This is a genomic window from Psychrobacter sp. 4Dc (assembly GCF_002836715.1).
GTDB lineage: Bacteria > Pseudomonadota > Gammaproteobacteria > Pseudomonadales > Moraxellaceae > Psychrobacter.
Genome location: NZ_PJAT01000113.1, coordinates 1 through 56,758 on the forward strand (window position 1 = coordinate 1; position 56,758 = coordinate 56,758).

Sequence of the window (56,758 nt, forward strand, 5' to 3'; positions counted from 1 at the left end):
AGTGGCGTCCATACCACCATATTTAGATCGCCAGTTGTAGAAGGTGCTTTGGCTGATGTTATGCTCACGGCAGAGCTCGGTAATAGGGACGCCTTGTTCGGCTTGTTTTAGGATGTTGACGATTTGGTTGTCGCTAAAGCGTGTCTTTTTCATAGGATTCTCCTGCTGGTGTATTTTAGCAGTTAATCTCTATTTCTAAGTGTTCTTATTTATTGGGGGGATTACCAGGCATTACTGCCTGACTCAAGTAAATCAGCCTCCGATAAAGTCGGGGCGGTTCAATACTGCCATCCCATTTGACTTACGCTTAGTTAAGTTATAATCCCAATAAAATAGCGTGCCATAACCTTCCCCTACTACTTTATCTACATTAAGATGTTCATTTAATAATTGCAAAGTAACGACACTACTTTCCCATTGTTCAGCAAACTGCCAATATAACGTAGGCTTATCATGTTGTATTGCATTGTTGCCATAATGAAAAAAAAGCACACCGTTTCTTGTAATACTTAAGATTTTTCCTGTCAGCGCTCTGAAACCAATATTAAGCAGGTAATCTAAATCCGCAGCTTCGATTTTCTCAATCACTGAATCTTCAATTTCTTCAGTGTACTCACCCTGCTTCGGTATAGACATGATAGTAGGCATTGAGCCATGTTTTGATAAGTCGTGGATAGAATAATGCTTAGCATTACTCTTAGTTCGAGAAAGAAAAGAGAATATTTTTTGATTAATTAGGGGAATAGACTTTAGTACACTGCGTTTCTGTTTTATATTTCGTTGAATAGCGATACAAACCTCGACAACTCCTTCATCCACCAATGACTTAAGTGGTTCAAAGTTGTACCACGCCAAGGTCTTATCTTCTACAAGGATTCCAAGCCTAATCTTCTTTATCGTTATCACATTAAATGGTACACGATATTTTGCGCATTCTGATCCGCAACACGTGTCCAAACTCCTTTTAAGTAAAGTGTCATTCCATTGTATATTCAAATAATAACATATATAGTAATACATGTTAAAAGAAACTCACCATTAAAATTAGACGCAAAAAAAGCCCTGCTATCTTTCGATAAAGAGCTTTTAGTAGTCAAATAGGTTTTATGAAAAAATCATACTTTTAGCGAAACACGATTCATCGAGAAAGGTGAGAAAATGGTCAATATAAAGTGAAAGGCTGAACAGCTAAAGCAGTTTAATTTGGCGGGATATTATTATAAAGCAGCCTCTGATGACAAGACATAGACGTTTAGAAGAGATGCGGCGGATCAGTAGCTTGATATAAAAACTATATTTACTACAATCCCTAGAAGTCACTAGAAGCATTGCATTCAGTGCTTCTAGCCCAATCATCAGATATCCTTTAGTTGAACATATGAACAGATCACAACAATCCTTCTTGTGCCATCATTTCTTGTATCGAGGCGCGGTTTAGCATGGCTTGATAGTGTGCACTTAGGTGTGTCCAGTCTTGTGCTCGACTCGCATATCGCTGACTCCAGTGAGCAATCATAAATAAATGAAAATCAGCCCCACTTAATTTATCGCCCAACAACCATGGACCATTATTTGCTAATCCCTTTTCAACAATACCCCAGCAGTGGGTTAGCACATCATTCGCTTTATCTTTCACTTGCTGCAAATTGTGCTCGGCGCTGATGTACTGCTCGGGATGTGCCCAGCGATTAGCGGCTTCTTGTAGTGTAGAAGACATCCAAAACAAATATTGGTAATAAACACCGCGCCTAGGGCAGCCTGTGTCTGGTGCTAGCCCAGACTCTGGGTGTTGATCTAACACATACATTAAAATTGCCGCAGACTCATAAATAACCTGTCCCTGATGCACCAACGTAGGTACTTTGCCATTTGGATTAATGGCTAGATACTCAGCTGATTTTTGCATGTTTTTAGACAGGTCTATTTCTATCATTTCATAAGAAACGCCTAGCTCCTCAAAGACAGCATGGGTGGCCATATTGGCACCACCCTTATCCCAATATAAAGTATAAATAGTCGTGTCCTTCTTGCTGTGGCGATTGATGGATAAAACCATTGCACTGAGTTATAAAGATTATTCTCTAACGTGAAATAATCGATATGATGGCGCCCGCCAGTTGAGGGATTTCCGTCATTTTCAAACCGGCAATATTGATTCTACCATTTGGCATGCCGTAGATAGCGAACTCATCTTGCAGTATCAGCATTTGATTTTTGGTTAGCGGTAATAGAGAAAACATGCCTTTTTGTTGCGAAATGTCCAAAAACTCTGCAGGTGCACCCCTATCTTTTAATGCTACGCTTAATGCTTGGCGAATAGTATCTACCCTATCGCGGTAGCTTGCCAGCTCGTCTAGCCAAGCGTCTGGGCTGTCTAGCAAATAAGAAGCCACTGCGGCACCGTGATTGGGCGGCATGGAGTAATTGGCGCGTGTGATGGTTTCTAAAAGTGTCTGTATATCTGCATGGCGGTCATGGTTCGTCGTCATTACCGTGGCAATACCCGTACGCTCATTGTATAGTCCCATATTTTTTGAACAGCTAGCGGCGATAAATGCAAAGTCAGAGTCTTCAATGATTAAACGCAGTCCTGCAGCATCGGCATCAGGATCACCTCCAAAACCTTGATATGCCATATCAATAAACGGGACAATATTTTTCTGTTTACACCTATTAGAAAACTGTTGCCACTGCTCTAAAGAAGGATCTATACCGGTAGGATTATGGCAGCACGCATGTAATAACAACACGTCTCCTTCTTTTGCTTTTTCTAGCGTAGCTAAACACGCATCAATATCTAACTGGCCATTTTTATTTTGCCAAGGATACGTATTAACCGCTAACCCAGCACCTTCCATTAGCGGACGATGATTGATATAGCCAGGGTCACTGATCCAAACGGTTGAATCGGGAGAGAGCGTGGCGATTAAATCAGCAATGAGTCGTAATGCACCTGATGCTCCAACCGTCTGAATCGTGCACTGGTCTTTTAGACTTGGACTGTCACCCAGTACAAATTTTGCCATTTGCTGGTTAAAATTAGCGTTACCCGATAACATGCCATAAGCCTTCGAATGAGCTTGATGAGCAAGATGTATCTCTGCGTCTTGCACGGTTTTCATCACAGGCGTATTGCCATGCTTGTCTCGATAGACACCAACCAATAGATCTATTTTATGTTTGCGTTGGTCAGCACGAAACCTACCTAACAATGCCCACAGTGGATCACCATTGATAACAGGCATATTATCTAACATCATGATACTTCCTTAATTAATTTATGTCGCTCGATTGGACAAGATGACACCAATGGTACTGAGTACGATGCCGCATATCATAATGACTGATAGAGACTCATTGAGTATCAGCGTAGCCAGTATAGCGGTTAATCCTGGGGATAAAGAGCCAAGTAATAAGGTACGAATGGAGCCCAATTGTTTTACTGCATAAGAAAACGCAATGGTTGATACCACCCCTACACCAAGTCCTTGTACTAGGATAAACGGAAGCGCTTCATCAAAAGATACAGAACCTATATTCGTCTCTACAATACCAGACAGAACCATCATCAATGTCAGAAAAAACGAGGTATAAGAGAGCACGATAGCAATAGCTATTGGACTCAGTTTGGTGCTTTTTAACCCTAAGGTATAACCCGCCCAAATCAGGCTTGCCATCAACAGTAACCCTACACCATACAGAAGACTATTAGGTGTTGACTGTGCACGCCCACCAATCATAGTAGCTATGCCAAAGAGAATAAGGATTAATGCGGCAAATTTTCTTAATGATATTCGTTGACGATAAAAAATAAAAGACAATATTGCGGCAAAGAAGACTGGCGTCCCTGTCAAAATAGTACCAACGTAAGCTGCTGGTACCGTACTTGCACCAAAAGTGGCCAATAAAAGAAAAGGCACGCCGCCAAGTAAAACAAACATGATGTCTGGCAGTCTGATATTTTTGACTTCATGCCAACTAGAGAGTACCCAAGGAGTCAATAAGACCAGCGGTACACTAAAACGAATGAGCATGACATCCGCAATACTTAGCGACGATGTACTAACCGCTCGTACAGTCAACGCAAATCCTGACCAAATCAATAATACGACGCTCATCGCCACATAGCCTTTGGTTAGTGGCGACATTACAAACAAAGGATTTTTGCGCGATGAGGGATGGAATATCGTATTCATAGTCGTGTCTTATGCTGCTATACAAAGACCAATTATCGATTAAAATACGCGCTTTTATCTCTATTTATTCATTGCAATTTTGCAAATATTTGGTGGATAATGCTAACTAAATAAAAATTATTGGCTTAAAAAGCCAAAAGGTAAATTATGGACAAAATCGACCGCCATATCTTGGAAGTGCTCCAGAAAGAAGCGCGCTTATCTACAGCCGAACTGTCCGAACGTATAGGGCTGTCGCCGTCTCCTTGCGCGCGACGCCTAAAGCGTTTGGAGGACGAAGGTTATATAGAAAACTATCAAGCGAACGTAAACAAAGCCAAAGCAGGTATTGCGATGAGTTTCTTTGTGGAGGTCAGTCTCAACAGCCACCAAGAAAAATCTATCGCAGCCTTCGAACGCGCTCTGTCCAATATGGACGAGGTGATTAATGGACATGTGGTATCGGGTTCTTATGATTATTTATTAGAAGTGGTAAGCCCCAATCTCGATGGTTATGAGCGGTTCACACGTAAGCTGCACAAGCTTGCTAGCGTAAAAGATATACACACTCATTTATCGGTGAGAAAGGTAATCAATAAGACGACTCTACCTATTTTTGTGTGAGATTCTTTCATACTGACTAGGAGCACAATATCTCGCTCGATCACTCGTGAGTAGCAAGACCCATAATAAGTTCATTTGGATTTGACAGAATATTGCTATGATAAAAAGTCTTGATAGTACGACGTGGACGTTTAGACGAGATACAGCGGATTAATAGAGTATTTGATGAGCTTTAACTATAACGCCCTAATATAGGAGATATTACTAGGGCTTTATTTTAGAGGGATAAGTAAGTCATTCATAGTAAGTAGCTTATTAACAATAGATTTGTATTCACCGTATTATAGGGAAATCTCAACCTCTATTTTGATTGGTCGTTTTAAATGGATAGTGACTTTTATATTAATAGAAGCTGCTTCTGGTGGCTCATTGTCCAAAGCGCCGTCAACGATATGTGCGATTTTCATTGCTTCTACTTCTTTAAGCTCAAAGCCGTTTGCTTTGGCACCTCTCATCACTTTTTCATAAATTTCTTTTTCGCTTGTGTAGCGCTCTTTATTGTTAAATGATAACTGCATAACTTTAGAATGAGCAACGCTAGACATCTCCATCGGCTTTTGCATTTTAAACCTATCTAAACTAGGATCAGCTGAACTACTAGCAGAAGCTAGCACTAGGGCTGATGCTACCATTGCAATCGATAAAATCTTCATTTTGAATTCCTTTTGAGTTAATTTATTCCTTCTAAGTTAAAATACTATTAGCGAATATATTCGCTATATCAACTATATCCTAATAAATTATTAATTGAAAATTTAAATTAATATTAGTAATACTAATATTATTAAGTATTGGATAATTTTAGTTAGTTATCCCTATTCTGATTTTCTGCACAATGCCAATTATTACTTTAAATCAAACAAAAAAAAGCCCTGCTATCTTTCGATAACAGAGCTTTTAATAGTCAAATAGACTTTATGACAAAATCATACTTTTAGCGAAAAACGATTTACCGAGGAAGATAAGCGAAAATAGTACTTGTTGTACATTGAGCATATCTGACAAAGATAAATCGCTTTGCAGCAGAAGTAAAATTACATCATGCCGCCCATTCCACCCATTCCAGCACCGCCGCCCATAGCAGCCATACCGTCATCACCTTGCGGTAAATCAGTGATCATAACTTCAGTCGTTAGCATTAGGCCTGCCACAGATGCAGCATTTTCTAGCGCTGAACGAGCAACTTTAGCTGGATCAAGGATACCCATCTCTAGCATATCGCCATATTCGCCAGTCGCTGCGTTGTAACCGTAGTTACCACTGCCACTCTTCACTTCGTTAACCACAACTGAAGCTTCTTCGCCAGCGTTGGTTACGATTTGACGTAGTGGTGCTTCCATCGCACGACGTAGGATGTTCATACCAGCGTTCTGGTCGTCGTTATCACCGCGTAGTTCAGACAATGCATTCATCGCACGAACTAACGCAACACCGCCACCAGGTACAACGCCTTCTTCAACCGCTGCACGAGTTGCATGTAGCGCATCGTCAACGCGGTCTTTCTTCTCTTTCATTTCAGTTTCAGTTGCTGCGCCGACTTTGATCACTGCTACGCCGCCTGCTAGTTTAGCAACACGCTCTTGTAGCTTTTCTTTGTCATAGTCAGAAGTAGACTCTTCGATTTGACGGTTGATAGACTCAACACGGTTTTCGATGTCAGTTTTGTTGCCAGCGCCATCAACGATAACGGTATTTTCTTTACCGACAGTCACTTTTTTAGCAGTACCAAGTTGCTCTAGAGTAGCAGTCTCTAGGCTTAGACCAATCTCTTCAGAGATTACAGTACCGCCAGTTAGCGTTGCGATGTCTTCTAGCATTGCTTTACGACGATCGCCGAAACCTGGTGCTTTAACAGCACAAGTTTTCAAGCCGCCACGCATGTTGTTTACAACTAGTGTTGCTAGTGCTTCGTTTTCTACATCTTCAGCGATGATCAGCAACGGCTTGCTCTGCTGCATGACTTGCTCAAGTAATGGCACGATCTCACGGATGTTGCTGATTTTTTTGTCAACCAACAAAATATATGGGTTTTCGAATTCAGCAGTTAGGCTGTCTTGCTTGTTAGCGAAGTATGGGCTGATATAACCACGGTCAAACTGCATACCTTCTACAACTTCTAGGGTATCTTCGAAGCTTGAACCTTCTTCAACCGTAATAACGCCTTGCTTACCAACTTTTTCCATCGCTTGCGAGATCAGCTCACCGATTTTGGTATCTGAGTTTGCAGAGATAGAACCAACTTGAGCGATTGCTTTGTGATCGTCAGCTGGCGTTGATAGTTTATGGATTTCTTTAACTGCTTCACGTACCGCTTTGTCGATACCGCGCTTAAGATCCATTGGGTTCATGCCAGCAGCAACTGACTTCATGCCTTCTTGTAGGATTGACTGAGCCAATACAGTCGCAGTGGTTGTACCATCACCAGCGACATCGTTAGTGCGACTAGCCACTTCACGTACCAGCTGTGCACCCATGTTTTCAAATTTGTTTTCTAGCTCGATTTCTTTGGCAACCGATACACCATCTTTAGTGATGGTAGGTGCGCCAAATGATTTGTCGATAACAACGTTGCGACCTTTAGGGCCTAGTGTTACACGTACTGCGTTTGCTAAAACGTTTACGCCGTCCATCATTTGTTTACGGGCATCAATGCCGAATTTTACGTCTTTTGCCATGTTAAATTACTCCACTATTATAAGTATGAGAATACAATTGATTGATTTGATAGTTGCTTATCAAAAGCGATTATCAGAAACTGCTATCAAAATGTGCTGAGTATAAAATAATACTCAAAAGGACTAGCCTTCTAGCACACCCAATACATCAGACTCTTTCATAATCAATAGTTCTTCACCGTCAACCTTTACGGTTTGACCGGCATATTGACCGAACAAAACTTTGTCGCCAGCTTTTACATCTAACGCACGAGTTTCACCGTTATCACGAACTTGACCATTACCAACTGCAAGCACTTCACCTTGTGAAGGTTTCTCTTGTGCTGAACCAGGAAGCAAGATACCACCAGCAGTCTTTGTTTCTTCTTCTATACGGCGGACGACAATACGGTCATGTAAAGGACGAATGTTCATCGATATGACTCCAAAAGTTGGTTAATAAAATTAAGGGTTTATTTGAATTAATGGTCTCAATACCAGTATCTATAGGGAACACTGCCAAAAACAACGCTTTATAGATAAGCCTTGAGCTTGTAACAAAAAGTGGGGGCAAGGTGAGTTCGGTTCAAGTGTAAAGCCCAAAAATTTACAAGATTATTTTGCAAAAATAGATCAACCGACGTTTCATATCGATGTATTACATTTAATAGAGACGATCTGCTAGTTAGGTAAAGGACAAGAAGTAGGAATATTTAAAGATATTGAAGAGCTGAATTTGTATTTTAACCAATGCCAAATCAACTATAGAAACATTTGCTACAAGCACTACACGAAGCGGTATGACACCACGCTTGAAAATGTAACAGCGTATGACCATTATAGGTCTGGTAAACATAATAAGAACGAACGATAAAAGTTGCTATATCAGCAATAAATTAATGAAGGGGTATCTATGAGTTTTTCATCAATGTACAAAAAGTCATCAAGCGACAATGTTGATAATGCTAATAACGCAAAACGTAGTCCATCTAAATTTTTATCTGCCTTAGTGACAGGCATCAGTATCTCTACCGTTGGAGCTTTGAGTATGACCGCACCTACCCTTGCCAGCGCAAAAACTGTTCAACCATCGACTGCCAATTATAGTTTTACCGTTGAGGACAAATACAAAGGCACAGCAACTCGTACGCTAAGCAAATCTGGTAATACGTGGAAATATAACGTTAAGGCTCGCGTCGCTGGTGTGGCTAGCGCCTCGCAAAACAGCACCTTTACGCTTAATGGCAACAATGTCAGTCCCACGCAGGCGAGCACCACGTACAAACTACTTGGCATGGGTCGCACGCATAAACTAGACTTCAACCCAAGCAGCAAAAAAGTCACCAGTAACTATAAGGGCAAGTCGACGACTATGAATATGTCGCAACAAGCCTTTGATGACTTGAGTCTTGAGGTACAGATTCGTCAGGATTTATTAAACGGTAAATTCTCTGGTAACTACTACATGGCAAAAAAAGACAAAATCGAGAAGACGCCATTTAAAAAATCAGGCAGCACTAAGATTACCGTACCAGCGGGTACCTTTGATACGGTACGTGTTGACCGCGTCCACGATGACGATAGCCGCTCTACCAGCTTTTGGTTAGCCCCAAGCTTGGACTATATGCCAGTTAAAGTTAGTCAAATTAATGATGGTAAGAAGATGGATTTAGAATTAACTAAGATTAACTAATCTACTTATCTTGAAAGTTATAAACAAAAAAGCGGCGCTCTAGATGGGGCGCCGCTTTTTTATGGTTTTAGATTGATAGATATAACTTATTAGGCTTCAGGTAAGTTCAATTATTGACGAGGTTTCTTCACAACGTTGTTCATCGAAGGCAGGCGTTTAAGCAGAATAAATAGCCAAACATTGATAGCAAGCAATAGTAAGAAGTCCGTTAAGTACACAGCGATTTCAGCCCAACTACTTCCATATATACGAGTAAACAGCACCACGCCACTCGCACCCAAATATACCAAGGTAAACATACTGCTAATTAATAATGCATAAGGTGAACGACCACGCAATATCCATGGCGTCAAAATCAATGCGGGCACTAGCCATAATGCCTGCCAAGCAATACCGCCAACGATATCAGGGCTACTAGGATTAAAGATACCAATAAAGATAGGCAATCCGAGCAGTCTATAAACGAGCCAAATTAACCACGTAACCTTCAAGCGCTGTGCAATAGGTGCGATAGGCTTAACCGTTTTAAGAGGCTTTGTATTAGAGCGGGTTGTGGCCATTAGATATTTTGATTTCCTAAATGAATAATATACTGCTGAACATAAATAAGTAGCTCTTTGTTATAACCACTTGCTTGTAATCAAGTGATTATAGACATTCAATCATAGATTTTGAGACTTAGACGATTCTAGACAGCAAGTTTATAAAAGTTGCTTATCGGTTCCAATTAGCCTGTGCTAATGCAGCCGCAGTAATCGCTAAACGGCGACCCTGCGCAATACCCAAATCTCGCTCGTCAGCAGATATTGGCTGATCATGCGATGCACCGCTGACATGGCTGGCACCATAAGGCGTACCGCCGCGATGAGTACGGTTCAACGCTGGCTCTGCATAGGGCACACCTACGATGACCATACCGTGATGCATCAGCGGCAACATCATCGTCAACAGTGTCGTTTCTTGGCCACCATGCATGGAACCTGTCGCCGTAAATACTGAGGCTGGTTTGTTTTGTAGGTTCCCTGCCAGCCATAAGGTCACGGTATTATCCCAAAAATACTTCATAGGTGCGGCCATATTACCAAAGTGCGTTGGGCTACCAAGCGCTAGACCGCTACAGTCTTTTAGATCATCCATCGTACAGTACAAGTCGCCTTCATCAGGTATCGCAGGCTTACTTGATGTGGTTTCAGGTGCCACTGTCGGTACCGTACGGATACGCGCGGTCATGCCAGCATCTTCAATACCTTGAGCGATAGCATATGCTAATGTCTTAGTCGTACCATAATTAGAATAATAAAGCACCAAAACATAAGGGTCGGTCTGACTCATTAGCAAAGCTTCCTTATAAAAACGTCAGTCATACTGGCCAGCAAAGATGCGGCGAAATATACGACTAACTGGCATTGTAGAATATGTGCACATTATGCCCGAGTCATTCACTGTCATGCAAATAACCATGATTGATAACCTGACTTATATTGTATCTGATGCGCTAGGTAGTGCATTTTGACACAATTAAACCGCAGATGATAACCGTTCATTTTTGTTACACTATTGTCACTCTTACTTTTGCTTAATGGTCGACATGGAAAAATTATCTCAAAAACTCCCGTTTTTACAACAGCGCTGGTTTCAGTTCTTGCGATTTTTGGTTCGACATTTTTTTGAAGACAACTGTCAGCAAAAAGCAGCATCGCTAACCTACACGACTATGCTGTCGATCGTGCCTGTATTAACCGTTTTGCTCATGATATTGTCCTCTGTACCGGCACTGGCATCCGTCAGAGCGCAGATATACGAGGTCATTTATAGTAATCTATTGCCGCAATCGAGCATGCAAGTTAGTGAGTACATTAATAGCTTTGCCGAAAAATCATCCAATCTAACCATTATCGGTGCCATGATTTTATTCTTTACGACTATCATGACCTTGACCACCATCGAGCGCGCGTTTAACCAAATCTGGCGAGTAGAAGATCGCTCTGGTGGCATCAAAAGCATGCTGCGTTATTGGACTATAGTTACCCTAGGGCCGCTGGTATTGGGCACCGCTTTTATCGCTTCAAGTACCGTACAGAGTCTGAGCTTTCTTAATCGTCAAATTGCAGGCTACGGTATCGACTGGAGCTTTTGGGTACAAATGGCATCGATTGGTATTACGATGGCGGGATTTATCGGTATGTACTGGTTTATTCCAAAGGCGCGTGTACCAGCAAAAAATGCAGCCATCGCTGGCGTGTTTGTGGCCATTGTCTTTGAATTAATGAAGCATCTGTTTGGTACAGTGATGGCTAACTTTACCAGCTACGAAGCGATTTATGGCGCTTTTGCCGCATTGCCTATCTTTCTACTATGGATTTATCTGTCATGGAATTTGATTTTATTAGGCGTTGAAATCAGCTATACCTTGACCATTTTTGAGACAGAAGAAGTTTACCCTCGTCACCCGTTACTCAGCTTGCTGGACATGCTGAACTTGGTATATACCCATCATTTAAAAGGTGAGGCCGTCAGCGAACAAGCGCTGCGCAATGTGTTGGGCCGCAAAGAGCTACCCAAATGGTACACCTATATCAACTACCTCCAAGACAGCAACCTCATCACCATGACCGAAGATGAGGACTATGTACTCAAAAAAGACTTGAGCAAGATGACATTGTGGGATTTTTATCGTACCTTGCCCTACCCACTTCCTATCAAAGACGAGCTGGATGAGATGAGGCTAGAAGACCAAAAACCTTGGCTCAGCTTACTGGTAGATCGTTTTGAGCACACAGAAGCGTATGCTAAGCAGCAGCTAGACTTGCCGTTGAATGTAATCTTTACCAACGCCGAACCGCGCAAAAACCCTGATGATAAAGGCACGAATAAAAACACCCAACACCCTTTATTTAAAAAACCTGAATTTAGAAAAACATCGCAAGCCGCTCCTAAAAGCTTAGCTCGACAGTTAACTGATACAACAGCGACCCCGCACTTTGATCCAGCCGCTTATGACAAGGACAGTGAGGTTGAATGTGATGCACATGATAATGAAATCATCATTCCTATAGACCCAAAAACGGCGCCGTCTCCACAAACCAGCAGATGGGGACACAAAAGCACAATCATCACCGAAGCGGACAACCCTAAACACGGCTCTAGCAATAAAAATTAGTTTGCTAAAATAGATAAAAGAAAGCTAATTGGAAACAAGAAAACAAATGTAGTACAGTTTATTAATATAGCTGTTATATTCCCAGCAACACATTTGTTAGGGTATTCTTTTGACACATAGCACAGCATTTCCATTAAAAACCATAAGTATCGGCATCCTCTCTATAATGCTATCTGCATGCGGTGAAGGTAGTGATGATAATACACAGCCTGCACCATCTGATAAGCCGCCTGTAGTGGTTCCACCTGATATAAGTGAGCCACTGACACCGCTGGAGCCAAGTACGCCGATCAAATATTCAGAACCACAAAAAGACCGTGCTGATTATTATCAATTAGGCTTCTTTGACTATGACGGTGCCGGTAAAACACGAGAGATCCGTTCTGATTTACTAGGTTCTTTCCAAGCTATGATTCAATTTGGGCAGAATCATACGGTAGATCCTCAGGGCAACGAAGCAAAAAACATGCCACGCCTAACTGCAGAAAAAGAGGCGTTATTACTGGTTACGCCTACGCTTGAGATGGGAGCAGTCAATCAACTGGTTGCTGAGATTTATCAAGATGGTCTGCTATTACGCAGGGTCAATTTAGACGACCCGACCCAAATCCCACCATCTGACCAAAACAACAGCGATGATAGACCACGGGTCGCCTATAGTAAGCGCGCTTGGTCAACCAAACTCAACTGGGATGAAGTACAAAGTGGCTTTAAGATTCGCATTGTCGATGAACAAAATCGTAGCGGTGAATTACTAGAGAATAAAATAGACTTTGCGGCGCCAGGTGAGCTGGTCTTAACCAATATTCGTCTTGGTCTTTTGAGCCCAGTGACTGTAAACAACAATGGTCATTATATGCTGCTACAGCCAGAAAAGGCGGGCGCAGATTATTTCCAAACCATTCCAGCAGCAAAGATGACTGTCGCTAAATACGATGACGTCGTGCTTGATCGGGTGATGGTAGCGAACGGTACTATTTATGATACGGCTTCAGGTAGCAGCTCAGATGGCAGCGTATACAGGGGTGATATGCGCGAAAATACAGGCAAATCAACCTTTGGCGTCGGTATTAACCTTGCCAACTGGGGCGTCACTAGCGCATCGATGTTAAGCCAAGAGCAGCCGCAGCTCACCCAAAATGTCAATGCACACCATGCCCGTGGCAAATACGCCAACGGTACATTTAACCACGGCTTGAGCGGTGGCAATGGTATGCTGACTTTGATTGACTCGGTCGGTAATGAGTTTAGTCATGAAATTGGCCATCATTATGGATTGGGGCATTATCCAGGTAAAGTCGGTGATAAAAAATTCTGGTCAGAGCACCATGCCGATAGTGGTTGGGGTTACATGCCCCTTAGAAATAGAATGCGGGGTAACTTTGAATGGTGGCGAAAAGACGTCGGTGCCGGTACTGAAGACTCACCTACTTTCTTAGGTCAATACGGTTATGGTCGTGACGCCATGTCTGGTGGCTCTAATAACAGTGACATCTCGCGCTATACTCATTACACCGGCTATAGTACAAAAACCAAAATCCAGCCAGCATTTGATCGTTATATGTTTGCCAGTGACTCACCGACCGGCTATAAAAAATGGGATGCTGAGCGTCAAAGAATGCAGATCGCACAACCAAAAGTACCACGATTTAATAATGTTTGGTACAACAGCGCCGATGGCAACTATTTAAGACCGCGTTTGCAAGGCGTGCCTGTTTATACTATTTTAGGCGGTTATGACCCTGTCACCCAAAAGGGTATTATCTATCCGGCAGCGCGTGGTAACTGGGGTAACGTCTTTGACTTACCGGCGGCGAGTAGTTCAGCTGACGTCGCTAGCTGCTGGCTGACCGTTACTTACAGTAACAACATGGTCAATAACATTGCCCTTGCCCCTCATCGCATGAATGGCAATAGCAATGCCAATAAATTTCACGTCAATTTAGCGATTTCTGAAAACCCTAACAAAGTCGATTTGTATTGTAAAAAAGCCAACGAAGCACAGGTATTATTATCATCAACCACTATTGGTCCCTATAGCGATACCATTAAGCCAGCCGTTACCTTTGGTAAAGAGCATGGCTTTAGCGCCTTAAGAAAAATCGAATTACCACTATTAGCGCAGCAACTTATCGATCAATCGGCCAACCCGACTATCAATTTGGACGCCGAGGGTGAGCTGATATATCACTCTTATAAAGATGATCGTGATGCGCTCAGTCAAGTACTCAGCCCGCTTGCCTTTCAGGTACTCGAGCGTTATGAGCAGCAACAACAGACCATGTATCGCTTAAATCGTTGGGTCGATGTGTATCGCACTGATTTAGTCGAGGGCGGGCCGGAGGTCATCACTGCCTTTCATAAGTTTGTCAACGAATTAGAACTGCAAGATGATCAGCCTCTAGCAAATGTCAGCCCACTCATGAATGGTAACAACTGTCTTAAGGTTGAGACATTAAAAGATGGTAAGCTCAATACTTTTATCAGCGGACCAAGTGCTTGCACAGGAGATGACTCTGAGCAATGGATTCAAGACAGCAAAGGTCGTATCCACAATAAAATGGCACTAGATCAGTGCCTAATGCCGCAAGATGGCAATGTCATTAACCTAGCTCCTTGTGATGATCAAGCAAGCTTGCAAGTTTGGCAAATGGATATATCCGCCAACGCCATCAAGCAAGGCAATCAATGCTTTGACTTAGAAAATGGCTATATGAGTAATAATCGCGCTCGACTCATTCGCTATAGCTGTACAGGTGGCGGCAACCAAAGATGGACGATGCTCACGCAAAACTCGAGTTTGATATTATCTAGCGCTGGCAAAAATCTACCGCTGATAATAGAGAGTATGCAAAAACAAGCAGTGTCGACAGACACCATGCAAATGCAGTTGGCAAGCACCAATAGTAATCATCAGCAACCCTCTACACTAGCAAAAGTAAGCAACGCGATAAGCACTTGGTTTTATAGTCTCATCAGCTAATTGAAAATACATAATAATGGTAAAAATAAGCTCCTATGATAGGGGCTTATTTTTACTAAATTTTTCATCGTTATTATTTATATGATAAGGTAATAAATAGTCAAAAGATTACTCCAGCGTTACGCTTAAATGTATCACCATTTTATTTTGTACCGGCTATAGGGTGTAGACGCAGCAAGCAAGGACAATGAATCGCTGTAGGACGATACCTGTTTTAAAATAGATTCACTATATACGATCTCGTCAGTCATTTTTGGAGCGCGAACATTGGACAAACACCCTCAAAATGGCTTTTTTAAGCGACTACTCTTATTTTCAGTGCAGAGAATGAAGGCGTTTTCGCAGCTTTGGTCGTTACAGACATTGGCTGACCTGCCCGATCGTTTAAGAAACTTGTGGCAGGAGTTGATCGGCTCTTATTGGTTTATTCCAACCGCTTGTGTCATCGTGGGTATTTTGCTTGCTCCTTTGCTAGTCGCGATTGATCAGCATTTTGATCGTGAAACGGTAAAAGAGATCTCCTTTGCCTTTACTGGTGATGACGAAGCGGCGCGCGCGATTATGACAGCTATCGCTGGTGCGGTACTGGGCGTGGCAGGTACGACATTTTCGATTACAATCGCTGTCCTGTCGATGGCCTCTTCACAATTTGGCCCAAGACTGCTACGTAACTTTTTGACCGACACTCCAAACCAGTTTGTCCTTGGCGCTTTTATTGGTACATTTAGCTATAGCTTACTGGTACTAAAGTCTATCCATAAGTCTGACGTAGCTTTTGGTGTACCGCAATTGGCAGTGACTTTTGCCATTATCATGGCGATTATCTGTGCGCTGTTGTTAGTTTATTTTGTACAGCATATGGTGCATGCCATTCAAGCATCACACGTCATTCAAAATGCTAGCAACGATGCAATTGCAAACATTTACTATTGGTATAACGATCATTGTGATATTCAACATCAACGCGATGCTGAGCACCATGATATCGAGCAGTTCCAAAACTGGCCTGCTATGCCTATTTATTCACCAAATTCAGGTTATCTACAGCAGATTTATCTTGAGTCATTGATTGCGCTGTCACAAGATTATGGTGGCGTGGTACAGATGCATGTCAACCTCGGTAATTACGTCACTGACAAAAACGTCATTGGTTACTTTTATCAGCGGCCTGCATCTCATTCAAATAATCACCAAAAGACAGCAACTCCGCATCTGGCCGTGATACCGAGAGCGCCTGATGGACTGTTTTGGCAACGTCTGGCAGGTTGTCTACGACTTGAGCAACGATTGGCGCACTCTAACGACATTGCCTATAGCTTAGGTCAGATGACGGAGATTGCTGTACGCGCGTTATCCCCTGGTATCAATGATCCAAAGACTGCTGTCAATTGCGTCCAATCTCTAACCAGCTGTCTGAGTATTATGATGCGTCGTCAGCCACCAAGCCCTTATCATTTTCACATACCACAGTCAGACACTAACGATAGCTCTGAAAATACTATCAAACAGAAGCGACTGGCCATATTGGCACTAGTGACTCATATCCCAAAGATTTCTGACTTTATCAATGTGTCACTTGGTGAGATACGTCGTTATGCAGCTGCTGACCTCATGGTCTTAAAAGCACTATGTCAGGCAATGGTCAATCTGAACTATGCACGGGTAAACAGCGCACAGCAGCAAACGCTATTACATGAATTGCATCTGATTCAGCGCGCTGGTGAAGAGAATTTAAATTATCAAGAACTGGTCGATGACTTGGTCGCTATGTGCGAACAAGCCAAGCAATTTATCCTTGATAACGATGCGCAGCACAAGCATTTTAATTATGTGAGTGAGTTTGAAGCGGATATTCGTCAAGCGTTACAGACACAGTCTAGTTAATGATATAACCAATGAACTGTTTAAATAGATGGCAATATCAGTCTTTATAAACACATTACTTATAATCACAACCCCTAGAGCTAACAACACTTATAACATCCCTATAAGCCCTGCGCTTTAGATACTTTTTATATTCATATGAGACCTACTTTTTATGGCATCTGCAACCAGTCTTACCATCCTAGAAATCAGCGCCATATTTTTGTCGATTACTGCTTCGTTAACTTATATTAATCACCGTTTTATTGGTTTGCCGACCACTATCGGTGTCATGGTCATCTCTATCTTACTGTCAATCGGTGCGATATTTTTGGGCTTCTTAGGGTTTGATCAGCTGATTGATTACGAAGTCAGTTTATTGGAGCAACTTGATTTTACCGAAGTGCTCTTAGACGGTATGCTATCAATGTTGCTATTCGCAGGCGCATTACACGTCAATATTGGTGATTTAAGACGCTACAAGCTACCTATCGGCATCCTTGCTGGACTTGGTACGATCATATCGGCGATGCTCATTGCGACCGCGATTTACTTTATGCTGCCGCTATTCGGTTTCGGCTTACCGTTTCTTTGGTGCCTGTTATTTGGTGCGCTTATCTCCCCTACCGATCCTATTGCTGTCATGGGCATTCTCTCATCAGCAGGCGCTCCAAAAAGTATCGAGACCGTCATCGCTGGCGAGTCATTGTTCAATGATGGTATCGGCGTGGTCATCTTCGTTTTATTACTAGGGATTTTATCTAGCGGTGATATTCCTACTGCCAACTATGTCGCACATACATTAGCGGTTGAAGCTGGTGGCGGCGTTGTATTCGGACTGGTACTTGGTGCGATTTTGTATTACTTACTCAAAAGTATTGATAGCTATCAAGAAGAAGTGCTATTAACATTAGCAGGTGTCATCGGTGGCTACGCGCTGGCCAGTCATTGGCACTTATCAGGGCCACTCGCCATGGTCATGATGGGTCTGATGGTCGGTAATCGAGGTCGCGAGCTAGCCATGAGTGATAAGACACGGCACTATATTGATTTGTTCTGGGAATTGATTGATGAGATTTTAAACGCCATTTTGTTTGTGCTCATCGGTCTAGAAGTGGTCATGATTGCTTATTCAGGCAATTTATTTATCGCGAGCGGTTTGACGATTTTGATTGCGCTGATTGCTCGATTTATTGTGGTTGGTATGACGACAAAAACCTTTCATCGTCAGCTTGATCTGCCTACGGGCGCATGGAAAGTCCTAACATGGGGCGGTTTACGCGGAGGTATCTCAGTTGCGTTAGTATTACAGCTACCAATCGGGGCTGAACGAGAGATTTTATTGGCACTCACTTATGCGGTGGTGATTTTCTCTATCTTGGTACAAGGTTTAAGCGTTGGAAAAGTCGCTAAAAGCATTCGTACGGATGAAAAAACAGTAGACGTATAAGCCAAAAATATAGCAGGCACAAAAAATCCAGCGTAAGACAAGTATCTTATGCTGGATTTTTTAACTTAAATTTAAATGCTATATCAAGCCCTTTCGTTTCATATTACGATAAACCACAATAATAATAAGCAGATTAGAAACCAGTATCCCAAGCTTAAACCAGTCAAACGGGCTAACGATCAGATAGTAGATTTCTATAGGAATAAATACCCCGTAGCCTAGTACCCCAAACCAATACGCCCATGTTTTGTCATGCCATAAGCCGTAAGCTTCGAGAAAGCGCAAACTGGCATATGCAAATATCAATAATAAAAACATCGGCCAGTTTTTACTTGCTTGCTGAGCAATACGTACGGCACTATCGATTTGCGGGGCAAGCATATGGCCGAAGCTGCGCTGCCAAGTAACCGTTGCAGTCGTCAGCCAATGCTCAAGATTGGTATGCCACCACCATAATGCCCCTGCTCCTAGTAACGCACCAACACCTTTCACTACCTCATAAATGGCCACCGCTTTGATAGACTCGCTCGCCGTACTGAGCGATTTTTCTTGCTGACCATTCATGGTACCCCCTTTATCCTTCGAGGATGGCGGCAGACGGTCATCCTGTCGGGGCAAATTAGCCAAAGAATGTCTCCACAACACGTCCTTGCAACTGCTGATTGAAAAACGGCGTGTTCTTACCACTCGATAGCATCGATTGCGCGGTTACTTGCCACTCAAGGTTAGGATCGACCAATACTGCACCGCCGATAGCTTCATACTGCTCACTAATACCTGCGATTTTTGCAGGATTTAGGCAGATTTTGTCTACCAGTTGCGAGAGTGTTAATACCTCGTCATTTACCAGCTGACAAGCTAGCGCCATAAACGTATCAAAGTTTGAGATACCTGGCGTACTTTCAGCAAATGGTGCTTTTTTGGCGGTACTATTCAGTGGCTCGTGATGACTACAGATAGCATCGATAGTGCCATCCTTTAATCCACGGCGGATTGCCTGCTGATCCGTATTACTACGTAGCGGTGGCAACACGTACGCCTGAGCATTAAAGCCTTCAAGATTGTCATCAGTTAGATAAAGCTGATGCATCGCAACATCGCACGTAACAGGCAGACCTTTGTCTTTTGCCCAGCGCATGAGCTCGATGGAAGACTTACATGACAACTGGCTAAAATGAGCAGCGATTCCAGTCTCTTCAACCATCAGTAGCTGCGTAGACAGTGCAACCGTTTCTGCAATCCAAGGAATCCCTTGTAGACCATGATAAGAAGCAATATAGCCCTCATGTGCCACGCCATCTCCAGACAGACTTGGCTCGTCAGGATAAAAGAATACTTTCATACCAAAAGTCGCCGCGTATTCTAGTGTACGTAGCAATACTAAGTCATTACGAAAAGGTCTACGCGCATTAGATACCGCAATACAGCCGCCCTTTTTAAGCCCTGCGATATTAGATGGTCGTTCGCCCTCTAACCCTGTGGTCAATGCACCCAAAATATGCAAGTAAATCCCGCCATCACTCAGGGCGCGCTCACGTAAGCCTTTTAAGAGTGAGCCGTTTTCTAAAATAGGATTGGTATCAGGTGGCGTCACCACATGCAAAAATCCATTACCACGAGCAGCGCTGCCTTCTGATTTTAGCGTACCGTGTTGCTGCTGGCCTGGCTCACGCAAACGCGCGCATAGATCTACTAGTGGTGGTAATAACCACATCTCACGGTCAGAATCGAGTGTAGATAGTTTTTCTGTTGCAGTTTGCGGCAATGCATCTTTAAATGCTTTTGGTAAATGGTCAAGAATGGGTGCATCCGTATTAAGCATGGTAGACATAACGTTATTACCGTATCAATAAAATGAAATAAATGAGAATAAGTCGCGCGGCAGGCTATTACTTGCCAGCCGCTTGATGAGCACGTTGACCTTCCATCGCAAGTGACAAGACCGCCATGCGAATAGCAATGCCGTTATTTACCTGCTTTAAGATAACGGATTGTGCGCCATCAGCCACACTAGAGGCAATCTCAACACCGCGATTCATTGGACCTGGATGCATGACTAATGCATCAGGTTTGGCAAGAGCGACTCGCTCTGGCGTAATACCATAATGCTTGTAATACTCATTGGATGATGCCAAAAGCGGCGAGCCGATACGCTCATTTTGTATTCTTAATCCCATGATCACATCACAGTCGGTGACACACTCGTCCATGTTTTCATATACTTGCACGCCAAAACGCTCGATACCTTTGGGCAGTAAAGTGCGCGGCGCACAAACACGGATGTCTGTCACACCTAGTGTTTGCAATGCACTGATATCAGAGCGTGCCACGCGTGAGTGCTTAATATCACCAACGATTGCGATAGACAGCTCTTCAAACGGGCGCGGCGCTTCACGGTGAATGGTCAACATGTCGAGCATTCCTTGAGTGGGATGCGCATGCCAGCCATCACCGCCATTGATAATAGCGATATCAGGCGTCACTTCTGTCGCCATAAAATGCGCGGCACCTGATGCTGAATGGCGTACTACAAAGATATCCGCGGTCATTGCCTGTAGATTCCACAACGTATCGCGCAGACTCTCGCCTTTTTTGGTACTAGAACGTTCGATATCGATATTGAGTACATTGGCACCCAAACGTTTTTCTGCCACCTCGAATGTCGTCCGTGTACGAGTCGATGGTTCAAAGAACAAATTCATGACCGTATAGCCGTCTAACTCAGGACGATTAATTAACTGTCCGTTTTCATCAAAGAAAGTCTCTGCTTTTGCGATAATAGCTTTGAGCTGTGCTTTGTTAAGACCTTCAACACCTAAGAAATGCCGGATACTGCCATCAGTGTTGAGCTGCGGACGACTTAGTGAAGTATTGAGCCTTTGATGAATCGTATTGGGATCAAATTTTGCATAATCAGTCGGTGAGACTGGTTGTGTAGCGCTACTATCGATAGAATTTGACATAATGGCGAGTCTTTATTGTGGGTTTATATGAGTCTATAGTAATCACTTATTCATCTTTGTTCGATCATTTATCACTGATAGGCATAGATACAAAGGACATTTTGACGCTTATTTGCTACAATTTACCGTAATCAAATTCGACCAAAAAATAGCCTCAGCAGACAATCAGAAAGCGTGAGTAGACATGCTGTATTCTCATAGAGAATAATTCTGACAAAACTATAAATGAATAACAATAGATATAGTGTAGCCGATTTTATGGTCGGGACAAAGATGCCGTATTAGCTATTTAAGAATTTACCTATTTCAGGTGTGCTAAATGCCACCTACTTCTTTACTTTGACACCTATCCGTTCTTTTACTTTCCATACTATTTATTAGGAAGCCTTATGACGACCTTAGCAGACTATCTAAACCAACATGCTACTAGCCCTGCACTTAACGACGTGATTACCACTGTCACTGATGTCGGTAAGACGATTTCACAACTGCTCAGAAAAGGCGCTCTGGCAGACATCTTGGGCGAAGCAGGTAACCAAAACGTCCAAGGCGAAGATCAGAAAAAGCTCGACGTACTGGCCAATGACTTATTGCTAGATGCATTGGCAAAAAACACGCACTGTGCAGGCGTTGCTTCAGAAGAGCTCGATGACGCGACCCCTGCTAATGACGATGGTAGTCTATTAGTTCTGTTTGACCCATTAGATGGCTCATCAAATATCGATATCAATATGGCTGTAGGTACGATTTTTTCTATCTTACCGTATGAACGTCAAGGTCAAACCAGTGAAAACAGCGACTATCTACAGGCAGGTAACAAACAGCTAGCAGCCGGTTATCTGCTATATGGTACCTCTACTGTCCTAGCGTTAACCGTCGCTGATAAAGTTGTGATGTTTAGCCTAGATCCAGAGACTTCTGACTATGTGCTGATAGAAGACAATGTTCAAATCGATGCCGATACGAGCGAGTATGCTATCAATAGCTCAAACTATCGCTACTGGCGCGCCCCGATGCAACAGTACATCGACGAGCTCATCGCTGGCGAGACAGGCGTACGTGGACGCGATTTTAATACGCGTTGGGTAGCCGCCATGGTCGGTGACGTCCATCGTATTTTATGCCGAGGTGGTCTGTTCACTTATCCGTTTGATACCAAATATGCTCATAAAGCGGGTAAACTACGCCTGATGTATGAAGCCAACCCAATGAGCTTATTGATTGAGCGCGCGGGTGGCGGCGCAACAGACGCCGTCAATCGTATCTTAGATATCGAACCGACTGATATTCATCAGCGTGTTCCTGTGGTACTCGGTAGCAAAAACGAAGTCAATTACGTGAAAGATTTACACGTCAATTATTCTGAAAAATAATTGATTGCCGCACCTGTTAAGAACAGCCAGCAGAATGCTAAATCAATGATAAACATTGTGCTAGTTATCTAAACGACTCCTTTACCCTTCTCTAAGCGATCCACTATGGTATTAAATCCCACCGAGCTGATTACCTCAGATAAGAACACAACAGTGAAGCTTGTAAAAGCACTGTTGTCCCAAGCACGCCAGCGTAAGAAGAACGGTCAGACAGTCATAGAAGGCGTCCATTTGATAGATGCTGCGCTACGTAGTGACTATCCTTTTGCTCAGATACTACTATCTGAATCAGCGCGTAGTCACCCTGAAGTTCAGCAGGTATTGACTCGCCTGCCCACTTATACGCCTATTTTTACTTTGTCAGACGCACTTTATGAAAGTATTCGTAGCTTGGGTACTGGCATCGATATCATGGCGATAATCAAAGTACCAACGCCTAGTCTATCGATGATCGATGAAGACTCCTTAATCTTGAACGACGTGCAGGATAGTGGGAATGTTGGTACGCTACTACGCACAGCTGCAGCCGTTGGTATCCGCAATATCTTATGTACCAGTGCGACTGCTCAAGCGTGGTCTCCCAAAACGCTACGAGCAGGTATGGGTGCACAGTTTGCCCTGACTATCTATGAGGGCTTGAGTACGCAAAATATTTTAGATCACGTACAAGTGCCGCTTTTGGCGACTAGCTCACATACAGATACTATCATTTACGAGCACGATTTATCTGCGCCTGTGGCATGGATTATGGGTCACGAAGGCCAAGGCGTTAGCGACGATTTGATGCAATGTGCCACGCCTATCGCTTTACCGCAGCCAAATGGTCAAGAGAGCTTAAATGTAGCGATTGCAGGGTCTTTATGTCTGTATGAGACCTTACGCCAAAGACAATACTCTTAGCATGCATTTATAACTGTTATTAAAGCCTAATTTATCAAGCATAAAAAAACCCACTATCATTTAATAGTGGGTTTTTTATTATCTGTCTACTACTGATATAGTCAAAGAAGTCTAAAACGGATACAAGGCAGCCGACTGCAGATTGTACAAGTAGTACATCTAAGGAGGGTAACGCCGTAGCCGTTTAGTAGTTCTGTGACTATATATTAAACCTTGCTAGTAAGCTCAGGCAATGCTTCGAACAAATCAGCTTCTAAGAAGTAGTCAGCAACGCTAGCGATAGGTGCTTCTGGGTCATTGTTGATAGCAACGATGACTTTAGAATCTTTCATACCAGCCAAATGCTGAATCGCGCCTGAGATGCCAGCTGCGATATATAGCTGCGGTGCAACGATTTTACCCGTTTGACCGACCTGCATATCGTTTGGTACATATCCTGCGTCAACAGCAGCACGTGATGCACCAACAGCAGCGCCTAGCTTGTCAGCCAATGGCTCAATGTACTTGGTGAAGTTTTCACCATTTGCCAAGGCACGACCACCAGAAACAACGATACCAGCTGAGGTCAATTCTGGACGATCAGACTTAGCCATCTCTTCGTTAACGAAACTAGCTTTGCCAGTTTCTTGTACATTGTCGATAGTTTCAACAGTAGCTGAACCGCCTTCGCTAGCCACTGGATCAAACGCAGTGGTACGTACTGTTAGTACTACTTTGTCTTCTGTTGTTTTTACTGTCGCTGTCGCATTACCTGCATAGATAGGACGCTCAAACGTTTGCGCATCTACCACACCTGAGATTTCAGACAGCATGCTGACGTCAAGTAACGCAGCAACGCGTGGCATAAAGTTTTTGCCAGTCGTGGTCGCAGCCGCTAGGATATGGCTGTACTCACCAGCGATATCAGCAACCAATAGCGCCACGTTGCCTGCCAATTGATGCTCATAAGCAGCATTGTCAGCCAATAGTACTTTAGTCACACCTTCTGCTTTTGCCGCTTCATCAGCAACAGCTTGACTACCACTACCAGCAACCAATACATGGATATCATCACCCATTTGTTTAGCAGCAGCGATCGTGTTTAAAGTTGCCTTTTTTAGACTGGCATTGTCATGTTCTGCATATACCAAAATTGCCATGGTTTTAGTCCTTTATATATTCGTATTATCTATTCATGCGGTTGTTTGTGTACAAAGCTATTTGACCAACTATCGTTTAGTATGAAATAAAGCAGTCAAATTCACAGCCTTGTACAGGATATGCCGTAGCGAAGTATCCAATCATTAAAACATTAAATGACTTTTGCTTCGTTTCTTAGCTTATCGACCAACTCATCAACTGACCCTACTGTAATACCAGCTTTACGGTCAGCAGGTGGCACGACTTTAATAATCTCTTGCTTAGATGTCATATCAACACCGAAATCTGCTGGCGTTTTCTCATCAAGTGGCTTTTTCTTCGCTTTCATGATGTTAGGCAATTTAGCATAACGTGGCTCATTCAAACGTAGATCAGTCGTGATGACTGCTGGCAAATCAAGAGCAACAGTTTGTAGGCCACCATCGATTTCACGTGTTACGTTTACTTTGTCGCCTTCAACCTTCACTTCTGATGCAAACGTACCCTGACCGATACCCATCAATGCCGCTAGCATCTGGCCCGTTTGGTTGTTGTCATCATCAATCGCTTGCTTACCTAATAAGATGATATCAGTGCTTTCAGCTTCAGCGATGCTCTTTAAGATCTTAGCAACTTGTAATGGATATGGCTTTTCGTCACTTACTACCAATACACCACGGTCAGCACCTAGTGCTAAAGCTGCACGAATCTGCTCTTGTGATTCTTTTGGACCGATTGAAGCAACAATGATCTCATCAATGACGCCAGCTTCTTTTAGGCGAACCGCTTCTTCTACTGCGATTTCATCAAAAGGGTTGATTGACATTTTAGTGTTTGATAAGTCAACGCCAGAGTTGTCGGCTTTTACACGAACTTTTACGTTATAATCAATGACACGCTTGACCGCTACTAATGCTTTCATACGTTCCTCGTTTATTAATGTTATGAATTAAAAATTGTCAGTTAAGAACCAAAGGTTCGTTGTGGTTCAAATTGTCGTTCAAAATACTGCTCAAGGTTATTACTACATCAACAGAATATAGTTAACTAAGAAAGATGAGCCAATATCTAAGAGCATATTAGCATTGTATCTCTTACTAATGAAATCTGCTAAAGCTAAGCCAACCGTTATTATCAGACCTATGTATCTTGCGTCAGCAGGCACATAAGGTCAAGACAACGCCGTGAATAATGCGTCATAAATTTGTCAACACTCTATAATAAATAGTCTATAAGCGCATCATTTCATGATTTTCATTGTTCAGCAGCTCAAAATACTCATACCCTTTATAGCATTCTAAGCCTTAGCTTTACTTAATATTTTGTTATTATTTATCTCTTTCAAGTTAACAGTTAAGAATAGTTAGGCAAGCTAGACCTGCGACTTACCATTCTTACTAGAACCGATTAATAATTCGCTATCTCGTATATCGTCAAATAAAGACCAGTCAGGTTCGACATCATTGTTCTTGATAACACTCATATCACCTGTCGTCTCCATAATCACTGCAAACACTTCTGTTTTCGCTTTGATACCATTTTTACGCAGCACTTCCTGAACATCACTAGTGCTAAGATTGGCCTCTTTTAAGTTATCTTCTAAATATTCACCATGAGCCATTAGGATAATAGCTTGATTATCTATCAAAGCTTTGAGCAGTTTTATTTTGCGCCTGATAACTGAAATAACGCCCTGAATCAAGAATAATACTGCAACAGCAAACAATCCTTGAAATAGAGAGGGTTTATCTGACAATACCGTCGACGCCAATATACTACCAATACCAACCGTCATCGCAAAATCATGGCTTGATAACTTGGAAAAACTGCGTAAACCCATCAATCGAGTAAACAACATCAGCCCTACATAAAAGCCTATAGCGGATAAAGAAATCCCGAGCACCTGTTGCCAGTCAATTGAAAGCCAATTCTCCCACTTCATAATATAACCTTATCTATCTCATCTTTATTAAATTATTGTTCGTTATTACCTGATGATGTTAACCGTCAAAATCAATAGCACTTTACCTTAGCAGCACTTTGTCATACCAAAAAAGCCCCATAAAAAAAGCAACCTGATAAGAGGTTGCTTCTTTTTAAAGTCGATACAGTATTTTTATTGTTTTAACAAACAAAGTAATCAATGCGTATTGATAATCTTATTGTCATTAAGTTTACTGGCAAGCAGTTAGCCTAATAATAAATGAGATTAGATAGCTTCGATTTGCTCAGCTTGTGGGCCTTTTTTGCCATCACCTAAGATGAAAGACACTTTTTGGCCTTCGGCTAGAGTTTTGAAACCGTTACCTTGGATAGCGCTGTAGTGAGCGAATACGTCTTGTCCGCCGTTGTCTTGAGCGATAAAACCAAAACCTTTAGCTTCATTAAACCACTTTACAGTGCCTTCAACTTTATCTGACATAAATTTTCCTGACTCTTTAACTGTTGGCGAGACTTGTGTCATCACCGATTAATTGATATATACCCTAATATTTTCTGCTAAATGCGGCGGCCAAAAATGCTAAATAATCTTAAAGAAAATTTGGATTTTTTGCCTCAAATATCTTGAGTACAGTCTGATTATAACAGTTTTCCATGGTAGGAACAGTCTAAATTGCTGATTTTTGTAAATAAATACTAACCATTGTTGCAAGTTAACATCGATAGTGATCTTACCCATATCTTATTGATATGAAATAGTTTTTATTTATAGATGTACTACAACTTCATCAGTAAACCACTAATTAAATAAGTCGACATAGATGATGATAGGTTGGAATATCAATCATTGCAATGACGATGTTGGTAGCCATGCTGAACTCAATACGAGCAAACATAACGCAAAAAATACCAATGAAAATGACTGACTATAGGCAATATACTTGGCTGGAATGACCAAATCTTTAGGAGAGTCAGGGATGCCTTTGCGCTTCAGTAGCTTGGTACCATATATCCAACCAAAGGTCGTGTATATGCCATATGCTGCAGGCACTGCGATAGCTAATGGGGTCAAATCAATAACGTATAAAATCACCACTGATATGAAGAACCATAGAGTATCTAACAATGAACTGACTTTGAAGAATTTAGATTGAGGCAGTTTACCGTCGGTCTGTTTGAGCATCTCCCCTTCTATCCAAATTAAAACTGCTACCACAGCGCTAAGAGTAATATATACGAATTGCGGCGTTAGCCAGTCTGAATAAGATATTTGCACAGCATACAACCTATTATCTATAGAAAGTGAGAATGAAGCATTCACCCGCTTCGAATACTTAGAAACGGGTAAGAACAATGATGAATGTTGATCGTAAAGGCACTTTGGCCAATGTTAAGGTGCCTGCTTATATTGGGTAGCCATTACTGGTTTTCAACCGATAACCCCGATTCAAATCAAAGCGAAAAGCATCTATCAAATACTTTGCATAAAAAAACCCATGCTATCAAGTGATAACATGGGGTACTTCATCTAAATCAGATTTTTATCTGAATAAGACTTTTATCTGTATAAAACTTAGTTTTTGTCTTTATCGATGATTTTGTTACCACCGATCCATGGCATCATGCCACGTAGCTTAGCACCAGTGATTTCGATTTGATGATCAGCGTTGTTACGACGACGCGCAGTCATTGATGGATAGTTGGTTGCGCCTTCAGAGATGAACATCTTCGCGTATTCACCAGACTGGATGCGTTTTAGTGCATTACGCATGGCTTCACGTGACTGCTCGTTGATAACTTCAGGGCCAGTAACATATTCGCCGTATTCAGCGTTGTTACTGATTGAGTAGTTCATGTCAGCGATGCCGCCTTCATACATCAAGTCAACGATAAGCTTTAGCTCATGCAGACATTCGAAATAAGCCATTTCTGGTGCATAGCCCGCTTCTGTTAGTGTCTCAAAGCCCATTTTAACTAGCTCTACTGCACCACCACAAAGTACGGCTTGCTCACCGAATAGATCCGTTTCAGTCTCATCTTTAAACGTTGTTTCGATGATGCCTGAACGACCACCACCAACGCCAGCAGCATATGATAATGCTAACTGTTTGGCTTGACCAGACGCGTCTTGGTAGATAGCGATAAGATCAGGGATACCACCGCCTTTAGCGAACTCTGAACGTACAGTATGACCTGGTGCTTTTGGTGCAACCATGATGACATCAAGATCGCCACGTGGTACCACTTGGTTGTAATGAATCGCGAAACCATGAGCGAAAGCTAGTGTAGCGCCTTCTTTGATGTTTGGCTCGATTACATCATTATAAAGCTCTTTTTGGAACTCATCAGGCGTCAAAATCATGATAACGTCAGCAGCTTTTACTGCTTCTTCTACTTCAGCAACTTTTAGACCAGCATTTTCAGCTTTTTTCCATGAGCTTGAGTTTGCACGTAGACCAACAGTTACATCGACGTCTGAATCTTGTAGGTTAAGCGCGTGTGCATGGCCTTGTGAACCATAACCGATAATGGCAACTTTTTTACCTTGGATAATAGATAGGTCACAATCTTTGTCATAATAAACGTTCATAAATAGAGTCCTTGTTCTCAATCATGGCTTGCCATGGATAGTAAACGCTTATGCTGTAGTCAATATAATAACTAAGATAAGCGCTTTGTTGATTAGATAAATATTGGTTTAAACTGGTTTTGATAAATAATTAAATGCTTAGAGTCTTTTCACCGCGGGCAATACCAATCACACCTGAGCGAACCACTTCCATAATACGCTCACGGCCAATCACATCGATAAAACCATCAAGTTTGGCTTTGTCGCCCACGATTTGAATCGTATATAAGTTCGAATTTACATCGACGATTTGTGCGCGGAAAATATCTGCGCTACGTTTAATCTCTTCACGAACACCGCCTGTTGCACGGACTTTAATAAGCATCAATTCACGCTCAACGTGTACGTTCTCCGTCAGATTAAGCACTTTAACCACTTCAATCAATTTATGCAATTGTTTGGTGATTTGCTCAATTCTTTCTGGTGACGTAATGGTCGTAACCGTTAGACGTGAGATACTTGGGTCATCAGTAGGTGCGACGTTCAAAGTTTCGATATTGTAGCCACGTTGTGAGAACAAGCCGACTAACCGCGACAACGAACCCGCTTCGTTTTCCATCAATACCGAAATCAGATGTTGTTGTTGCATTAGGTACGCTCCCCTTTTGTTAACCACATATCACGCATGGCTTGTCCAGCGATTTGCATTGGATATACATGCTCATTACGATCGACGTAAACATCGATAAATACCAGTTTGTCTTTCATAGCCATTGCTTCAGCCAATTGTGCTTCCATAGTCGCAGGATCAGTAATTTTGATACCGACATGACCATAGCTTTCAGCCAATTTGACAAAATCTGGTAAGGAATTCATATAAGACTGGGCATGACGACCTTCATACAGCATATCTTGCCACTGCTTCACCATACCTAGCTGCGCATTGTTAATGTTCAGAATTTTAACTGGTAAGTTATATTGCAAGCAGGTCGATAGCTCTTGGATATTCATCTGAATAGAGCCTTCGCCAGTAATACAAACCACATCACGCTCAGGGTTGGCAAGTTTGGCAGCCATTGCATACGGCAGACCAACACCCATGGTACCAAGACCACCTGAATTCAGCCATTGACGTGGCTCATTGTAAGTATAGTAAAGTGCCGCAAACATCTGATGCTGACCGACGTCACTTGTGATAATAGCGTTACTGTTAGTCACTTTATCTAGAGCTTGTACGACACTTTGTGGCTTAATACCATTATCTGTGCTGGTGTCATAACGTAAGCCATGACGCTTACGCCACTCATTAATTTGTGACCACCAATCGAGCAATGCGTGCTGCTCTAACTGCTTGTCTTGACCAACAATCTCTAGCATGTCCGTTAAGACCGACTTCACATCACCTACGATAGGAATGTGCGCAAGAATCGTTTTTGAAATTGACGCAGGATCGATATCGATATGAATGATGGTTGCGTTAGGGCAGAATTTTTTAACGTTATTGGTCACACGATCATCAAAACGCGCGCCGACAGCTAAAATCACATCAGCGTGATGCATGCTCATATTGGCTTCGTAAGTACCGTGCATGCCAAGCATACCTAAGAACTGACGATCTGAGCCAGGGAACGTACCAAGACCCATCAAGGTATTGGTCACTGGTAAATTCAGACGATGTGCAAGATCGGTTAATTCTTCGTGCGCATTGCTCCAAATCACACCGCCACCTGCATATACAACAGGACGCTGCGCTGCTAATAGCGTTTCAATGGCTTTTTTGATTTGACCACTATGACCTTTGAGTGAAGGCTGATACGAACGTATAAATACTTCTTCTGGATATTCGTAAGCGAACTTTTCGCTAGGCGCAGTCATGTCTTTTGGCACATCAATGACGACAGGGCCTGGGCGACCAGTCTGGGCAATATAAAATGCCTTTTTTACAATCATTGGAATTTCGCTAGCATGGCGTACTTGAAAGCTATGCTTAACGATAGGACGTGATACACCTACCATATCTGTTTCTTGGAAAGCATCTTCACCGATTAGGCTGCTTGGTACCTGACCTGCGATTACAACCATTGGTACAGAATCCATAAAGGCAGTAGCAATAGCTGTCACGGTATTGGTCGCACCAGGGCCTGATGTGGCCAACACGACACCAGTATTACCAGTCACTCGCGAATAAGCATCGGCCATGTGGCCCGCTGCTTGCTCGTGACGTACTAAGATGTGCTCAATATTTTCTTGCTGAAACAGCGCATCATAAATGTGTAAGACCGCGCCACCTGGATAGCCAAAGATGTATTCGACACCTTCGTCAGTCAGTGCTTGCACTAGCATTTCAGCGCCCGATAGCATCACAGGCTGTGCACTACCTTCTGCAAGACGTTGTTGCTTTTGTTCAAAATTTTTGGCGGCATTACCCGTTTGGGTATGTCCCGTCATGTTCGGACTTTGCGTGGTTTGCGTCACTGTCATCACCTTTTTTTGCGGCGAGAATTTGCGGGATTCTATGAGTAAAAATAATTACTTACCGTCATTATTTTTACTTACTGAATGATCGCTAATTCTTGTCCATATCAAGAATATCTGCCTAATAGGTTTAATCAAAACTGTCTCATAGGACAATACTAATCAAACGCAGCAGTGTATTTTAGGTCAGCTTTGTGATGGATGTTTATCGATATACAGTGACAATATGCGAGTGCATCTATAAAAGAAGACGCTTATTATTGAGGTTCGATACTAGCAAGTACCTATTGTGACTTTATTCGTGTGACTTTATTTGTACAGATGCATCGATATACACAAGAAAAAACTTCATAACCAATGCCAAATTATAAGATCTTTAGAACTTACAATAGGCTTCGGGGAAATCTCTTAACCGCGTACTATATCGCGTTTGATACAACTGCTAAAAACACCTTTAGCACATTTCAAATAATAAGTTTATCTTAGTCATTGTAGACAGATAAGTCCGGAGACAATGTATCGCTATCAATAGTGGTCGTTATGCCACTATGCTTGCTATATCATTATCACAAAGGAAATAAAACTGCATAAGCTACCGATAAGTAACTCGTCGTTTTCTTTCTCAAGTGCCACGGCAACATCGTAAAAGCCGCTCACTGACCAATCAACTGCTATTATATTCGATGGTTTACGAGTTATTGTCAAGAAAAACTTCTAAAGCCTATCCCAAACTATTAGTTATTAAATAATATACATTGATAAGTATTATTTGCTAGAATCGATAGTCGATACATTATTACTACCAATAAAACGTTCAAGTGTTATATTTACACCCATATACATTTGATTTTTATTAAATAAGAGGATTGCTACTATGGCATATGCGTCTAAGATATATACCGCTGCCAAACTGTTGATGATTACCGCGTGTATGCTAATGCTGTCCATGAATGCTAGTCAGGCTATTCAAGTTTATAAATCCATTGGGGCACATGGTGAAGTAAAATATAGCCAACATGCGCCGCAAGTCGGCAAAAATATCGAACTGATTGAGTTTCGTAGTGACGGTAGACAGAACAATGCAGGACAAATGGCAGGAAAAACAGATCCTAACCAGAGCAGCAATGCTCAAACGGCAGAAGAACAACGAGTAGCAGCACTTGAAGCACGTATTAAAGAACAAGAAGCTCAGGCTAATGCTCAGCGCTGCCAATCATTACGTAATAATCTGACCAACCTAAATGTAGGCGGCCGTATCTATGAGATGGATGCCAACGGTAAACGTCAGTATCTAGATGGCCGTGAGATTGAGCTTAAGCGCGAGCGTGTACAGCAAGCAATTACTCAGTATTGCTCCAATCCGTCTACCTAGCTAACTAAAGCAAATATCAACCTATCATAAGCTGCATGACGTGACGAATGGCTGCTGGCATATCCTGAGCTTGTAGCCCTCTTTGCCCCACTAGCAATGTATTGGTGTCGCTATTCGCTTGATTTACCAATACATCTCCTGCAAACCCATGTATAAGAATTGCTTGATGTAAGCTACGTGCCTCTGCTGATAAATCTTGCTGTGCCAATAGTCCCGCGGTCACCCCAGATAGCACATCACCCATGCCAGCGGTTGCCATGCCAGCATTCCCTACATCACATACGTATACGTTTTCTCTTCCCTGTTCTTGTTCTAGCACTAGTGATCCTGCCCCTTTTAATACCCAGTCACCACCATATGTTGCAGCGCACTGTTCTATCGCTTGCAGTCTACTTGACTCAATATCACTTACTTTCTGCTCAAGTAATCTAGCTGCTTCCCCACTATGCGGTGTCAAGCAAACCCTATGATTAGTACTGTATTTTCGTAGCTCTGTTATTAGCTCATGATCTTCTCTATGTAGTGATGCCAAGTGATAAAGACCATCTGCATCGATCACGATTGATTTTTCATTCTCTATAGCAGCCTGTACATAATCAATAAATAATGCGTTGGCTTTTTCGTCACGGCCAAGTCCCATCCCAATGGCAACGACACTGGCCTGCTTGATTAAATCTCTTACGCCACTTGCGTCATGTAGATTAATGGTCATCGCATCTGGCAATGAGGTCAGTAACGACCCATGAAAAGCCCCATGGCAGGCAACCGTTATTTTACCGGCACCTGTCGCCATCGTACTGGCCGCAGACAGTATGGCAGCACCGCCCATACCTTGAGAGCCATCGACGCGATTTCCGCCAATGATTAAGACATGACCATAGCTACCTTTATAGCTGTTTTGGCGACGCAGATTCATACTATGCGCAGCCGTCAGCAGCGTGGCAACTGGCTCAAATACTTGACTGGCATTTTTCTGAGCTATCATATGATGACTAACTGTTTGCTGACATGCCTTTTGATAAGGTATCAACGGTATATCGATTACGTCTCCGCTATAATCTGTACCATCTTTAGTATGCAGACCAAACTTACGCGCAATCAAACATAGAGTCACGTCAGCTTGTATTGCTACTCGCTCGAATACCTCACCAGTAGAAGCCACTAAACCACTTGGAATATCAACTGCTATTGCTAGTGTGTTATTTTTCTGAGTAACGTTGTTAAAAGCTTTAATAGCTGATTTATAAACGCCTTCTGGTGCACGATCTAAGCCAATACCAAATAATGCATCGATATAGATATCAGCTGGCAAAACTCTTTTATCCGCATCATCGTGACTAACAATGTCTTCAAATCGTTGATAGTGACAGCTGCTAGCTAAAGCTATCTGTAATGCCTTTATCGAGTCAGTAATATTGCTACTATCGCTGTCTCCATTGTTAGGAGTTTTAGAAGTTACTGATTGATCATGGAGATCAAAATCATTTTCACTAAAGCCAACTGTTATTACTTCTACTTGCCAGCCAGCTTGCTGTAAATAATAAGCGATAAGCCAGCCATCACCACCATTGTTACCTTTCCCTACCCAGATACTTGCTCGACGTGGATAAGCACTACGCTGATAAACGTTAGTATTGGTAGAATGGCTGGCACTGACGGTTTTTCGCTCATAAACCTGTTCTATTTGCTGTGTCATTTGCCAAGCAGCTTGTTTCATCAAACCAAAACTGTCGTATCCCTCTGCAAACCAAGCCTGTTCCATCGCATAAACCTGCTCACTACTATATAGCGCGATAGGTTTTGTATTTTTTATAGGTAATAAATTGGTATTATTTCTCATAACTTATCCTTGGTGTTTCTACTCATTTTTTATTTTATTTAAATTTGGTTGCTCATTTCTCATATCAGCTTAGCAAAAGCTTACCTCGACTTATGTATCAATATGAATGTGAGTTTATTTTCTTTTATACTTGCACTCATTGCTCACTGGCTTATCATAGCCGTATTTACATTATCTCTGATTGTCAGATATGAATAATCTGATTAAAACAAACGAGAAAACCATCTAATAAGCACCTACTCTCTATGCCTACTGATAAAAACAAAATCGCCATTACGAACCCAACTGTATTTACAACCACAGCTGATGTTAAGCAGTGGATTACAGCACAAGCACAGGCATTAGGATTTGCTGATTGTGGTTTTTTATCTGTGCATCATCCTTTGTTTACTCAGCAGATTGAACAGCTGAAAAAGTGGCTTGATAAAGGCTATGAGGGTCAACTGCAGTTTATGCATAATAATCATGATCTGCGCGCTCATCCTGATCAGCTAGTCGAGGGCGCAAAGACCATCATCAGCGTACGTATGGACTATCTAACTCAAGCACCCACACCGCGTGCTGTCACTGATAATGACCACCCCAACCGAGGCATCATCGCGCGTTATGCAAGAGGGCGTGACTACCATAAAACGATGCGTAGTCGTTTAAAGCAATTGGCTTTAAAGATAGAAACAATGCTTCCTGAATGGCAACATTTAGATATCGGTTCAGAGAAAGAATTTGTGTTTAGACCTTTTAGCGATTCGGCGCCTATCTTTGAGCGGCCGATTGCAGATGCAGCAGGTCTTGGTTGGACAGGTAAACATACACTACTTATCAATAAGCAAGCAGGCTCATTTTTTGTGCTTGGTGAGCTATTTTTGAGCCTTGAGCTACCCGACGATAAACCAGTCAAGGAGCATTGCGGTAGTTGTAGCGCTTGTATTGACATATGCCCTACTCAAGCAATTGTAACGCCCCATGAGCTCAACGCTTCTGCTTGTATCTCTTATTTGACTATCGAACATGATGGTGTCATCGATACCAAATATCGACGCGCAATTGGCAATCGGGTCTTTGGCTGTGATGATTGCCAGTTAATCTGTCCATGGAATCGTTATGCCAATCTAACTACCGTTGATGACTTCGCACCAAGGCATGGATTGGATAATAGTAGCTTGCTTGAACTATGGCAGTGGCAAGAAGCCGACTTTATGAAGAACACTCAAGGTAGCCCGCTAAGACGCACCGGCTATGTGAATTTTTTACGTAATATTGCTATCGGACTTGGCAATGCTAATGCCAGCTTAGAAGTGGTCGAACAGTTAAAATCTAAATTGACCTTACATAATGATATGCTAGATGAGCATATCGAATGGGCCCTAATTGAGCAGCACAATAAGCTAGACTCAACCAATTAACCAATTAACCAATTAACCAATTAACCAATTAACCAATTATTTTATGACTATCAAATATTCCTGAGATAAAGTGTTTATTTGAAGTGTACAACATAAAAAAAGCCTCTTAATAATAAGAGGCTTTTTTGATTAGAATGTCATATTTAAAATATTATTTTTCTATACGCTTCTTCTAGCATTACGGCTTAGGAATGCGTAGTACTTGGCCTGGATAGATTTTATCTGGATCAGATAACATTGGCTTGTTCGCTTCGAATATCTTCATGTAATCGCCAGATGAACCATACACTTCTTTAGCGATTTTAGATAAACTGTCACCAGACTTTACCGTATACATTGTAGATTCAGGTGCATCTTCTTCAATATCAATGTTATCAATAACTTTTGCAACGTTTTGCACGTTACCGATAGCGATAATGGCTTTTTCACGATCAGCTTGAGTTTTAGCATTACCACTAATTTCTGCAGTATCTGTAGAACCATTATATTTAATTTTCAGGTTACTGATATTGAGGTTTTGCTGCTGAATACGGCGCAATAAAATATTGGCCACTGATTGTGCACTCGGCTCACTGCTTTGTACTGGTGTATTGGCATCTGCTTTCGTTTCTGTCTTAGCATCATGCTTTTCGTCATCACGGTTAAAAATCTTATCACCGATATCTTTTGCAAAGCTAAACATACCCATATATCTACTCCTTGAAATATTATTATTTATCATTCTTTTAATAAAACACATAGTCAGACAATATACTGAAAATCTAACTGGCGTCTTTTTCTACGACTTACTGTTATGAGTATAGATAAAAGGAGTCGATGTAGATAGTAATAGTATGTTGAATAATGTTGAATTGACGTAGTCAATGTTAAATTCGATTGCTGCATTTGAAAAATAACAATCACGCACCCATAAAAAAACCGCCTATCTAATCAGATAAGCGGCATTATAAATCTGCTAAATAAGTAGCAAATTATAGTTGGGCTTGTACGTAATCGATTGCTTTTTGAACAGTAGTCAATTCTGCAGAATCTTCATCAGGAATAGTGATACCAAAATCACTTTCAAATGACATAACCAATTCAACTAGGTCTAAAGAATCTGCACCTAGGTCTTCCATGAATGAAGCATCGTTGTTGATGTCTTCAACATTCATACCTAGTTGCTCAGCTACTGCTGCTTTTACTCTTAGCTCGATATCATTACTCATGTAGCTCACTCCGTTATCATCTATTATTTTTAATAAACTGCTATAGCGCCTTATTTAACGCTATAGCATGGTATATAAAATGCGTTTGCCAGACTAGCAATGCTGTCTGAGTACTCTATGACATGTTATACAGTTTGTCTGATGTCTAATAAAGCCCTGTTATCATACAGGGCTTTGACTCAAAAGTATCCGTCATTATAGCACCCTTTATTATAGTTTACACTCGTTCACACAGTTTTTTATTATAACTATGTAACGCTCGTATATTGACTACATATACATGCCGCCATTGACAGGAATCACAGCACCTGTAATATAGCTGGCCTCGTCGCTAGCCAAGAAATGTACCGCTGCAGCGATGTCTTCTGGCTGACCAAGACGGCTGATAGGTACAGCATCTAACATAGAGTTCAATAGACGCTCATCAAGCTCATCTGTCATATCCGTTTCGATCAAGCCTGGTGCCACGCAGTTGATGGTCACTTGGCGTGAACCAATCTCACGTGCAAGCGTACGGCTAAACCCTTCTACGCCAGCTTTGGTCGCCGCATAGTTAGATTGGCCTGCATTGCCCATTTGAGCCACGACAGAGGTAATGTTGATAATACGGCCACGGCGTGCTTTCATCATACCGCGTACAGCACGTTTGCTCATGCGATATACTGAGGTCAAATTGGTATCGATGACATTTTCCCAATCTTCATCTTTCATGCGCATCAGTAGACCATCTTGAGTGATACCTGCATTGTTAACCAATACTTGTACCGCGCCATAAACGCTTTCGATCTCTTCAAATAATTTGTCAATTTGAGCGGTATCACGTACGTCTAAAACGCGACCAATACCGCCAGTATCATGAAGGTAATCATCAATAAGCTCTGCGCCCTTTTCAGTGGTCGCAGTTCCAATGACAAAGTGTCCTTCTTTGGCAAAACGCTTGGCCACTGCCTTGCCAATACCTCGGCTAGCGCCAGTCACTAATGTAATCGTACGGCTCATGATAACACCTCCAATAATTTTTCTAGACGGGCAGGCTTGTCAGTAGGATAGCTGGCAATTGGCTGCGCCTGACGCTTCGCCAAATTGCTCAGTACATTACCACTGCCACATTCGATTAAGATATTAATTTGCTTGTCAGCTAGCTCTTGCATGGTTTTTGACCATAGTACTGGCTCGCTCAGCTGCTCAGTCAATGCTTGCTTAATACCGACCGCACTGGTTTCGACACGCGCATAGCGATTTTGTATAACAGGAATGGTTGCCTGATCAAACTTGATACCCGCTAGTATTTCAGCCAACGCATTGCTGGCAGGTTCCATAAGGGCACAGTGAGACGGTACACTCACTTTTAGAGGGACAGATTTTTTACCAGTATTTTTGACTTTATCAATAACAGCATTAACACCAGCGGCGTTACCCGAGATAACCACTTGTCCTGGACTATTGAAATTGGCTGCACCGACTACTGCATCTTCTACGTGTTCGGTTGCTTGCTCACACAGGTTTTCGACTCTGTTATCTTCTAGTCCTAATACTGCAGCCATAGCAGTATCGACACCTACAACGGCCTCTTGCATCAACTGACCGCGCTTATGTACTAAAGTGACGGCATCACCCAGCGATATCACATTGGCAGCACACAGGGCACTGTACTCGCCTAGAGAGTGACCAGCTAAATAACAAGGCGTCTCTTCTATTTTTTGTTGTAGGACACGCCAAATAGCAATACTAGCTGTCAAAAGCGCAGGCTGAGTATATTGGGTTTGATTGAGTTTTTCCTCGTCCTGACAGATTGCCCACAAATCCTCACCAAGCGCATCACTCGCTTCGGTAAATGTATCACGTATCTCTGGATAGATTTCGGCAAGCTCGCTCGTCATCGCGACTGATTGAGATCCTTGTCCAGGAAAAATGACCGCGATACGAGCGGGTTGCTTTTTTACCATATCGGGTACAGAAGCCATAACCAATATTCCTTATCTGATTAGAAATATCCCTAAAAACAATGGGGTGTATTATATTATTAGATGTTATACAAAGCCGCTACTTCAAGTATTTATGCAAGAAAACGGATTGTCAGTAAACTATACACTGACAGACACTATTATCATAGCGGATGCAAACCAAACAGCAAGAGTAACGCTGCCCAAATTAAACGAGCAGATTATATCAGCACATTTTTAAATCTACTAAAAATAACAAGCGAATTAAGCAATAAGTCTAGTTATAAATAACAAAAAGCCAAGTTATCCAGCCACATAATATATGATAGCGAAATAACTTGGCTTTTTTTAGCTCAAAGCTTATTGACTAGTAATAACTAGGCAAAAACAATAATAGTCACCAGTACTATTATTGTTTTCGCCTAAGCTATCACAGAGCCAATGTCTTAGGCGTCTTGGCTGACTTTGAACAGTTGACGACCACGGTAGAAACCATCTTTAGTCATGTGATGACGACGATGTTTTTCACCAGTAGTAGCATCTACGCTTAGTTCAGCAATTTCCATACGGTGATGTGAACGGCGCATGTCACGACGAGAACGGCTTTTACGACTTTTTTGAACAGCCATGATATAGCTCCTATACTTAAAAGGGATAAGCTTGAAATTCAGCTTAAGTCGATACTGACAGAGGCTATATAATCATAACAACCTAAGTCTTAAGCATCATTAGTTAAATAGATTGCCACTCACATAAAGCACTGACCAAGGCTGAATCTTATAAAAAATTTACCCAGTCAGTTTCTATTAGTAAGCAACAGGTTGCTCGAATGCAATAAACCGGACATTATACGCATGTTTATTAAATTAATAAAGCCCTGCCTTGCACTCTTCTGTACAAAGCTGATAAAAGGCTTTTTAAATGCATTGAGTAGATAATTTTGACGCTTATAGTTTGCCTTTTAGCGAGGCTAAAGCAGCAAAAGGATTTTCACCTTCCTCTTCTTCTGGTATCTCACCAAACTGCTCAACAGACATCTCACAATCGTCGTGCTTTGGCGCCATTGGTGTTTTGAGCAAGATCTCGTCTTCTACCAACTTCTTAAATGGCAATAGACGCTCTGGAGATTGCTCGGTGACGATTTCATCCAGTAATAAATAATCTTGTTCATCTTTAACTAAACGAACCTGGCTATCGTTTTCTAGTAGCGCGATGTCATAATCATCAGACAAGTCTATCGCGATTGGTTGTAAGCAGCGCTGACAAGTTAGCCAAACATCACCTGTCAAGGTAAATGCTAGATGCAAGACGTTGTTGCGACGATATAAGTTAGCGTTGAGCTGTATGTCTGACTGCTCATGTTCAGTGCTCAGAGTAGTAGCAAGACGATCAAACGAGCTTGGTTTTACCTCTCCTGACCATTCATAACCAGTGTCTGCCCACTTATCTAAAGAAATATGCTCAGGCATGCCAGTAGATACAGGCGCTTTTTTATTGTCAGCGTGAAGTGCTGACGGTTTAGTTTCTGGAGTGCTTGACATGCGCGGCCTCATTCATAAAAACGGTGTATAATATTGCCTGCCATACTAACGGAAAGTGCCATATTCTGCTAGCGCTAGTATGTTAAGATTTTTTGATAGTAAATTTGTTTAAGCTCTTCTACTACTTACCTTTTACCTAAAGTTTTTTGTCTTTAGTATTTATTAAGTCAATGTCTTCTCTATGAATCTATCCAATAATAAAATGAATTTTTCTGACTCACTTCCTCCTGCTGAAGCAAGTTCGTTGCTACAACAGCTTATTCAATTAAGGGGTCATACTGAAAATGTTCCTAATAATAGACTGTGCTTCGATAAAGATGAGTATTTAAACGAATTAAGAAGTCAGTGGCAAGAGTTGTCTATTACTCAATTTGACAATACTCACACAGCAGAATTGATAATTGATAGCGAACGATTAGCTACCGATTGGCTCATACAGCTATTTAATACTTTGTTCGCTAATCAGGAAGTTATATTGGCTCGTAGCAATGATGAACCCGAGTATTTTCCAGCTCAAGATAATGAACCCGCTCGAATTGAATTCGCTCATGGCTTTTTTGCCAGTGCTTTACGAAATCAGCCATTGGTGCGTAGCTGGTGATGCTCGTAGACAACTATCTGATTTTGGCTACTGGTATGCACCAGATGGACGATCAGCAGCTCAGCAGCAGGCATTTGAGCGTGTAGAAATCAAACCTCAAGCATTAGAGTGTCTATTTACCTTGGCGTGTGGACGAAATTTCCAAGTCTCACAAGATAACTTGTTTGCCGACTTCGACACTAGTAGTAGCACCTTTGCGATTGATGTCTATCAGCAAGTCCAAAACTATATAGCCAAACCTCATACTCTGCCGCGTGACGCTAAGACTTTACTGACTGCATTACTTAGCGCTTGCATTTCTCCATCTGAAATCAGCGCTTAGTTTAAATTACTAAGCGTTCCTACTTATTAACGATTTTCTACGGTTGGTAACGCCTTGCCACTAAACTTATATCTACTTTGAGCTATACTGATAACTGAAGTAGTATTTTGAAGATATCGATCTGCTTAGTTCTAAAATAGTTTTTCTAATATATCTAGTAATTGAACCACATCTAATTAATGAAAAATTTGTCTCAATTAAAAACCAATAATTATAAAATAAGGAACCACTATGGAAGTCTTCTATATTCACCCCGATAATCCGCAGCCACGTCTCATTGAGCAAGCCGCTGACCTATTGCGCAGAGATCAATTAATTATTTACCCAACTGATACCAGTTACGCTTTTGGTTGCCGTTTGGGTGCAAAGGATGCCCTAGCTAAGCTTAAGCAAATCCGTGAACTCGATGATAAGCATCAATTTACCTTGCTGTGCCGCGACCTAAGTGAAATTGCCAATTATGCAACAGTTGATAATGTGCAATTTAAACAGCTGAAAGCCCACACCCCTGCCCCAATTACTTTTATTCTTAATGCCACCAAAGACGTACCGAAAAAACTGGCGCATGCAAAGAAAAAAACCATTGGTATTCGTGTACCTAGTAACCCCATTGCTCAAGCATTATTAGAAGCGATGGATGAACCTATCTTAACCAGCTCACTTATTTTGCCCAATCGAGACGATATTTTGGATGACCCATTTGAGATTGAAGATTTGCTAGGCAATCAAATCGACGGTCTCATCAATGTAGGTATAAAGACAACCAAGCTTACTACTATCGTAGATATGACTAGTAGCGTTCCTGAAGTTATCAGACAAGGTGCGGCCAATGTCGATTCGTTATTACTCTAAGCAGCTAATTATTGTTCTAAATAGCCATTTATTGCCCTAAACAACTACTAGTATATTTAGTCAAATTAAAAACAAAAAAAAGCTCCAATTGCATTGGAGCTTTTTTATGGAATATGTCTTAGGTGTAAAACTAGTCACGATCAACCAATTCTACATAAGCCATTGGCGCATTGTCACCATCACGGTAACCGCATTTTACGATACGCAAATAACCACCTGGACGCGTCTGGTAACGAGGACCTAACGTGCCAAATAATTTGCCTACCATAGCTTTGCTACGCATACGGCTGAATGCTAAACGACGGTTAGCAACGCTGTCTTCTTTAGCCATAGTGATCAATGGCTCGGCAACGCGACGTAGTTCTTTAGCTTTTGGTAAAGTTGTTTTGATCAGTTCATGCTCAAATAATGAGTTAGTCATGTTCTGAAACATTGCCTTACGATGACTGCCGGTACGACCCAGCTTGACTCCACTCTTACGATGGCGCATAGTCAAAAATCCTTAAAGTTTAACGGCTACGATAAGAAAAGCGATCATCAACACGTAAATCAGCTGGTGGCCAGTTATCTAGGCGCATACCGAGCTCTAAATCTTTAGACGCTAATACGTCCTTGATTTCTGTCAATGATTTCTTACCAAGATTTGGGGTTTTTAGAAGTTCAGTCTCTGAACGCTGTACCAAATCACCGATATAGTAAATGTTTTCAGCTTTCAAGCAGTTGGCTGAGCGAACCGTTAGTTCAAGATCGTCCACAGGGCGTAGTAACACCGGATCAACCTCTTCTTTCTCTTTCACAGGCTCAGGCGCTTCTTCAGCTTCTAGGTCAACAAAGATAGAAATCTGTTGTTGTAAAATAGTGGCTGCTTTACGAATTGCTTCTTCTGGATCTATAGTGCCATTAGTTTCAAGCTCAATGATAAGACGATCAAGATCAGTACGCTGCTCTACACGAGCGTTCTCAACCTGATAAGCAACACGAAGCACAGGACTAAAACTTGCATCAAGCTTTAAACGTCCAATTGCTTTAGTATCACCATCTTCACGGCGCTGGTTTGCTGGCTCATATCCACGACCCATCACTACACGCAAACGCATCTTAAGATGACCACGATCGCTCAATGTACCCAAGACCAATTCTGGATTGATGATGTCAACATTGTGCGGCAACGCGATGTCTGCAGCAGTAATAGTGCCTGGACCTTGTTTATCCAAGGTCAAAAATACTTCATTTTGGTCATGAAGCGTAATTGCTAAGCCTTTTAGGTTCAAAAGCAAATCAAGTACGTCTTCTTGCAGGCCTTCAAGCGTTGAGTATTCATGGTCAACACCATCAATCTCAGCTTCAATGACTGCAGCACCAGGTAATGAAGATAACAAGATGCGACGCAGAGCATTACCTAGGGTATGCCCAAAGCCGCGTTCTAACGGTTCGAGCGTGACTTTCGCAATCGTTTCGTTAACCGTATCCACATTAATGGCATTCGGCGTTAGAAACTCAGTTGCATTTAGCATCATGATGTCACCTCGATTTATTAAACTGGTTTAATTAACGTTAATTGCTCAATGCCATTTTCATAACATTGAGCATTACGTCATTACTTAGAGTATAGCTCAACGATCAAGCTTTCGTTGATTTCAGCAGGTAGATCAATACGATCAGGCGCATGTTTAAACGTGCCTTGTAGTTTGCTGTGGTCAACATCAAGCCATTCTGGAATACCACGTTGTGTCGCTAATTCGATAGCGTTTTTAATACGTAGCTGTTCGCGAGATTTCTCTTGGATAGCGATGACATCACCATCTTGAAGCTGAATTGAAGGAATGTTCACACGAACAAACTCATCACGGCCAGCTTTTTTTACCATAACAGTACGATGACTGACTAGCTGACGTGCTTCTGCGCGAGTTGAGCCAAAGCCCATGCGATATACAACGTTATCTAGACGGCTCTCAAGCATTGCTAACAAGTTTTCACCAGTAGCGCCACGCTTACGAGCAGCTTCTTTATAGTAGTTCGCGAATTGACGCTCTAGCACACCATAAATACGCTTAACTTTTTGCTTTTCACGCAACTGTAGAGCATATTCTGAGGTCTTGTTACGGCTTACGCCATGCTGACCTGGTGGACGACCAGCTTTCTTCGTTTTTACGTCATACGGTTTAACGCCAGACTTAAGGCCTAAATCCGTACCTTCACGACGTGATAATTTCAGTTTTGGTCCAATATAGCGGGCCATTGTTATGTCTCCTATAAGCTTTTAGTATAAAAAGCTTCGTCTTTAATATTAGACGCGGCGCTTTTTCGGCGCACGGCAACCATTGTGTGGGATTGGGGTTACATCAGAGATGCTGTTAACTTTATAACCCAATGCACCTAGTGCTCTTACCGCAGACTCACGACCCGGTCCTGGTCCTTTGACCAAAACATCGATATTCTTAACACCATATTCTTGGGCCGCTTTACCAGCGACTTCAGCTGCAACCTGAGCTGCAAATGGTGTAGATTTACGTGAACCACGGAAGCCTTGTCCACCTGAAGTGGCCCAAGCCAATGCATTACCTTGACGATCGGTAATCGTAACAATGGTGTTATTAAAAGACGCATGGATATGGGCAATGCCCTCCGATACTGAACGACGAGCCACCTTTTTGCGACTGCGAGTGTCTTTTGCCATCTTTTAGCTTCCTAAGTTAATTATCTTTTGAGAGGGCGTGTCGGACCCTTACGAGTACGAGCGTTGTTCTTGGTGTTCTGACCTCTAACTGGTAGGTTACGACGATGACGGATGCCACGGTAACAACCGAGATCAACTAAACGCTTGATGTTCATTGAAACTTCACGACGAAGGTCACCTTCAGTCATGTAGTTTGCAACTTGTGCACGGATAGCATCTAACTGTGTATCATCTAACTGACTGACTTTAGTAGTAGGGGCGATGCCAACTGCTTCTAAGATTTTCTGAGCAGTGGTACGACCTACACCAAAGATGTAAGTTAGTGAAATAACAGCATGCTTATTATCCGGAATGTTTACGCCGGCAATACGAGCCATTGATTTCTCTCCATTAAAGAAAAATAAGCGTTATCTAGCGATAAGGCTTTACTCTTCAGATTTGTTGCTGTTAATACTAGAGCTTTTATAGTCATTATCGATGTTTTGACTATAAGTCTGCTCATCGATTCTATTATAAAAGATTTTGTATAAACACGGCAAGTGGCGGATGATATCGCATCCGCCGTTGTTTTTCAAGTATTAATTTAATTAGCAACGAAAACTAAACGTTTTCTAATACTAAATATTAACCTTGACGTTGCTTGTGGCGAGGTTCTGCTGTACAAATAATATGTACACGGCCTTTACGGCGCACAACTTTACAGCTACCACAAATCTTTTTAACTGATGCTTGAACTTTCATAGCATGCTCCTTGAAATATCGTGCCGCTCATTTAAGGTTGAGTGGGCGATTGAATTAACGTCTGATCATGATATTGATGGGTCATCAAATGCGCTTGAATCTGCGAGATGAAGTCCATTACCACAACCACCATAATCAGTAAAGACGTACCACCGAGTTGAAACGGCACACCAAACGATGACTGGACGACCATTGGCATTAAACAAATAACCGTCATATACATCGCGCCAATAAAGGTCAGTCGGTTTAATACATGATCGAGGTAACGCTGAGTTTGTTGTCCTGGGCGAATACCTGGGATATACGCACCACTACGTTTAAGGTTCTCTGCTACTTCACGCGGACTAAATACCAATGCCGTATAAAAATAACAGAAGAAAATAATCATTGCGCCAAACAGTACCAAATATAGCGGCTGCCCTGGAGACAACACCAATGCCATATTTTGAAGTATTTTCTGTACAAAGGTAGGATCAGTCGATTGACCAACCCACTGCCCTAAACTTGCAGGAAACAATAACAAAGAACTGGCAAAAATAGCTGGAATAACCCCTGCCATATTAAGCTTGAGCGGCAAATGTGATTGCTGCTGAGCATAAATTTTGCGACCTTGTTGCTGTTTTTGTGCATAGTTCACAGGAACACGGCGTTGAGCACGTTCAATATAAACGATACCCGCAGTAACCGCGATACCTAGCAGTACAAAAATAAATAGCACAATCAAGTTCATCTGACCTTGATTGACCTGTTCAATAGACTGCGAAATCATACCTGGCGTACCAGCCACAATACTCGCAAAAATGAGCATTGAAATACCATTACCTACGCCGCGCTCTGTAATCTGCTCACCAAGCCACATTAAGAACATTGCGCCTGCTACCAAAGAAGTAACAGCTGGAATATAAAAGGTAAGACCAGTAGATAAAGTAAGGTTTTGGCTGATTAAGCCGGCACACATTCCTAATGACTGTACTAGGGCTAAAGCAAGCGTTCCCTGACGGGTATACTTGTTTAACTTGCGTCGTCCCGCTTCACCTTCTTTTTTGAGGGCTTCAAGCGATGGCAATACTGCAGACATCATCTGTACGATAATCGATGCTGAGATATATGGCATAATGCCAAGTGCCATGATAGACATACGCTCTAGCGCACCACCTGAGAACATATTAAACATGCTCAAAATGGTGTTTTCGTTGCGCGAAAACAGATCAGCCAAGTTAACTGGGTTAATACCCGGAACTGGAATATGTGACCCTAAACGATAAACAATCAATGCGCCGATTAAAAATAATAAACGCGTCCATAGCTCATCATACTTACGTATAAATGCGAATGGATTAAGCGGTATACCAGCCGATGACATTGATTGTTTTGACACGTTACTACTCCTCGATGCTACCACCAGCAGCTTCGATAGCTTGCTTAGCACCTTTAGTCACTTTAATACCTTTGAAAGTATAAGCTTTAGTGACTTCGCCTGATAGCATTACACGAGCACGCTTCATATCGTGACGGATAAGGTTAGCAGCTTTAAGTGTTTCAAGGCTAACTACATCGCCTTCAATTTTATTCAGTTCAGAAAGACGTACTTCAGCAGTCTTCATAGCCAGTTTACTGGTAAAACCAAATTTTGGTAGACGACGATATAAAGGCATTTGACCACCTTCAAATCCTGAGCGAATGCTAGAACCTGAACGAGATTTCTGACCTTTTACACCACGACCACCAGTCTTACCAAGACCTGAACCGATACCACGACCACGACGTTGGGCAGTTTTCTTTGCGCCAACACCTGGTGATAATTCATTTAATCTAAGACCCATTACGCTTCCTCCACTTTTACCATGTAGTTAACGCGATTGACCATACCACGAGTCGAAGGAGTATCTTCTACTACTACAGTATGATTAATACGGCGTAAACCCAATCCTTTCAAGCTCGCTTTGTGGCTCTTTAGGCGATGGGCACCCGATTTAAATTGAGTGACTTTCATTTTTTTCATCGTAACTCACCTAGTCTAAGTTAACCCAAGATTTCGTCTACAGATTTACCACGTTTAGCTGCCATCTTCTCTGGAGTTGACATATCACGTAAACCGTTAAACGTTGCGCGAACAACGTTAGCAGTATTGGTAGAACCATAACATTTAGTCAAAACATCTTTGACACCAGCAACTTCTAATACAGCACGCATTGCGCCACCAGCGATTACGCCAGTACCTTCAGATGCAGGTTGCATGTAGACTTTACTAGCACCATGACGTGCTTTGATTGGATGATGCAAAGTTGCATCATTTAGCTCAACAGTAATCATATTACGTTTGGCAGCTTCTAGTGCTTTTTGGATAGCAGCTGGCACTTCACGTGCTTTACCACGACCAAAACCTACACGACCATTGCCATCGCCCACTACAGTTAATGCAGTGAAAGAGAAAATACGACCACCTTTAACAACTTTCGCTACGCGATCAACGGTAACTAAGCGTTCTACTAGACCGTCAGTCTGTTCATTTTTATCATTTTTATCATTTCTAGCCATGATTAAAACTCCAATCCGTTTTCGCGAGCAGCTTCTGCTAAAGCTTTAACTCGACCATGATATTTGAAACCACTACGGTCAAAGGCAACTTTAGTAATGCCAGCTGCTTTTGCGCGTTCTGCGATCATTTGGCCTACAGACGTTGCTGAATCAGCATTACCAGTCGCGCCTGAACGCAAGCTGCTGTCTAAGGTAGATGCCTGAGCAATCACTTCACCACCATTTGGAGAGATAATCTGGGCATAAATATGTTTTGACGTGCGGTTAACCGTTAAGCGATGAACGCCTAAGAAACGGATATGCGCGCGTGTTTTCTTAGCTCGACGCAGACGAGCTGCTTTTTTATCAAACATTTCAACTCACCTTATTTTTTCTTAGCTTCTTTGCGAATCACATGCTCGTCACTATAACGAATACCTTTGCCTTTATAAGGCTCAGGTGGGCGGAAACCACGGATGTTGGCGGCTGCTTGACCAAGCTGCTGTTTATTGTTTGATTTCAAAACAATTTCAGTTTGCGTTGGCGTTTCAGCTGATACACCTTCAGGTAACGTATACTCTACTGGATGAGAATAACCAACGTTCAAGGTTACCTTGTTACCAGTAACTTGCGCGCGATAACCAACACCAATCAACTGAAGACGTCTTTCAAAGCCTTCATTTACGCCAGTAACATAGTTGTTAACAAGAGCGCGCATGGTGCCAGTGTGCATCATAGCTTCTTTTGAATCGACTGTAGGTGAGAAAATGATAGCATCATCTTCCTGTTTCAGCTCGACCAATTCATGCAGGCGTAAAGACATAGAACCGTTCTTGCCTTTAACTTCGACCTGCCGATCGTTCAAAGTAACGCTTACGCCGTTTGGCAGCGTCACTGGGGCTTTAGCCACACGAGACATAGGAATATTCCTTAAAAAATTTAACTTCTTTATATTAGCGAAAAAACTAACAGGCTAAAAAGCGTGTTAGTTTAGCATAGTTGACTGTGTTAGACATCTATCAATTCAAAATAATTTAATATTACTCAACCGATAGAAGCCTAACAACCATCAAATAGACTTCATCGTCGTTTAGCTTACGCTACAAATGCGACGATTTCACCACCGATACCAGCAGCGCGTGCAGCACGATCGCTCATGATACCTTGGCTAGTAGATACGATAGCAACACCCATACCTTGCTTAACAGTAGGGATAGCGTCTTTACCGCGGAACTGGCGTAAACCAGGACGGCTATAACGTTGGATAGTCTCGATGACAGCACGGCCTTCGAAATATTTCAATTCAATAGTAAGGGTTGCTTTGTTGTTTTCTTCTTCAGCAACAACAGCGCTAGCCACATAACCTTCGCTAACTAATAAATCAGCAATTGATTTACGTAATTTAGAGCTCGGCATTGCTACCGATACTTTGTTAGCCATTTGTGCGTTACGGATACGGGTTAGCATATCCCCAACGGTATCTTGCATACTCATATAGTTACTCCTTACCAGCTTGCTTTACGAACACCAGGCACATCGCCTTGCATGACACGCTCACGCAGCATATTGCGTGACAAGCCAAACTTGCGGAAGTAACCGTGAGGACGACCGGTGATAGCACAACGATTACGCAGACGTACTGGTGATGAGTTACGTGGAAGAGCTTGTAGCTCTAACATCGCTTCCATACGAGTTTCGTCACTTGCAGTCATATCACTGATAGTTTCTTTTAGCTTGATACGCTTTTCAGCATATTTAGCAACCATTTTTTCGCGCTTTAATTCGCGGTTAATCATGCTCTTCTTTGCCATAACGTCTTTACCTTATTTAAATGGGAAGCCGAATGCTTTAAGCAACGCACGACCTTCTTCATCAGATTGAGCTGACGTGGTGATTGTCACATCCATACCACGGATACGATCAATCTTGTCAAAATCTACTTCTGGGAATACGATTTGTTCTTTGATACCCAATGAGTAGTTACCACGTCCGTCAAAGGCTTTAGGTGAAAAACCGCGGAAATCACGAATACGAGGAATTGCAATGGCAACGAGACGATCTAAAAATTCGTACATTTGCTCACCGCGTAGCGTTACTTTACAGCCAATTGGCCATTCTTCACGAATCTTAAAGCCAGCAACTGATTTACGCGCTTTGGTGACAACAGGTTTTTGACCAGCAATCGCGGTCATATCAGCTACAGCACCTTCCAACAATTTCTTGTCTTGAGACGCGCCGCCTACACCCATGTTAAGTGTGATTTTAGTGATTTTAGGCACTTGCATCACATTTGCCAAACCAAGCTCTTCTTTGATTTGCTGCTTTAGTTCATCGTTATATAAAGATTTTAATCTTGCCATTACCATTACACCCTTAGTGTCTTACGCAGTCGCCACTACTTCACCGCTTGAACGATAGACGCGTTGTTTCTTGCCGTCTTCGCCAAACTGATAAGTAATACGGTCTGCTTTTTGGGTTTGCGCATTTAAGATTGCGACATTTGAGATATGCAGAAAAGCTTCTTGCTTAAGAATGCCACCTTCAACACCAGTTGCCTGATTTGGCTTCTGATGTTTAGTAACAATATTAATGCCTTCAACTTTAATACGATCGTTTTTTACAGCTTGTACAGTACCTTGCTTGCCTTTGTCTTTCCCAGCAATCACGATAACTGTATCGCCTTTACGTAATTTTGACATGGATTACCTCACAATACTTCTGGTGCTAGTGATACAATTTTCATAAACTGATCACCACGTAGTTCACGAGTTACCGGTCCAAAAATACGAGTTGCAATCGGCGCTTTGTTTTGGTTCAACAATACCGCAGCATTGTCATCAAAACGTAACACAGAACCATCTGGACGACGAACGCCTTTTTTGGTACGTACAACTACTGCATTCATCACGTCGCCTTTTTTAACACGACCACGAGGAATGGCTTCTTTAACCGTTACTTTAATAATGTCGCCAACTGATGCATAACGACGATGAGAACCACCCAGTACTTTAATGCACTGAACTCGCCTTGCACCGCTATTGTCTGCAACTTCCAGCATTGACTCAACCTGAATCATAGCGTTACTCCACACGTATGAGCAATAAAAACCAGTTGCTGCCGCTAGCACAGAATGAGTAGGACGGCATTTTAATATAAATAACCGCGACTTACTCTTAATGTGAGTGATATACGCTCGGCGCAATCAGCATCCTTAAAAAGGCGGCTATTTTAACAGCTTCTGGCTTTTAATGCAATTTACTTAGATTTTTTCTACTTTTTCAACCACATCAACTAAAGTCCAAGACTTAGTTTTTGAGATTGGACGCGTTTCTTTGATGCGGACAAGGTCGCCTTGTTGGCAAACGTTATTCTCATCATGAGCTTTGATTTTCGTAGAACGACGAAGCTGCTTGCCATACAAAGGATGACGAACCAGACGCTCAATCAAAACTGTGATGGACTTGTCCATCTTGTCGCTGACAACTCGTCCTGTCAATACGCTAGCATTGGTAGCTGTTTGATTGTTATCGCTCATGAGTCGCCTCGTTGTTTCTCGTTAATCAAAGTCTGAAGCTGGGCAATCGTGCGACGATTGGCTCTAACTTCATGGGTATTACCCAACTGACCAGTTGCTTTAGCCATACGAATACGGAAAGCATCAAGTTGCTTTTCATCAAGTAACTGGGTCAGTTCTTCTAATGATTTATCACGTAATTCACTGATCTTCATTACATTATCGTCCGCTTAACAATGGTAGTTTTAAAGGGCAATTTTGCTGCAGCGAGCGTTAATGCATCACGAGCAAGCTCTTCAGATACCCCTTCAATTTCATATAGCACTTTACCAGGTTTGATTTCGCATACCCAATATTCAACTGGACCTTTACCTTTACCCATACGTACTTCTAATGGTTTATTGGTAATTGGTTTGTCAGGGAATACACGAATCCAAATCTTACCGCCACGCTTAATTTTACGAGTGATGGTACGACGTGCTGCTTCGATTTGACGAGCTGTCATACGACCACGCGTCAATGATTTTAGACCAATTTGTCCGAATGCAACGGTGCTTCCACGATGAGCTAGCCCAGTGTTACGACCTTTGTGCATTTTACGAAACTTGGTACGTTTTGGCTGTAACATAGTTTAACCTCTGTCTGAGTTTCGACGGTTTCCACGACCACGGCGTTTTGGCGCACGAGTCTGCTCTTCTTTGACGGGATTATATACACTGTTCATACCGTCAAGGATTTCGCCACGGAAAATCCAAACTTTAACACCGATGGTGCCGTAAGTTGTCTCTGCACGAATTGACGAGTAGTCAATATCAGCACGGAGTGTATGCAATGGCACACGACCTTCACGGTACCATTCACTACGAGCAATCTCAGCACCGCCTAGACGGCCAGACAGCTCAACCTTGATACCTTTAGCACCAGAACGCATGCTGTTCTGTACCGCACGTTTCATCGCACGACGGAACATAACACGACGCTCAAGCTGGCTACCGATGCCGTCTGCTACCAAACGTGCATCAAGGTCAGGTGACGTGATTTCTTCAATGTTGACCTGAGCAGGTACGCCCATAATTTTGGTCAATTCTTTTTGAAGTCTTTCGATATCTTCGCCTTTCTTACCGATAACAATACCAGGACGCGCAGTGGCGATGGTAATCTTAGCAGCGCCAGTAGGACGCTCGATCATGATGTTGCTGATCATAGCGTTGTCTAGCTTTTTGCGTAGATATTCACGAACTTGAATGTCGTTGATTAGGTATTCTGAGTATTGTTTAGGGTTAGCATACCAGTTTGCGTTATGCTTTTTTACAACACCAAGACGAATTCCGATTGGATGTACTTTTTGACCCATAACTTATTCTCCTACCTTTATAGTGATGTGACAAGTACGCTTGCTGATACGATCAGCACGGCCTTTGGCACGTGGTAGGATACGTTTTAGCGTAATGCCTTCATCAACATAGATAGTAGCGACTTTTAGGTCGTCAATATCTAAGCCGTGATTATGTTCGGCATTGGCGATGGCTGAGTTAAGGCATTTCTTAACAAACACAGCGCCTTTTTTATTGCTATACGTTAGGATATCCAAAGCACGCTCAATAGATTTGCCACGAACTTCATCAGCAACGAGTCTAACTTTTTGTGCCGATATGGCGGCACCGCGTAATTTTGCAGTTACTTCCATGGTAAGCACCTTATCTCTTAGCTTTTTTGTCAATGCCGTGACCACGATACGTACGAGTCGGGGCAAATTCACCTAGTTTATGACCAACCATCTGCTCGCTCACGATAACCGGTACATGAGTACGGCCGTTGTGAACAGATAAAGTTAGGCCAACCATTTGTGGCAGAATCATCGAGCGGCGCGACCAAGTCTTAATTGGCTTGCGTGAGTTGGTGTCTAATGCATTCTCAACTTTAGCAAACAAGTGCGCGTCTATGAATGGACCTTTTTTCAATGAACGAGGCATGAAATTCTTCCTTTATTTCTTCTTGGCGCGACGGCGGATGATCATGTTGTCAGTACGCTTATTGTGACGCGTTTTAAGTCCTTTAGACTTCTGACCCCAAGGGCTGGTTGGATGGCGACCTTTGTTACGACCTTCACCACCACCGTGTGGGTGATCAACCGGGTTCATAGCGACACCACGAACAGAAGGACGAACACCACGCCAACGTGAAGCACCGGCTTTACCAAGTGATTTCAAGTTGTTTTCAGTGTTAGAAACTTCACCAATAACAGCGCGGCAATTTACGTGTACACGGCGAGTTTCGCCAGAACGCATACGTAGAATAGCATAAACACCGTCACGACCTAGTAACTGAACGCTAGCACCCGCAGAACGAGCCATCTGTGCACCTTTACCGATTTTAAGCTCGATATTGTGAATCACAGTACCCAATGGGATGTTTTTTAGCGGTAAGCAGTTACCTGGACGAATTGGAGAAGTCTCGCCTGACATTACTGTATCACCAACTACTTGTTTCTTAGCAGCGATAATGTAACGACGTTCGCCATCAGCATACTTAAGTAAAGCAATATGAGCAGTACGGTTAGGATCGTATTCGATACGCTCTACCGTTGCTGGGATATTGTCTTTAGTACGTTTGAAATCGATAATGCGATAATGTTGCTTATGACCACCGCCAATGTGACGAGTAGTAATGCGGCCATTATTGTTACGACCACCTGACTTGCTTTTTGATTCTAGAAGTGCTGCAAACGGACGACCTTTGTACAGGTGTGGATGCACTACTTTTTCAACAAAACGACGGCCTGGTGATGTTGGCTTTGCTCTTACGATAGGCATGAGTGTAATCCTTATTCGTTATTCGCTGTTTCACTAGTAGAATCAGTAGTATTCGCTACTTCTTCACCAGCATCAGCCATTTGTACATCTTGACCAGCTTTTAAGGTAACATAGGCTTTTTTGTAGTCGTTACGACGGCCGATGCTTTTACCAAAACGCTTTGTCTTACCTTTAACATTCAAAGTGTTTACTTTAGTGACTTCAACACCTTCAAACATCAACTCAACTGCTTTCTTGACTTCAAGCTTAGTAGCATTAGAATCAATTTTAAATACCTGCACACCAAGTGAGTCGCCAAGCATTTGAGATTTTTCTGAGAATACAGGCCCTCTTAAGACCTGATAAAGTCTTGCGTTATTCATGCTAGTGCTTCCTCAAATTGTTTCGCAGCTTCAACTGACATGATCACTTTATCAAATGCGATCAAGCTCACTGGGTCCACTTCATTTGTACCAAGTACATTGACATGTGGAATGTTGCGAGCAGCTAAGTATAAGTTTTCATCAACTTCTTTAGTAACGATTAGTGCACGAGGTGCATTCAAATCGTTTAACTTAGCAATCAGTTCTTTGGTTTTCGGCCCAGAAACGCTCAACTCTTCTACCAAAATCAGACGCTCTTGACGAATCAATTCTGCTAGGATGCACTGCATCGCACCGCGATACATTTTACGGTTTACTTTCTGTGACCAATCTTGTGGTTTTGCAGCGAATGCACGACCACCTGAACGCCAGATTGGGCTACGAATAGAACCCGCACGAGCGCGACCAGTACCTTTTTGGCGCCATGGCTTAATACCACCGCCAGAAACTTCGGCACGTGTTTTTTGTGCGCGTGTACCTTGGCGAGCACCAGCTAAATAAGCGGTGACGACTTGATGCACTAGTGCTTCGTTGAATTCACGACCAAATGCCGTATCAGAAAGCTCAACCGCCGCACCTGTAACTGTTTTTAAATCCACGTTAATCCCCTTGCTTAGGCTTTGACTGACGGACGTACGATAACATCGCCACCGGTGGCACCTGGGATAGCACCCTTGATGACAAGTAACCCTTTTTCGGCATCAACCGAAATCACTTCTAGGCCCTGAACGGTAACACGTTTGTTACCCATCTGACCCGCCATCTTCTTGCCTTTGAATACTTTACCTGGTGACTGGTTTTGACCAGTTGAACCATGCGCACGATGAGACACTGAGTTACCATGAGTAGCATCTTGCATACTAAAGTTGTGACGCTTAACAGGGCCTTGGAAACCTTTACCTTTGCTCTGTCCTGTCACATCAACCATCTGACCTTGTTCGAACAAGTCAGCTAGAATCTCGCCACCAATCTCACGACCTTCAAGATCGCTTTCGTTGGCACGGAATTCCCAAACACCACGGCCAGCTTTAACACCAGCTTTAGCGAAGTGACCCTTTTGTGCAGCTGTTACGCGGCTGTCACGACGAGTACCTGTGGTAATTTGGATGG

The 56,758-nt window shown here is 42.4% G+C and carries 66 protein-coding genes and 1 pseudogene (1 of these 67 cut by a window edge); 12 read left to right on the forward strand and 55 right to left on the reverse strand.

Annotated features, from left to right (window positions below):
* From CXF61_RS10925 to CXF61_RS10945, 5 genes are all read right to left on the reverse strand, one after another.
* The coding region (locus tag CXF61_RS10925; RefSeq protein WP_165598231.1) for a transposase at window positions 1-153 on the reverse strand (153 nt) is incomplete at its 3' end.
* A gap of 99 nt (window positions 154-252) precedes the next feature.
* Window positions 253-855: a hypothetical protein gene (locus CXF61_RS10930; RefSeq protein ID WP_165598232.1), complete on the reverse strand. Its 603-nt coding sequence runs from the start codon at window positions 853-855 to the stop codon at window positions 253-255.
* A 532-nt stretch (window positions 856-1,387) separates the two neighbouring features.
* The gene (locus tag CXF61_RS10935) at window positions 1,388-2,056 is read right to left on the reverse strand and encodes a glutathione S-transferase family protein (RefSeq protein ID WP_165598233.1); all 669 of its coding nucleotides are present in this window, start codon (window positions 2,054-2,056) and stop codon (window positions 1,388-1,390) included.
* 25 nt (window positions 2,057-2,081) lie between these two features.
* Window positions 2,082-3,260 (reverse strand): aromatic amino acid transaminase, encoded by a 1,179-nt coding sequence (locus CXF61_RS10940; RefSeq protein ID WP_227526669.1) that lies wholly within the window; start codon window positions 3,258-3,260, stop codon window positions 2,082-2,084.
* A gap of 18 nt (window positions 3,261-3,278) precedes the next feature.
* On the reverse strand, window positions 3,279-4,196 hold the full coding sequence (locus CXF61_RS10945; protein ID WP_227526670.1) for a DMT family transporter: 918 nt from the start codon (window positions 4,194-4,196) through the stop codon (window positions 3,279-3,281).
* A gap of 147 nt (window positions 4,197-4,343) precedes the next feature.
* On the opposite strand from CXF61_RS10945, the gene CXF61_RS10950 reads away from it, so the two are divergent.
* Entirely contained in the window at window positions 4,344-4,799 is a 456-nt protein-coding gene (locus tag CXF61_RS10950; protein ID WP_165598234.1) for an Lrp/AsnC family transcriptional regulator, read from the forward strand.
* 281 nt (window positions 4,800-5,080) lie between these two features.
* On the opposite strand, the gene CXF61_RS10955 is transcribed toward CXF61_RS10950, so the two are convergent.
* The 3 genes from CXF61_RS10955 to groES all read right to left on the reverse strand — a co-directional run bounded on the left by CXF61_RS10955 (window position 5,081) and on the right by groES (window position 7,888).
* Window positions 5,081-5,452, reverse strand: coding sequence for a hypothetical protein (locus CXF61_RS10955; protein WP_165598235.1), 372 nt, complete (start codon window positions 5,450-5,452; stop codon window positions 5,081-5,083).
* Between the two features lie 381 nt (window positions 5,453-5,833).
* Window positions 5,834-7,474 carry a chaperonin GroEL gene (gene groL / locus CXF61_RS10960; protein WP_165598236.1) on the reverse strand — a complete coding sequence of 547 codons (1,641 nt, stop codon included), beginning with the start codon at window positions 7,472-7,474 and terminating at the stop codon, window positions 5,834-5,836.
* 123 nt (window positions 7,475-7,597) lie between these two features.
* A complete protein-coding gene (gene groES, locus CXF61_RS10965) occupies window positions 7,598-7,888 on the reverse strand; it encodes a co-chaperone GroES (RefSeq protein ID WP_057758860.1) in 291 nt (96 codons plus the stop codon).
* 478 nt (window positions 7,889-8,366) lie between these two features.
* Here groES and CXF61_RS10970 point away from each other — a divergent pair, with 478 nt between their 5' ends.
* Entirely contained in the window at window positions 8,367-9,146 is a 780-nt protein-coding gene (locus CXF61_RS10970) for a DUF3108 domain-containing protein (RefSeq protein ID WP_165598237.1), read from the forward strand.
* Window positions 9,147-9,256: 110 nt separating this feature from the next.
* Here CXF61_RS10970 and CXF61_RS10975 read toward each other — a convergent pair whose 3' ends face one another.
* Window positions 9,257-9,706, reverse strand: coding sequence for a hypothetical protein (locus CXF61_RS10975; protein ID WP_165598238.1), 450 nt, complete (start codon window positions 9,704-9,706; stop codon window positions 9,257-9,259).
* Window positions 9,707-9,860: 154 nt separating this feature from the next.
* Window positions 9,861-10,478, reverse strand: coding sequence for an NAD(P)H:quinone oxidoreductase (gene wrbA, locus CXF61_RS10980; protein ID WP_101204845.1), 618 nt, complete (start codon window positions 10,476-10,478; stop codon window positions 9,861-9,863).
* 256 nt (window positions 10,479-10,734) lie between these two features.
* Between wrbA and CXF61_RS10985 the strand changes: the two genes are divergently transcribed.
* From CXF61_RS10985 to CXF61_RS11000, 4 genes are all read left to right on the forward strand, one after another.
* Window positions 10,735-12,306: a YihY/virulence factor BrkB family protein gene (locus CXF61_RS10985; RefSeq protein WP_165598239.1), complete on the forward strand. Its 1,572-nt coding sequence runs from the start codon at window positions 10,735-10,737 to the stop codon at window positions 12,304-12,306.
* 166 nt (window positions 12,307-12,472) lie between these two features.
* On the forward strand, window positions 12,473-15,289 hold the full coding sequence (locus tag CXF61_RS10990; protein ID WP_165598262.1) for a M66 family metalloprotease: 2,817 nt from the start codon (window positions 12,473-12,475) through the stop codon (window positions 15,287-15,289).
* 327 nt (window positions 15,290-15,616) lie between these two features.
* The gene (locus CXF61_RS10995; RefSeq protein ID WP_165598240.1) at window positions 15,617-17,173 is read left to right on the forward strand and encodes a DUF2254 domain-containing protein; all 1,557 of its coding nucleotides are present in this window, start codon (window positions 15,617-15,619) and stop codon (window positions 17,171-17,173) included.
* A 154-nt stretch (window positions 17,174-17,327) separates the two neighbouring features.
* Window positions 17,328-18,602, forward strand: coding sequence for a cation:proton antiporter (locus CXF61_RS11000; RefSeq protein ID WP_160022600.1), 1,275 nt, complete (start codon window positions 17,328-17,330; stop codon window positions 18,600-18,602).
* A 78-nt stretch (window positions 18,603-18,680) separates the two neighbouring features.
* Here CXF61_RS11000 and CXF61_RS11005 read toward each other — a convergent pair whose 3' ends face one another.
* The 3 genes from CXF61_RS11005 to CXF61_RS11015 are packed head-to-tail and all read right to left on the reverse strand — an operon-like array spanning window position 18,681 to window position 21,565.
* Complete coding sequence (locus CXF61_RS11005; RefSeq protein ID WP_179799561.1) at window positions 18,681-19,166, reverse strand: DUF2127 domain-containing protein; 486 nt, start codon at window positions 19,164-19,166, stop codon at window positions 18,681-18,683.
* Window positions 19,167-19,221: 55 nt separating this feature from the next.
* Window positions 19,222-20,433 (reverse strand): dihydroorotase, encoded by a 1,212-nt coding sequence (locus CXF61_RS11010; RefSeq protein WP_179799546.1) that lies wholly within the window; start codon window positions 20,431-20,433, stop codon window positions 19,222-19,224.
* 58 nt (window positions 20,434-20,491) lie between these two features.
* Window positions 20,492-21,565 carry an aspartate carbamoyltransferase catalytic subunit gene (locus tag CXF61_RS11015; RefSeq protein WP_101204850.1) on the reverse strand — a complete coding sequence of 358 codons (1,074 nt, stop codon included), beginning with the start codon at window positions 21,563-21,565 and terminating at the stop codon, window positions 20,492-20,494.
* Between the two features lie 389 nt (window positions 21,566-21,954).
* Between CXF61_RS11015 and CXF61_RS11020 the strand changes: the two genes are divergently transcribed.
* Together CXF61_RS11020 and CXF61_RS11025 are read left to right on the forward strand one after the other, a co-directional pair.
* On the forward strand, window positions 21,955-22,938 hold the full coding sequence (locus CXF61_RS11020; protein WP_165598242.1) for a class 1 fructose-bisphosphatase: 984 nt from the start codon (window positions 21,955-21,957) through the stop codon (window positions 22,936-22,938).
* 105 nt (window positions 22,939-23,043) lie between these two features.
* The gene (locus CXF61_RS11025) at window positions 23,044-23,838 is read left to right on the forward strand and encodes a TrmH family RNA methyltransferase (protein WP_165598243.1); all 795 of its coding nucleotides are present in this window, start codon (window positions 23,044-23,046) and stop codon (window positions 23,836-23,838) included.
* A 206-nt stretch (window positions 23,839-24,044) separates the two neighbouring features.
* On the opposite strand, the gene CXF61_RS11030 is transcribed toward CXF61_RS11025, so the two are convergent.
* The 8 genes from CXF61_RS11030 to CXF61_RS11065 all read right to left on the reverse strand — a co-directional run bounded on the left by CXF61_RS11030 (window position 24,045) and on the right by CXF61_RS11065 (window position 31,828).
* Complete coding sequence (locus CXF61_RS11030) at window positions 24,045-24,977, reverse strand: electron transfer flavoprotein subunit alpha/FixB family protein (protein WP_165598244.1); 933 nt, start codon at window positions 24,975-24,977, stop codon at window positions 24,045-24,047.
* A 152-nt stretch (window positions 24,978-25,129) separates the two neighbouring features.
* A complete protein-coding gene (locus tag CXF61_RS11035) occupies window positions 25,130-25,879 on the reverse strand; it encodes an electron transfer flavoprotein subunit beta/FixA family protein (protein ID WP_057758837.1) in 750 nt (249 codons plus the stop codon).
* 450 nt (window positions 25,880-26,329) lie between these two features.
* On the reverse strand, window positions 26,330-26,899 hold the full coding sequence (locus CXF61_RS11040; RefSeq protein ID WP_165598245.1) for a DUF421 domain-containing protein: 570 nt from the start codon (window positions 26,897-26,899) through the stop codon (window positions 26,330-26,332).
* Window positions 26,900-27,166: 267 nt separating this feature from the next.
* Window positions 27,167-27,379, reverse strand: a complete 213-nt coding sequence (locus tag CXF61_RS11045) for a cold-shock protein (RefSeq protein ID WP_057758834.1) — start codon at window positions 27,377-27,379, stop codon at window positions 27,167-27,169.
* A 363-nt stretch (window positions 27,380-27,742) separates the two neighbouring features.
* A complete protein-coding gene (locus tag CXF61_RS11050) occupies window positions 27,743-28,174 on the reverse strand; it encodes a hypothetical protein (protein WP_165598246.1) in 432 nt (143 codons plus the stop codon).
* Window positions 28,175-28,471: 297 nt separating this feature from the next.
* Window positions 28,472-29,488, reverse strand: coding sequence for a ketol-acid reductoisomerase (ilvC, locus tag CXF61_RS11055; RefSeq protein WP_101204856.1), 1,017 nt, complete (start codon window positions 29,486-29,488; stop codon window positions 28,472-28,474).
* Between the two features lie 130 nt (window positions 29,489-29,618).
* A complete protein-coding gene (gene ilvN / locus CXF61_RS11060) occupies window positions 29,619-30,116 on the reverse strand; it encodes an acetolactate synthase small subunit (protein WP_057758828.1) in 498 nt (165 codons plus the stop codon).
* Window positions 30,116-31,828 carry an acetolactate synthase 3 large subunit gene (locus CXF61_RS11065; protein WP_197411831.1) on the reverse strand — a complete coding sequence of 571 codons (1,713 nt, stop codon included), beginning with the start codon at window positions 31,826-31,828 and terminating at the stop codon, window positions 30,116-30,118. Before CXF61_RS11065 ends, ilvN begins: the two co-directional genes overlap by 1 nt.
* Window positions 31,829-32,816: 988 nt before the next feature.
* Between CXF61_RS11065 and CXF61_RS11070 the strand changes: the two genes are divergently transcribed.
* Entirely contained in the window at window positions 32,817-33,314 is a 498-nt protein-coding gene (locus CXF61_RS11070; protein WP_165598247.1) for a DUF4124 domain-containing protein, read from the forward strand.
* Window positions 33,315-33,330: 16 nt separating this feature from the next.
* Here the strand turns inward: CXF61_RS11070 and CXF61_RS11075 are convergent, their stop codons facing one another.
* Window positions 33,331-35,154: an NAD(P)H-hydrate dehydratase gene (locus tag CXF61_RS11075; RefSeq protein ID WP_165598248.1), complete on the reverse strand. Its 1,824-nt coding sequence runs from the start codon at window positions 35,152-35,154 to the stop codon at window positions 33,331-33,333.
* Between the two features lie 245 nt (window positions 35,155-35,399).
* Here CXF61_RS11075 and queG point away from each other — a divergent pair, with 245 nt between their 5' ends.
* Window positions 35,400-36,557: a tRNA epoxyqueuosine(34) reductase QueG gene (gene queG / locus CXF61_RS11080; RefSeq protein WP_165598249.1), complete on the forward strand. Its 1,158-nt coding sequence runs from the start codon at window positions 35,400-35,402 to the stop codon at window positions 36,555-36,557.
* Between the two features lie 178 nt (window positions 36,558-36,735).
* On the opposite strand, the gene lysM is transcribed toward queG, so the two are convergent.
* The 6 genes from lysM to CXF61_RS11110 all read right to left on the reverse strand — a co-directional run bounded on the left by lysM (window position 36,736) and on the right by CXF61_RS11110 (window position 41,249).
* Window positions 36,736-37,245 (reverse strand): peptidoglycan-binding protein LysM, encoded by a 510-nt coding sequence (gene lysM, locus CXF61_RS11085; protein ID WP_057758817.1) that lies wholly within the window; start codon window positions 37,243-37,245, stop codon window positions 36,736-36,738.
* A gap of 283 nt (window positions 37,246-37,528) precedes the next feature.
* Window positions 37,529-37,765, reverse strand: a complete 237-nt coding sequence (gene acpP / locus CXF61_RS11090; RefSeq protein WP_057758815.1) for an acyl carrier protein — start codon at window positions 37,763-37,765, stop codon at window positions 37,529-37,531.
* A 270-nt stretch (window positions 37,766-38,035) separates the two neighbouring features.
* Window positions 38,036-38,764 (reverse strand): 3-oxoacyl-ACP reductase FabG, encoded by a 729-nt coding sequence (gene fabG, locus CXF61_RS11095; protein ID WP_057758813.1) that lies wholly within the window; start codon window positions 38,762-38,764, stop codon window positions 38,036-38,038.
* Window positions 38,761-39,729 (reverse strand): ACP S-malonyltransferase, encoded by a 969-nt coding sequence (gene fabD, locus CXF61_RS11100; protein WP_101204861.1) that lies wholly within the window; start codon window positions 39,727-39,729, stop codon window positions 38,761-38,763. Before fabD ends, fabG begins: the two co-directional genes overlap by 4 nt.
* A 425-nt stretch (window positions 39,730-40,154) precedes the next feature.
* Window positions 40,155-40,337 carry a 50S ribosomal protein L32 gene (gene rpmF, locus CXF61_RS11105; protein ID WP_057758809.1) on the reverse strand — a complete coding sequence of 61 codons (183 nt, stop codon included), beginning with the start codon at window positions 40,335-40,337 and terminating at the stop codon, window positions 40,155-40,157.
* Window positions 40,338-40,655: 318 nt separating this feature from the next.
* Window positions 40,656-41,249, reverse strand: coding sequence for a YceD family protein (locus CXF61_RS11110; protein ID WP_101204862.1), 594 nt, complete (start codon window positions 41,247-41,249; stop codon window positions 40,656-40,658).
* Window positions 41,250-41,430: 181 nt separating this feature from the next.
* On the opposite strand from CXF61_RS11110, the pseudogene CXF61_RS11115 reads away from it, so the two are divergent.
* Together CXF61_RS11115 and CXF61_RS11120 are read left to right on the forward strand one after the other, a co-directional pair.
* Window positions 41,431-42,172 (forward strand): annotated as a pseudogene (locus CXF61_RS11115) (elongation factor P hydroxylase).
* 231 nt (window positions 42,173-42,403) lie between these two features.
* A complete protein-coding gene (locus tag CXF61_RS11120; protein ID WP_101204863.1) occupies window positions 42,404-43,024 on the forward strand; it encodes an L-threonylcarbamoyladenylate synthase in 621 nt (206 codons plus the stop codon).
* 130 nt (window positions 43,025-43,154) lie between these two features.
* On the opposite strand, the gene rplQ is transcribed toward CXF61_RS11120, so the two are convergent.
* The 27 genes from rplQ to rplC form a co-directional block, all read right to left on the reverse strand.
* Window positions 43,155-43,514: a 50S ribosomal protein L17 gene (gene rplQ / locus CXF61_RS11125; protein ID WP_021813387.1), complete on the reverse strand. Its 360-nt coding sequence runs from the start codon at window positions 43,512-43,514 to the stop codon at window positions 43,155-43,157.
* Between the two features lie 19 nt (window positions 43,515-43,533).
* Window positions 43,534-44,541 (reverse strand): DNA-directed RNA polymerase subunit alpha, encoded by a 1,008-nt coding sequence (locus CXF61_RS11130; RefSeq protein WP_021813386.1) that lies wholly within the window; start codon window positions 44,539-44,541, stop codon window positions 43,534-43,536.
* An 80-nt stretch (window positions 44,542-44,621) separates the two neighbouring features.
* The gene (gene rpsD, locus CXF61_RS11135) at window positions 44,622-45,263 is read right to left on the reverse strand and encodes a 30S ribosomal protein S4 (protein WP_057758723.1); all 642 of its coding nucleotides are present in this window, start codon (window positions 45,261-45,263) and stop codon (window positions 44,622-44,624) included.
* A gap of 48 nt (window positions 45,264-45,311) precedes the next feature.
* Entirely contained in the window at window positions 45,312-45,701 is a 390-nt protein-coding gene (rpsK, locus tag CXF61_RS11140) for a 30S ribosomal protein S11 (protein ID WP_010196728.1), read from the reverse strand.
* Between the two features lie 20 nt (window positions 45,702-45,721).
* Complete coding sequence (gene rpsM, locus CXF61_RS11145) at window positions 45,722-46,078, reverse strand: 30S ribosomal protein S13 (protein WP_021813384.1); 357 nt, start codon at window positions 46,076-46,078, stop codon at window positions 45,722-45,724.
* Window positions 46,079-46,325: 247 nt separating this feature from the next.
* Window positions 46,326-46,442, reverse strand: a complete 117-nt coding sequence (gene rpmJ / locus CXF61_RS11150) for a 50S ribosomal protein L36 (RefSeq protein WP_010196721.1) — start codon at window positions 46,440-46,442, stop codon at window positions 46,326-46,328.
* A gap of 31 nt (window positions 46,443-46,473) precedes the next feature.
* The gene (gene secY / locus CXF61_RS11155) at window positions 46,474-47,805 is read right to left on the reverse strand and encodes a preprotein translocase subunit SecY (RefSeq protein WP_166739245.1); all 1,332 of its coding nucleotides are present in this window, start codon (window positions 47,803-47,805) and stop codon (window positions 46,474-46,476) included.
* Window positions 47,806-47,824: 19 nt separating this feature from the next.
* The gene (rplO, locus tag CXF61_RS11160) at window positions 47,825-48,265 is read right to left on the reverse strand and encodes a 50S ribosomal protein L15 (protein ID WP_057758719.1); all 441 of its coding nucleotides are present in this window, start codon (window positions 48,263-48,265) and stop codon (window positions 47,825-47,827) included.
* Entirely contained in the window at window positions 48,265-48,444 is a 180-nt protein-coding gene (gene rpmD, locus CXF61_RS11165) for a 50S ribosomal protein L30 (protein ID WP_057758718.1), read from the reverse strand. The genes rplO and rpmD overlap by 1 nt, the downstream gene beginning before the upstream one ends.
* 20 nt (window positions 48,445-48,464) lie before the next feature.
* Window positions 48,465-48,980 (reverse strand): 30S ribosomal protein S5, encoded by a 516-nt coding sequence (gene rpsE / locus CXF61_RS11170; protein ID WP_057758716.1) that lies wholly within the window; start codon window positions 48,978-48,980, stop codon window positions 48,465-48,467.
* Between the two features lie 2 nt (window positions 48,981-48,982).
* The gene (gene rplR, locus CXF61_RS11175) at window positions 48,983-49,333 is read right to left on the reverse strand and encodes a 50S ribosomal protein L18 (protein ID WP_057758713.1); all 351 of its coding nucleotides are present in this window, start codon (window positions 49,331-49,333) and stop codon (window positions 48,983-48,985) included.
* An 11-nt stretch (window positions 49,334-49,344) separates the two neighbouring features.
* Window positions 49,345-49,878 (reverse strand): 50S ribosomal protein L6, encoded by a 534-nt coding sequence (gene rplF, locus CXF61_RS11180; RefSeq protein WP_057758710.1) that lies wholly within the window; start codon window positions 49,876-49,878, stop codon window positions 49,345-49,347.
* A gap of 176 nt (window positions 49,879-50,054) precedes the next feature.
* The gene (rpsH, locus tag CXF61_RS11185; RefSeq protein WP_101204864.1) at window positions 50,055-50,453 is read right to left on the reverse strand and encodes a 30S ribosomal protein S8; all 399 of its coding nucleotides are present in this window, start codon (window positions 50,451-50,453) and stop codon (window positions 50,055-50,057) included.
* A gap of 11 nt (window positions 50,454-50,464) precedes the next feature.
* Entirely contained in the window at window positions 50,465-50,770 is a 306-nt protein-coding gene (gene rpsN, locus CXF61_RS11190) for a 30S ribosomal protein S14 (RefSeq protein ID WP_010196705.1), read from the reverse strand.
* A 12-nt stretch (window positions 50,771-50,782) separates the two neighbouring features.
* On the reverse strand, window positions 50,783-51,319 hold the full coding sequence (gene rplE / locus CXF61_RS11195; protein ID WP_101204865.1) for a 50S ribosomal protein L5: 537 nt from the start codon (window positions 51,317-51,319) through the stop codon (window positions 50,783-50,785).
* 21 nt (window positions 51,320-51,340) lie between these two features.
* Entirely contained in the window at window positions 51,341-51,658 is a 318-nt protein-coding gene (rplX, locus tag CXF61_RS11200; RefSeq protein ID WP_101204866.1) for a 50S ribosomal protein L24, read from the reverse strand.
* Window positions 51,659-51,666: 8 nt separating this feature from the next.
* A complete protein-coding gene (rplN, locus tag CXF61_RS11205) occupies window positions 51,667-52,035 on the reverse strand; it encodes a 50S ribosomal protein L14 (RefSeq protein ID WP_010196702.1) in 369 nt (122 codons plus the stop codon).
* A gap of 183 nt (window positions 52,036-52,218) precedes the next feature.
* Window positions 52,219-52,494, reverse strand: coding sequence for a 30S ribosomal protein S17 (gene rpsQ, locus CXF61_RS11210; RefSeq protein WP_021813375.1), 276 nt, complete (start codon window positions 52,492-52,494; stop codon window positions 52,219-52,221).
* Window positions 52,491-52,688 (reverse strand): 50S ribosomal protein L29, encoded by a 198-nt coding sequence (gene rpmC / locus CXF61_RS11215; protein ID WP_025644397.1) that lies wholly within the window; start codon window positions 52,686-52,688, stop codon window positions 52,491-52,493. Before rpmC ends, rpsQ begins: the two co-directional genes overlap by 4 nt.
* Entirely contained in the window at window positions 52,688-53,101 is a 414-nt protein-coding gene (gene rplP, locus CXF61_RS11220) for a 50S ribosomal protein L16 (RefSeq protein ID WP_025644399.1), read from the reverse strand. Before rplP ends, rpmC begins: the two co-directional genes overlap by 1 nt.
* A 3-nt stretch (window positions 53,102-53,104) precedes the next feature.
* Entirely contained in the window at window positions 53,105-53,827 is a 723-nt protein-coding gene (gene rpsC, locus CXF61_RS11225) for a 30S ribosomal protein S3 (protein WP_057758704.1), read from the reverse strand.
* Window positions 53,828-53,830: 3 nt separating this feature from the next.
* On the reverse strand, window positions 53,831-54,160 hold the full coding sequence (gene rplV / locus CXF61_RS11230) for a 50S ribosomal protein L22 (protein WP_021813373.1): 330 nt from the start codon (window positions 54,158-54,160) through the stop codon (window positions 53,831-53,833).
* A gap of 10 nt (window positions 54,161-54,170) precedes the next feature.
* Window positions 54,171-54,446 (reverse strand): 30S ribosomal protein S19, encoded by a 276-nt coding sequence (rpsS, locus tag CXF61_RS11235; protein ID WP_010196682.1) that lies wholly within the window; start codon window positions 54,444-54,446, stop codon window positions 54,171-54,173.
* Between the two features lie 12 nt (window positions 54,447-54,458).
* A complete protein-coding gene (rplB, locus tag CXF61_RS11240; protein WP_057758702.1) occupies window positions 54,459-55,286 on the reverse strand; it encodes a 50S ribosomal protein L2 in 828 nt (275 codons plus the stop codon).
* A gap of 11 nt (window positions 55,287-55,297) precedes the next feature.
* A complete protein-coding gene (gene rplW, locus CXF61_RS11245; RefSeq protein WP_057758700.1) occupies window positions 55,298-55,648 on the reverse strand; it encodes a 50S ribosomal protein L23 in 351 nt (116 codons plus the stop codon).
* On the reverse strand, window positions 55,645-56,247 hold the full coding sequence (rplD, locus tag CXF61_RS11250; protein ID WP_057758698.1) for a 50S ribosomal protein L4: 603 nt from the start codon (window positions 56,245-56,247) through the stop codon (window positions 55,645-55,647). The genes rplW and rplD overlap by 4 nt, the downstream gene beginning before the upstream one ends.
* 14 nt (window positions 56,248-56,261) lie before the next feature.
* Window positions 56,262-56,758, reverse strand: the 3' portion of a protein-coding gene (gene rplC, locus CXF61_RS11255) for a 50S ribosomal protein L3 (protein ID WP_057758696.1). It continues 142 nt past the right edge of the window; only the last 497 of its 639 coding nucleotides appear in the window; its start codon lies beyond the right edge, outside the window; it ends in the stop codon at window positions 56,262-56,264.

Bases quoted from the DNA above. Each gene is read 5' to 3' on its own strand.
- CXF61_RS10935 (WP_165598233.1), bottom strand. From the start codon at position 2,056: ATGGTTTTATCCATCAATCGCCACAGCAAGAAGGACACGACTATTTAT.
- CXF61_RS10940 (WP_227526669.1), bottom strand. From the start codon at position 3,260: ATGATGTTAGATAATATGCCTGTTATCAATGGTGATCCACTGTGGGCA.
- CXF61_RS10945 (WP_227526670.1), bottom strand. From the start codon at position 4,196: ATGAATACGATATTCCATCCCTCATCGCGCAAAAATCCTTTGTTTGTA.
- CXF61_RS10950 (WP_165598234.1), top strand. From the start codon at position 4,344: ATGGACAAAATCGACCGCCATATCTTGGAAGTGCTCCAGAAAGAAGCG.
- CXF61_RS10955 (WP_165598235.1), bottom strand. From the start codon at position 5,452: ATGAAGATTTTATCGATTGCAATGGTAGCATCAGCCCTAGTGCTAGCT.
- groL (WP_165598236.1), bottom strand. From the start codon at position 7,474: ATGGCAAAAGACGTAAAATTCGGCATTGATGCCCGTAAACAAATGATG.
- groES (WP_057758860.1), bottom strand. From the start codon at position 7,888: ATGAACATTCGTCCTTTACATGACCGTATTGTCGTCCGCCGTATAGAA.
- CXF61_RS10970 (WP_165598237.1), top strand. From the start codon at position 8,367: ATGAGTTTTTCATCAATGTACAAAAAGTCATCAAGCGACAATGTTGAT.
- CXF61_RS10975 (WP_165598238.1), bottom strand. From the start codon at position 9,706: ATGGCCACAACCCGCTCTAATACAAAGCCTCTTAAAACGGTTAAGCCT.
- wrbA (WP_101204845.1), bottom strand. From the start codon at position 10,478: ATGAGTCAGACCGACCCTTATGTTTTGGTGCTTTATTATTCTAATTAT.
- CXF61_RS10985 (WP_165598239.1), top strand. From the start codon at position 10,735: ATGGAAAAATTATCTCAAAAACTCCCGTTTTTACAACAGCGCTGGTTT.
- CXF61_RS10990 (WP_165598262.1), top strand. From the start codon at position 12,473: ATGCTATCTGCATGCGGTGAAGGTAGTGATGATAATACACAGCCTGCA.
- CXF61_RS10995 (WP_165598240.1), top strand. From the start codon at position 15,617: ATGAAGGCGTTTTCGCAGCTTTGGTCGTTACAGACATTGGCTGACCTG.
- CXF61_RS11000 (WP_160022600.1), top strand. From the start codon at position 17,328: ATGGCATCTGCAACCAGTCTTACCATCCTAGAAATCAGCGCCATATTT.
- CXF61_RS11005 (WP_179799561.1), bottom strand. From the start codon at position 19,166: ATGAATGGTCAGCAAGAAAAATCGCTCAGTACGGCGAGCGAGTCTATC.
- CXF61_RS11010 (WP_179799546.1), bottom strand. From the start codon at position 20,433: ATGTCTACCATGCTTAATACGGATGCACCCATTCTTGACCATTTACCA.
- CXF61_RS11015 (WP_101204850.1), bottom strand. From the start codon at position 21,565: ATGTCAAATTCTATCGATAGTAGCGCTACACAACCAGTCTCACCGACT.
- CXF61_RS11020 (WP_165598242.1), top strand. From the start codon at position 21,955: ATGACGACCTTAGCAGACTATCTAAACCAACATGCTACTAGCCCTGCA.
- CXF61_RS11025 (WP_165598243.1), top strand. From the start codon at position 23,044: ATGGTATTAAATCCCACCGAGCTGATTACCTCAGATAAGAACACAACA.
- CXF61_RS11030 (WP_165598244.1), bottom strand. From the start codon at position 24,977: ATGGCAATTTTGGTATATGCAGAACATGACAATGCCAGTCTAAAAAAG.
- CXF61_RS11035 (WP_057758837.1), bottom strand. From the start codon at position 25,879: ATGAAAGCATTAGTAGCGGTCAAGCGTGTCATTGATTATAACGTAAAA.
- CXF61_RS11040 (WP_165598245.1), bottom strand. From the start codon at position 26,899: ATGAAGTGGGAGAATTGGCTTTCAATTGACTGGCAACAGGTGCTCGGG.
- CXF61_RS11045 (WP_057758834.1), bottom strand. From the start codon at position 27,379: ATGTCAGATAAAGTTGAAGGCACTGTAAAGTGGTTTAATGAAGCTAAA.
- ilvC (WP_101204856.1), bottom strand. From the start codon at position 29,488: ATGAACGTTTATTATGACAAAGATTGTGACCTATCTATTATCCAAGGT.
- ilvN (WP_057758828.1), bottom strand. From the start codon at position 30,116: ATGCAACAACAACATCTGATTTCGGTATTGATGGAAAACGAAGCGGGT.
- CXF61_RS11065 (WP_197411831.1), bottom strand. From the start codon at position 31,828: ATGCTATCGGGCGCTGAAATGCTAGTGCAAGCACTGACTGACGAAGGT.
- CXF61_RS11070 (WP_165598247.1), top strand. From the start codon at position 32,817: ATGGCATATGCGTCTAAGATATATACCGCTGCCAAACTGTTGATGATT.
- CXF61_RS11075 (WP_165598248.1), bottom strand. From the start codon at position 35,154: ATGAGAAATAATACCAATTTATTACCTATAAAAAATACAAAACCTATC.
- queG (WP_165598249.1), top strand. From the start codon at position 35,400: ATGCCTACTGATAAAAACAAAATCGCCATTACGAACCCAACTGTATTT.
- lysM (WP_057758817.1), bottom strand. From the start codon at position 37,245: ATGGGTATGTTTAGCTTTGCAAAAGATATCGGTGATAAGATTTTTAAC.
- acpP (WP_057758815.1), bottom strand. From the start codon at position 37,765: ATGAGTAATGATATCGAGCTAAGAGTAAAAGCAGCAGTAGCTGAGCAA.
- fabG (WP_057758813.1), bottom strand. From the start codon at position 38,764: ATGAGCCGTACGATTACATTAGTGACTGGCGCTAGCCGAGGTATTGGC.
- fabD (WP_101204861.1), bottom strand. From the start codon at position 39,729: ATGGCTTCTGTACCCGATATGGTAAAAAAGCAACCCGCTCGTATCGCG.
- rpmF (WP_057758809.1), bottom strand. From the start codon at position 40,337: ATGGCTGTTCAAAAAAGTCGTAAAAGCCGTTCTCGTCGTGACATGCGC.
- CXF61_RS11110 (WP_101204862.1), bottom strand. From the start codon at position 41,249: ATGTCAAGCACTCCAGAAACTAAACCGTCAGCACTTCACGCTGACAAT.
- CXF61_RS11120 (WP_101204863.1), top strand. From the start codon at position 42,404: ATGGAAGTCTTCTATATTCACCCCGATAATCCGCAGCCACGTCTCATT.
- rplQ (WP_021813387.1), bottom strand. From the start codon at position 43,514: ATGCGCCATCGTAAGAGTGGAGTCAAGCTGGGTCGTACCGGCAGTCAT.
- CXF61_RS11130 (WP_021813386.1), bottom strand. From the start codon at position 44,541: ATGATGCTAAATGCAACTGAGTTTCTAACGCCGAATGCCATTAATGTG.
- rpsD (WP_057758723.1), bottom strand. From the start codon at position 45,263: ATGGCCCGCTATATTGGACCAAAACTGAAATTATCACGTCGTGAAGGT.
- rpsK (WP_010196728.1), bottom strand. From the start codon at position 45,701: ATGGCAAAAGACACTCGCAGTCGCAAAAAGGTGGCTCGTCGTTCAGTA.
- rpsM (WP_021813384.1), bottom strand. From the start codon at position 46,078: ATGGCTCGTATTGCCGGCGTAAACATTCCGGATAATAAGCATGCTGTT.
- rpmJ (WP_010196721.1), bottom strand. From the start codon at position 46,442: ATGAAAGTTCAAGCATCAGTTAAAAAGATTTGTGGTAGCTGTAAAGTT.
- secY (WP_166739245.1), bottom strand. From the start codon at position 47,805: ATGTCATCGGCTGGTATACCGCTTAATCCATTCGCATTTATACGTAAG.
- rplO (WP_057758719.1), bottom strand. From the start codon at position 48,265: ATGGGTCTTAGATTAAATGAATTATCACCAGGTGTTGGCGCAAAGAAA.
- rpmD (WP_057758718.1), bottom strand. From the start codon at position 48,444: ATGAAAAAAATGAAAGTCACTCAATTTAAATCGGGTGCCCATCGCCTA.
- rpsE (WP_057758716.1), bottom strand. From the start codon at position 48,980: ATGGCTAGAAATGATAAAAATGATAAAAATGAACAGACTGACGGTCTA.
- rplR (WP_057758713.1), bottom strand. From the start codon at position 49,333: ATGTTTGATAAAAAAGCAGCTCGTCTGCGTCGAGCTAAGAAAACACGC.
- rplF (WP_057758710.1), bottom strand. From the start codon at position 49,878: ATGTCTCGTGTGGCTAAAGCCCCAGTGACGCTGCCAAACGGCGTAAGC.
- rpsH (WP_101204864.1), bottom strand. From the start codon at position 50,453: ATGAGTATGCAAGATACCGTTGGGGATATGCTAACCCGTATCCGTAAC.
- rpsN (WP_010196705.1), bottom strand. From the start codon at position 50,770: ATGGCAAAGAAGAGCATGATTAACCGCGAATTAAAGCGCGAAAAAATG.
- rplE (WP_101204865.1), bottom strand. From the start codon at position 51,319: ATGGCAAGATTAAAATCTTTATATAACGATGAACTAAAGCAGCAAATC.
- rplX (WP_101204866.1), bottom strand. From the start codon at position 51,658: ATGTCAAAATTACGTAAAGGCGATACAGTTATCGTGATTGCTGGGAAA.
- rplN (WP_010196702.1), bottom strand. From the start codon at position 52,035: ATGATTCAGGTTGAGTCAATGCTGGAAGTTGCAGACAATAGCGGTGCA.
- rpsQ (WP_021813375.1), bottom strand. From the start codon at position 52,494: ATGAGCGATAACAATCAAACAGCTACCAATGCTAGCGTATTGACAGGA.
- rpmC (WP_025644397.1), bottom strand. From the start codon at position 52,688: ATGAAGATCAGTGAATTACGTGATAAATCATTAGAAGAACTGACCCAG.
- rplP (WP_025644399.1), bottom strand. From the start codon at position 53,101: ATGTTACAGCCAAAACGTACCAAGTTTCGTAAAATGCACAAAGGTCGT.
- rpsC (WP_057758704.1), bottom strand. From the start codon at position 53,827: ATGGGTCAAAAAGTACATCCAATCGGAATTCGTCTTGGTGTTGTAAAA.
- rplV (WP_021813373.1), bottom strand. From the start codon at position 54,160: ATGGAAGTAACTGCAAAATTACGCGGTGCCGCCATATCGGCACAAAAA.
- rpsS (WP_010196682.1), bottom strand. From the start codon at position 54,446: ATGCCTCGTTCATTGAAAAAAGGTCCATTCATAGACGCGCACTTGTTT.
- rplB (WP_057758702.1), bottom strand. From the start codon at position 55,286: ATGCCTATCGTAAGAGCAAAGCCAACATCACCAGGCCGTCGTTTTGTT.
- rplW (WP_057758700.1), bottom strand. From the start codon at position 55,648: ATGAATAACGCAAGACTTTATCAGGTCTTAAGAGGGCCTGTATTCTCA.